Source organism: Tepidimonas sp. (assembly GCF_046292505.1).
GTDB lineage: Bacteria > Pseudomonadota > Gammaproteobacteria > Burkholderiales > Burkholderiaceae_C > Tepidimonas.
This window is the reverse complement of sequence record NZ_JBKBQX010000011.1, coordinates 1-56,532: the sequence shown is the minus strand read 5'-3', so window position 1 is coordinate 56,532 and position 56,532 is coordinate 1. Positions and strand designations below refer to the sequence as shown.

49 protein-coding genes and 1 pseudogene (1 of these 50 only partly in view) are annotated in these 56,532 nt (G+C 69.7%); 23 read left to right on the top strand and 27 right to left on the bottom strand.

All coding sequences use genetic code 11. From position 1 onward, the window contains the following. The 5 genes from ACK4TH_RS06960 to ACK4TH_RS06940 form a co-directional block, all read right to left on the bottom strand. A protein-coding gene (locus ACK4TH_RS06960; protein WP_409624206.1) for a multicopper oxidase family protein crosses the window boundary here: on the bottom strand, positions 1-761 show its 5' portion. The gene continues 667 nt to the left of window position 1, outside the view; only the first 761 of its 1,428 coding nucleotides appear in the window; the start codon lies at positions 759-761; its stop codon lies beyond the left edge, outside the window. A gap of 3 nt (positions 762-764) precedes the next feature. After that, positions 765-2,087, bottom strand: a complete 1,323-nt coding sequence (locus ACK4TH_RS06955; protein ID WP_409624203.1) for a hypothetical protein — start codon at positions 2,085-2,087, stop codon at positions 765-767. Between the two features lie 70 nt (positions 2,088-2,157). Further along, entirely contained in the window at positions 2,158-2,562 is a 405-nt protein-coding gene (locus ACK4TH_RS06950) for a hypothetical protein (protein WP_409624200.1), read from the bottom strand. A 72-nt stretch (positions 2,563-2,634) separates the two neighbouring features. Further along, positions 2,635-3,177, bottom strand: a complete 543-nt coding sequence (locus ACK4TH_RS06945) for a hypothetical protein (protein WP_409624197.1) — start codon at positions 3,175-3,177, stop codon at positions 2,635-2,637. Next, positions 3,135-3,758 (bottom strand): MFS transporter, encoded by a 624-nt coding sequence (locus tag ACK4TH_RS06940; RefSeq protein WP_409624194.1) that lies wholly within the window; start codon positions 3,756-3,758, stop codon positions 3,135-3,137. Before ACK4TH_RS06940 ends, ACK4TH_RS06945 begins: the two co-directional genes overlap by 43 nt. Before the next feature lie 114 nt (positions 3,759-3,872). Between ACK4TH_RS06940 and ACK4TH_RS06935 the strand changes: the two genes are divergently transcribed. Both ACK4TH_RS06935 and ACK4TH_RS06930 read left to right on the top strand, forming a co-directional pair. Next, a complete protein-coding gene (locus tag ACK4TH_RS06935; protein ID WP_409624191.1) occupies positions 3,873-5,636 on the top strand; it encodes a long-chain fatty acid--CoA ligase in 1,764 nt (587 codons plus the stop codon). Positions 5,637-5,678: 42 nt separating this feature from the next. Beyond that, positions 5,679-6,674, top strand: a complete 996-nt coding sequence (locus ACK4TH_RS06930; protein WP_409624265.1) for an MDR family oxidoreductase — start codon at positions 5,679-5,681, stop codon at positions 6,672-6,674. On the opposite strand, the gene ACK4TH_RS06925 is transcribed toward ACK4TH_RS06930, so the two are convergent. Next, positions 6,664-7,506 (bottom strand): DUF2189 domain-containing protein, encoded by an 843-nt coding sequence (locus ACK4TH_RS06925; protein ID WP_409624189.1) that lies wholly within the window; start codon positions 7,504-7,506, stop codon positions 6,664-6,666. The genes ACK4TH_RS06930 and ACK4TH_RS06925 overlap by 11 nt on opposite strands. Positions 7,507-7,644: 138 nt before the next feature. Here ACK4TH_RS06925 and ACK4TH_RS06920 point away from each other — a divergent pair, with 138 nt between their 5' ends. After that, positions 7,645-8,385, top strand: a complete 741-nt coding sequence (locus ACK4TH_RS06920) for a 2OG-Fe dioxygenase family protein (protein WP_409624186.1) — start codon at positions 7,645-7,647, stop codon at positions 8,383-8,385. A 30-nt stretch (positions 8,386-8,415) separates the two neighbouring features. On the opposite strand, the gene ACK4TH_RS06915 is transcribed toward ACK4TH_RS06920, so the two are convergent. Beyond that, entirely contained in the window at positions 8,416-9,402 is a 987-nt protein-coding gene (locus ACK4TH_RS06915) for a Bug family tripartite tricarboxylate transporter substrate binding protein (RefSeq protein ID WP_409624183.1), read from the bottom strand. 157 nt (positions 9,403-9,559) lie between these two features. Further along, positions 9,560-10,342 (bottom strand): SDR family NAD(P)-dependent oxidoreductase, encoded by a 783-nt coding sequence (locus tag ACK4TH_RS06910; RefSeq protein WP_409624180.1) that lies wholly within the window; start codon positions 10,340-10,342, stop codon positions 9,560-9,562. Between the two features lie 54 nt (positions 10,343-10,396). Here ACK4TH_RS06910 and ACK4TH_RS06905 point away from each other — a divergent pair, with 54 nt between their 5' ends. From ACK4TH_RS06905 to ACK4TH_RS06885, 5 genes are read left to right on the top strand one after another with little or no spacing between them, the layout of a single operon-like run. Beyond that, complete coding sequence (locus ACK4TH_RS06905; RefSeq protein WP_409624262.1) at positions 10,397-11,299, top strand: TatD family hydrolase; 903 nt, start codon at positions 10,397-10,399, stop codon at positions 11,297-11,299. Continuing rightward, the gene (locus ACK4TH_RS06900) at positions 11,296-11,841 is read left to right on the top strand and encodes a DNA-deoxyinosine glycosylase (protein WP_409624177.1); all 546 of its coding nucleotides are present in this window, start codon (positions 11,296-11,298) and stop codon (positions 11,839-11,841) included. Before ACK4TH_RS06905 ends, ACK4TH_RS06900 begins: the two co-directional genes overlap by 4 nt. After that, complete coding sequence (locus tag ACK4TH_RS06895; RefSeq protein WP_409624174.1) at positions 11,838-12,608, top strand: spermidine synthase; 771 nt, start codon at positions 11,838-11,840, stop codon at positions 12,606-12,608. The genes ACK4TH_RS06900 and ACK4TH_RS06895 overlap by 4 nt, the downstream gene beginning before the upstream one ends. Further along, positions 12,608-13,522: a DMT family transporter gene (locus ACK4TH_RS06890; RefSeq protein ID WP_409624171.1), complete on the top strand. Its 915-nt coding sequence runs from the start codon at positions 12,608-12,610 to the stop codon at positions 13,520-13,522. Before ACK4TH_RS06895 ends, ACK4TH_RS06890 begins: the two co-directional genes overlap by 1 nt. Positions 13,523-13,550: 28 nt before the next feature. Further along, a complete protein-coding gene (locus ACK4TH_RS06885; RefSeq protein WP_409624168.1) occupies positions 13,551-14,357 on the top strand; it encodes an SDR family oxidoreductase in 807 nt (268 codons plus the stop codon). 13 nt (positions 14,358-14,370) lie between these two features. On the opposite strand, the gene ACK4TH_RS06880 is transcribed toward ACK4TH_RS06885, so the two are convergent. Next, on the bottom strand, positions 14,371-15,309 hold the full coding sequence (locus tag ACK4TH_RS06880) for a DMT family transporter (RefSeq protein ID WP_409624165.1): 939 nt from the start codon (positions 15,307-15,309) through the stop codon (positions 14,371-14,373). A gap of 114 nt (positions 15,310-15,423) precedes the next feature. Between ACK4TH_RS06880 and ACK4TH_RS06875 the strand changes: the two genes are divergently transcribed. Then, the gene (locus tag ACK4TH_RS06875; protein WP_409624162.1) at positions 15,424-16,413 is read left to right on the top strand and encodes a quinone oxidoreductase family protein; all 990 of its coding nucleotides are present in this window, start codon (positions 15,424-15,426) and stop codon (positions 16,411-16,413) included. A gap of 51 nt (positions 16,414-16,464) precedes the next feature. Here ACK4TH_RS06875 and ACK4TH_RS06870 read toward each other — a convergent pair whose 3' ends face one another. The 7 genes from ACK4TH_RS06870 to modA form a co-directional block, all read right to left on the bottom strand. After that, the gene (locus ACK4TH_RS06870; RefSeq protein ID WP_409624159.1) at positions 16,465-16,854 is read right to left on the bottom strand and encodes a hypothetical protein; all 390 of its coding nucleotides are present in this window, start codon (positions 16,852-16,854) and stop codon (positions 16,465-16,467) included. A 24-nt stretch (positions 16,855-16,878) separates the two neighbouring features. Continuing rightward, positions 16,879-18,399, bottom strand: a complete 1,521-nt coding sequence (locus ACK4TH_RS06865) for a methyl-accepting chemotaxis protein (RefSeq protein WP_409624156.1) — start codon at positions 18,397-18,399, stop codon at positions 16,879-16,881. Positions 18,400-18,468: 69 nt separating this feature from the next. Then, on the bottom strand, positions 18,469-19,413 hold the full coding sequence (locus ACK4TH_RS06860; protein ID WP_409624259.1) for an HD domain-containing phosphohydrolase: 945 nt from the start codon (positions 19,411-19,413) through the stop codon (positions 18,469-18,471). Further along, positions 19,311-22,931, bottom strand: coding sequence for an MHYT domain-containing protein (locus ACK4TH_RS06855; RefSeq protein WP_409624153.1), 3,621 nt, complete (start codon positions 22,929-22,931; stop codon positions 19,311-19,313). The genes ACK4TH_RS06860 and ACK4TH_RS06855 overlap by 103 nt, the downstream gene beginning before the upstream one ends. A gap of 124 nt (positions 22,932-23,055) precedes the next feature. Further along, positions 23,056-24,207 carry an ABC transporter ATP-binding protein gene (locus ACK4TH_RS06850; RefSeq protein WP_409624150.1) on the bottom strand — a complete coding sequence of 384 codons (1,152 nt, stop codon included), beginning with the start codon at positions 24,205-24,207 and terminating at the stop codon, positions 23,056-23,058. Between the two features lie 10 nt (positions 24,208-24,217). Next, positions 24,218-24,871, bottom strand: coding sequence for a molybdate ABC transporter permease subunit (modB, locus tag ACK4TH_RS06845; RefSeq protein WP_409624256.1), 654 nt, complete (start codon positions 24,869-24,871; stop codon positions 24,218-24,220). 12 nt (positions 24,872-24,883) lie between these two features. Next, positions 24,884-25,687, bottom strand: coding sequence for a molybdate ABC transporter substrate-binding protein (gene modA, locus ACK4TH_RS06840; RefSeq protein WP_409624147.1), 804 nt, complete (start codon positions 25,685-25,687; stop codon positions 24,884-24,886). Between the two features lie 110 nt (positions 25,688-25,797). On the opposite strand from modA, the gene ACK4TH_RS06835 reads away from it, so the two are divergent. Next, positions 25,798-26,211, top strand: a complete 414-nt coding sequence (locus ACK4TH_RS06835; RefSeq protein WP_409624144.1) for a winged helix-turn-helix domain-containing protein — start codon at positions 25,798-25,800, stop codon at positions 26,209-26,211. Positions 26,212-26,215: 4 nt separating this feature from the next. Here the strand turns inward: ACK4TH_RS06835 and lspA are convergent, their stop codons facing one another. Genes lspA through ACK4TH_RS06820 form a run of 3 tightly spaced genes read right to left on the bottom strand, consistent with a single transcriptional unit; the run spans position 26,216 to position 30,716 of the window. Then, positions 26,216-26,725: a signal peptidase II gene (lspA, locus tag ACK4TH_RS06830; RefSeq protein WP_409624141.1), complete on the bottom strand. Its 510-nt coding sequence runs from the start codon at positions 26,723-26,725 to the stop codon at positions 26,216-26,218. 17 nt (positions 26,726-26,742) lie between these two features. Further along, on the bottom strand, positions 26,743-29,655 hold the full coding sequence (ileS, locus tag ACK4TH_RS06825) for an isoleucine--tRNA ligase (protein WP_409624138.1): 2,913 nt from the start codon (positions 29,653-29,655) through the stop codon (positions 26,743-26,745). Beyond that, on the bottom strand, positions 29,652-30,716 hold the full coding sequence (locus ACK4TH_RS06820) for a bifunctional riboflavin kinase/FAD synthetase (protein ID WP_409624135.1): 1,065 nt from the start codon (positions 30,714-30,716) through the stop codon (positions 29,652-29,654). The genes ileS and ACK4TH_RS06820 overlap by 4 nt, the downstream gene beginning before the upstream one ends. Before the next feature lie 56 nt (positions 30,717-30,772). Between ACK4TH_RS06820 and ACK4TH_RS06815 the strand changes: the two genes are divergently transcribed. Further along, positions 30,773-31,330, top strand: a complete 558-nt coding sequence (locus tag ACK4TH_RS06815; protein WP_409624132.1) for an HNH endonuclease — start codon at positions 30,773-30,775, stop codon at positions 31,328-31,330. A gap of 146 nt (positions 31,331-31,476) precedes the next feature. Continuing rightward, a complete protein-coding gene (locus ACK4TH_RS06810) occupies positions 31,477-33,594 on the top strand; it encodes a hypothetical protein (protein WP_409624129.1) in 2,118 nt (705 codons plus the stop codon). On the opposite strand, the gene ACK4TH_RS06805 is transcribed toward ACK4TH_RS06810, so the two are convergent. The 4 genes from ACK4TH_RS06805 to ACK4TH_RS06790 all read right to left on the bottom strand — a co-directional run bounded on the left by ACK4TH_RS06805 (position 33,591) and on the right by ACK4TH_RS06790 (position 39,160). Beyond that, positions 33,591-35,057 (bottom strand): aldehyde dehydrogenase family protein, encoded by a 1,467-nt coding sequence (locus tag ACK4TH_RS06805; RefSeq protein ID WP_409624253.1) that lies wholly within the window; start codon positions 35,055-35,057, stop codon positions 33,591-33,593. The genes ACK4TH_RS06810 and ACK4TH_RS06805 overlap by 4 nt on opposite strands. 36 nt (positions 35,058-35,093) lie before the next feature. Further along, entirely contained in the window at positions 35,094-36,752 is a 1,659-nt protein-coding gene (locus ACK4TH_RS06800; RefSeq protein WP_409624126.1) for a GMC oxidoreductase, read from the bottom strand. Positions 36,753-36,844: 92 nt separating this feature from the next. Continuing rightward, positions 36,845-37,957, bottom strand: a complete 1,113-nt coding sequence (locus tag ACK4TH_RS06795) for an acyl-CoA dehydrogenase family protein (protein WP_409624123.1) — start codon at positions 37,955-37,957, stop codon at positions 36,845-36,847. Positions 37,958-37,978: 21 nt separating this feature from the next. Beyond that, positions 37,979-39,160: an acyl-CoA dehydrogenase family protein gene (locus tag ACK4TH_RS06790; protein WP_409624119.1), complete on the bottom strand. Its 1,182-nt coding sequence runs from the start codon at positions 39,158-39,160 to the stop codon at positions 37,979-37,981. A 97-nt stretch (positions 39,161-39,257) separates the two neighbouring features. Between ACK4TH_RS06790 and purN the strand changes: the two genes are divergently transcribed. Further along, positions 39,258-39,878: a phosphoribosylglycinamide formyltransferase gene (gene purN / locus ACK4TH_RS06785; RefSeq protein ID WP_409624116.1), complete on the top strand. Its 621-nt coding sequence runs from the start codon at positions 39,258-39,260 to the stop codon at positions 39,876-39,878. A gap of 50 nt (positions 39,879-39,928) precedes the next feature. Here the strand turns inward: purN and ACK4TH_RS06780 are convergent, their stop codons facing one another. Next, positions 39,929-40,513, bottom strand: a complete 585-nt coding sequence (locus tag ACK4TH_RS06780; protein ID WP_409624113.1) for a YqaA family protein — start codon at positions 40,511-40,513, stop codon at positions 39,929-39,931. A gap of 11 nt (positions 40,514-40,524) precedes the next feature. Continuing rightward, positions 40,525-42,147: a peptide chain release factor 3 gene (locus ACK4TH_RS06775; RefSeq protein WP_409624110.1), complete on the bottom strand. Its 1,623-nt coding sequence runs from the start codon at positions 42,145-42,147 to the stop codon at positions 40,525-40,527. A 78-nt stretch (positions 42,148-42,225) separates the two neighbouring features. Here ACK4TH_RS06775 and ACK4TH_RS06770 point away from each other — a divergent pair, with 78 nt between their 5' ends. Next, positions 42,226-43,578: an RsmB/NOP family class I SAM-dependent RNA methyltransferase gene (locus ACK4TH_RS06770; RefSeq protein WP_409624108.1), complete on the top strand. Its 1,353-nt coding sequence runs from the start codon at positions 42,226-42,228 to the stop codon at positions 43,576-43,578. A 119-nt stretch (positions 43,579-43,697) separates the two neighbouring features. Here ACK4TH_RS06770 and ACK4TH_RS06765 read toward each other — a convergent pair. Together ACK4TH_RS06765 and ACK4TH_RS06760 are read right to left on the bottom strand one after the other, a co-directional pair. Further along, positions 43,698-44,124 (bottom strand): annotated as a pseudogene (locus tag ACK4TH_RS06765) (DDE-type integrase/transposase/recombinase); the annotation flags it as partial. A gap of 72 nt (positions 44,125-44,196) precedes the next feature. Then, positions 44,197-44,562, bottom strand: a complete 366-nt coding sequence (locus ACK4TH_RS06760; protein ID WP_409624106.1) for an STIV orfB116 family protein — start codon at positions 44,560-44,562, stop codon at positions 44,197-44,199. Positions 44,563-44,951: 389 nt separating this feature from the next. Between ACK4TH_RS06760 and csm6 the strand changes: the two genes are divergently transcribed. Genes csm6 through cas6 form a run of 9 tightly spaced genes read left to right on the top strand, consistent with a single transcriptional unit; the run spans position 44,952 to position 56,416 of the window. Next, the gene (gene csm6 / locus ACK4TH_RS06755) at positions 44,952-46,088 is read left to right on the top strand and encodes a CRISPR-associated ring nuclease Csm6 (protein ID WP_409624103.1); all 1,137 of its coding nucleotides are present in this window, start codon (positions 44,952-44,954) and stop codon (positions 46,086-46,088) included. Between the two features lie 8 nt (positions 46,089-46,096). Beyond that, the gene (csx2, locus tag ACK4TH_RS06750) at positions 46,097-47,308 is read left to right on the top strand and encodes a TIGR02221 family CRISPR-associated protein (RefSeq protein ID WP_409624101.1); all 1,212 of its coding nucleotides are present in this window, start codon (positions 46,097-46,099) and stop codon (positions 47,306-47,308) included. 60 nt (positions 47,309-47,368) lie between these two features. Continuing rightward, positions 47,369-48,502, top strand: a complete 1,134-nt coding sequence (locus ACK4TH_RS06745; protein WP_409624099.1) for an RAMP superfamily CRISPR-associated protein — start codon at positions 47,369-47,371, stop codon at positions 48,500-48,502. Between the two features lie 8 nt (positions 48,503-48,510). Beyond that, on the top strand, positions 48,511-51,567 hold the full coding sequence (gene cas10, locus ACK4TH_RS06740) for a type III-B CRISPR-associated protein Cas10/Cmr2 (RefSeq protein WP_409624097.1): 3,057 nt from the start codon (positions 48,511-48,513) through the stop codon (positions 51,565-51,567). Beyond that, positions 51,564-52,748, top strand: coding sequence for a type III-B CRISPR module-associated Cmr3 family protein (locus tag ACK4TH_RS06735; RefSeq protein ID WP_409624095.1), 1,185 nt, complete (start codon positions 51,564-51,566; stop codon positions 52,746-52,748). Before cas10 ends, ACK4TH_RS06735 begins: the two co-directional genes overlap by 4 nt. An 11-nt stretch (positions 52,749-52,759) precedes the next feature. Beyond that, positions 52,760-53,671: a type III-B CRISPR module RAMP protein Cmr4 gene (gene cmr4 / locus ACK4TH_RS06730; RefSeq protein ID WP_409624093.1), complete on the top strand. Its 912-nt coding sequence runs from the start codon at positions 52,760-52,762 to the stop codon at positions 53,669-53,671. Between the two features lies 1 nt (position 53,672). After that, complete coding sequence (locus tag ACK4TH_RS06725) at positions 53,673-54,089, top strand: type III-B CRISPR module-associated protein Cmr5 (RefSeq protein ID WP_409624091.1); 417 nt, start codon at positions 53,673-53,675, stop codon at positions 54,087-54,089. Position 54,090: 1 nt separating this feature from the next. Next, positions 54,091-55,413, top strand: a complete 1,323-nt coding sequence (gene cmr6, locus ACK4TH_RS06720; RefSeq protein ID WP_409624089.1) for a type III-B CRISPR module RAMP protein Cmr6 — start codon at positions 54,091-54,093, stop codon at positions 55,411-55,413. 37 nt (positions 55,414-55,450) lie between these two features. After that, positions 55,451-56,416, top strand: coding sequence for a CRISPR system precrRNA processing endoribonuclease RAMP protein Cas6 (gene cas6, locus ACK4TH_RS06715; protein ID WP_409624087.1), 966 nt, complete (start codon positions 55,451-55,453; stop codon positions 56,414-56,416). Positions 56,417-56,532 lie beyond the last annotated feature (116 nt).

The window sequence follows — 56,532 nt, the reverse complement described above, 5'->3', positions numbered from 1 at the left end:
AGGCGCGCCACCAGCGGGTCGATGCCGGGGAAGACGCGGCTGTTCCAGGCCCAGATGTTGAAGTCGAGCATGGTGTTGACATTGGGTGTGCGCGCGCCTGGCGTGACGTCGAAGGCGTTGAGCAGGAAGCAGTAGTCGCGGTCCACCTCGGCGATCCAGGGGTGGCGGCCCTTGGGGTGCGTGACCCAGAAGCCCATCATGCCCATGGCCATCTGCACCATCTCGTCCGCATGCGGGTGGTACATGAAGGTGCCGGGACGGCGGGCCGTGAACTCGTAGACGAAGGTCTTGCCGGGCGGGATCTGCGGCTGGTTGAGGCCGCCCACGCCGTCCATGCCGTTGGGCAGGCGCTGGCCGTGCCAGTGGATGGTGGTGTGCTCGGGCAGCCGGTTGGTGACGTAGAGGCGCACCCGGTCACCCTCGACGACTTCGATCGTCGGGCCGGGGCTGGTGCCGTTGTAGCCCCACAAGTTGACCGAAAAGCCAGGCGCGAATTCGCGCACCACCGGCTCGGCCACCAGGTGGAACTCCTTGACGCCGTCGCGCATGCGAAACGGCAGCGTCCAGCCGTTGAGGGTGACGACCGGGCGGTAGGGGCGCCCGGCGCCGGTGACGCCGGGCGGGATCCACGGCCCGGCGGTGTCGGGGCTGGTGCGGACGACGGGCTCAGGCAGGCCGGCCAGGGCATGACGGGCGACGGCGGCCCCGGCCACGGCGGCGGTGCCGGCCAAGGCCTGCGCAAAGAAGTGGCGGCGTTCCATGGGTCAGTGGCCTTTCACGGGGGTGGCAGGGGTGTCGGCGTCGGTGGCCGGGGCGCGATCCGGCAGCGGCAGGCCGCTCAGGACGGCCTGCAGGTCCAGCCAGGCGAGCCACGCGTCGCGTTCGGCCTTGACCGCCTCTTGCTCGGCGGCGATGCGCTCGCGCGCGGCGGCGAGCAGCTCCCAGGTGCTGGCCAGCATGCCGTTGTAGCGCAGCAGGGTTTCTTCCTCCAGCCGTCGGCGGGCGGGCACCATGTCCTCGCGCTGATGACGCGCGCGCGCCTCGGCCCGGCGCGCTGCGTCCAGAGCCAACCAAAGATCGCCGTCGAGCTGGCGCTCCAGCTGGGCCAGTGCCATTTGCGCCGCCAGCGCTTCGGACCAGGCGTGCGGCCAGCGCGGAGCGGACGGATCCAGCCGCGCAGCGCCAGGCTGGCCGCGGGCGACGGCCTGCGCCCACTCGGTCTGCAGCGTCTCCCAGGCATGGGCGGGCAGGGCGGAGCGCCGGCGTTCGGCTTCGATCCGCAGGCGCGGCCAGTCCGGATGTTGCGCACGCTGCCGGGCAGCCAGGGCGGGCGCCTCGTCGGCCGCAGGCAGCGGCGGCCGCTCCGGCAGCGCGGCTGGCAGGTGCGCTGCCGCGCTTTCAGGTCCATCTCCACCGAGACGCTGCCACAGCCTCACCAGCGCGTGCCGCTCGGCGGCCACTGCCTGTGCCAGCCGCTCTTTGGCTTCCAAGGACGGCAGCGATTCGCGCAAGGCACGTTCGGCACTGACGTTGCCGACCTGCCGTGTGCGGTTGGCCAGTTCGGCGCCCACGTCCCCCGCCAAGTGGGCCTGCTCGGCGAGCTGACGCAGTCGGCGGGCCGCGATCGCCTCGATCCAAGCGGCCTGCGCCTTCAGCACCACGGCTGCCGCGGCCTGCTGCCGCTGCAGTTCCTCCGGCCGTGACTGCCCGGGGATGATGAGCAGGTCCGGTTGACCCAGCAGGGCACGGCGGGACACGTCGTCCAGCGTCCAACTGGGGCCGGATGGCAAGGGTGGGGACGCCGGAGCTGGGGCATGTTCGCGCTCCCAGCGCAGGATGTCGGCGTGGCCGCGCGGGAAGGCGCCGACGGCGTCGTTGGCGGCGCGCCAGGCGGTGGCAGGGTCGGTGGCATTCCCCGCCGGCGCGGGGCCGGATGGCGGGGCCGATGGGGCCGCGGGCATTGCAGGGGCGGACGTGCCGGGGGGCGAGCCACCGGGGTGAACATGGGGGGTCTGGGCGTGTGCAGTCGTCAGGGCCGCCAACAGCAGCGGCCCCCACCAACGCCGCCCGGGATGGGCACGGGGCATGAACGATCTCCGGAAACGGGACGAGCGCGCAGCGGCGCACCAAGCCGCCGGCGACGGAACGTGGGGCGGTTCAGGCGATCGGGGGTTTGTGCGGCGGGGCCATCGACGGCGTCGGCGGCAGGTGTGCCTGGGTCAGGCCCCAGCGATGCGGGACAGGGTTGCCGAATGCCACTGTCGCAGGCGCTGCCATAGCCGTGTTGTGACAAATGTCACACAGGGTACATCCTGCGTGGGGGCTCTGGGCCGAGTCGTGAGCAGCGGTCCCATCCGACGGCGTGTGCGCCGCGTGCCGCGCGGCATCGTGCGCGGGCGCCTCGGCGTGCATCGCATGGTGCGAGGCCGTATGGTCTTGCGGAGCCATGGGTGTGGCCACCGATGGCGTGGGCGCGTGGCAGGGCTGCAGCGCCATGGCGTCCGCCGCCCACAACCGCCAGGGCAGCAGGGCCAGCAGCAACCACACCAGTGCTCGACGCATGGTCGCCATCATAGCGGTGGCGGACGTTCCGTGGTGTCGTGCTCGCTTTCAGCCCCACACGCCGGGCGCCATTCAGCGCGGGCGCGGACGCGGCGGCGGTGCCGTGTTGACCGCCAAGGTCAGCAGAGCCGCCGCGACGAAGACCGCGCCCAGCCACGCCAGCCGTTCGAACCCCAGGACGGGGATGGCCGCGCCGCCGATGGCGGAGCCGAGGGCCGTGCCGATGTAGACCATCGAGGCGTTCAGGCTCAACAGCAGGGGGGCCTGGGTGAATGCCAGCTCCGCCAAGCGGGACTGCTGGGGGGTCATGAGCCCGAAGCCGCAGACGGTCCACACCGCAAAGGCGACGGCCGTCCAGGCCAGGTGCCCGGCTGTCCATGGGACGGCGATCATGGTCACCAGCAGACAGGACAACAGCAGCGCGATCGTGCGCCGCGGCCCCAGTTGGTCGGCCGCCCAGCCCCCACCCAGGGTGCCCGCCAAACCTGCCGCGCCGATGCCGGCCAGCAGCGCGCTCAGCCCCCCCGGGCTGAGCGGATTGAGCGCGAGTTGCACCGGCCCCATGTAGGCGGTCACGACGAAGATGCCCGTGAAGTACAGCAGCGCCAGCCCCATTGCAGGCCCACCCACGCACCGTAGGGCATGCCCAGCACATAACTCAGGCTCATCCCCAGGAAGGTGCGCGACAGTGCCCGTCCGCGCTGTTCGGGGGCTGCCAACTGCACGGCCAGCCCGGCGGCAACCGGGGTGAAGACCGCGCCCGCGCCCATCAGCACCCGGCCCACCATCAGCACCGTCAGATTGGGTGCCGCAGCCCCAAGCAGTGTGCCGAAAGCGAACAGGCCCAGCGCCCCCTGCATCACCCGAGCCCGCGGCCAGCGGGCCGTGAACGCCATCAGCAGCGGCGCCAGCACCGCGTTGGCCAAAGCGTAGACGGTCATGGTCTGGCCCGCGGCGCCGACACTGACCCCCAGCCCGTCCGCCACCGGTCCCAGGTAGCCCGTCATCCCGAAGGCCCCGGTGCCGATCACGAAATTGCACGCCGCAAACAACCACAGCAACCCCGGCAGGGGCGCGGCGGGCGCCGGGGCGTGGGGTGTTGGACCGGAGGGGGGCGCGGAATTGGCCATGGCGGCATGGTAGTCGGCTGCAGCGGGGCCGCCCAGCACCCGGGTGACGGTGCCTCGGTCTCGCACGAGACAGGTCCGTGCTTGGCGAGCGGGCTCCGCGCTGTCTATGCTGCGCGATGCTGGCACGGCACGCTGCGTGCCACCCCACGACCGCATGACAAGAACCGAGGAGACTGCCCGATGACCGCCGCCGAGTCCGCGTCCCATCCCCCCAGCGATTCCCCTGGCACTGGCGATGACCGACCGCATGCCCGCGTTTGGCCGGCGCGTGTGCCGCGCACCATCCAGCCGCCCCAGACCTCGCTCTGGTTCAACCTGGAGGTGAGCGCGCGGCGCTATCCGGACAAGGCGGCAACGGTGTTTTTCGACCGGGTGATGACCTATCCGGAGTTGCAGCGCCAAGCCGAGCGCGTCGCCGCCTGGTTGGCCGCGCGCGGGGTGCGGCGGGGCGACCGTGTGATCCTCTTCCTGCAAAACTGCCCGCAGTTCATCGCCGCCTACTACGGCATCCTGCGCGCCAACGCGGTGGTGGTGCCGGTCAACCCGATGAACAAGGCCGACGAGCTGGGCCACTACATCACCGATCCGCAGGCCCGCGTGGCCATTGCCGCGGCCGATTTGGCCCCCGCGTTGTGCGCGGCCGACGCCGCTTTGCCGCCCGAGCAACGCCTGCGCGACCTGCTGGTGCTGCACTACCGCGATGCGATGCCCGACGAAGCGTTCGACGGCGAGGCGCTGCCTGCCGCCTGGCGCGAGTGGCTGGCCACGCGCCATCCGCTGCCCGCGCTGACGCAGGGCTGCGTGGCCGACTGGGCCGAGGCGATGGCCTGCGCCGATCCCCTGCCGCCACACGAGGTGGGGCCGGACGATCTGGCCGTGCTGCCCTACACCAGCGGCACCACCGGGCTGCCCAAAGGCTGCATGCATCCGCACCGCACCCTGATGCACAACGCGGTGGCCGCCGCGGTCTGGACCAATGGCACGGCCGAGAACGTCGGGCTGTTGGTGGTGCCGATGTTCCACATCACCGGCATGGTGGCGGGCATGCACACCAGCGTCTATCTGGGGGCGACCGCGGTGATCATGCCGCGCTGGGACCGGGATCTGGCGGGGCGGCTGATCTCGCGCTGGCGGGTGACGCACTGGACCAACATCCCCACCATGGTGATCGACCTGTTGGCCAGCCCGCACTTCGATCGCTACGACCTGTCCAGCCTGGTGTTCATCGGCGGGGGCGGCGCAGCCATGCCAGCAGCCGTCGCGCAGCGCCTACACGACCAGTTCGGCTTGCGCTATGTGGAAGGTTATGGCTTGACCGAGACCGCGGCCCCCTCGCACCACAACCCGCCGGACCGTCCGCAGCCCCAGTGCTTGGGGGTGCCTTTCATCGGCTGCGACGCGCGCGTCGTGGACCCCGACACCTTGCAGGAACTGCCCCCTGGCGAGGCGGGAGAAATCGTCGTCAGCGGCCCCATGGTCTTCGACGGCTACTGGCAGCGCCCGGAGGCGACAGCGGCGGTGTTCTTCGAGCGCCGGGGCCGGCGGTACTTCCGCACCGGGGACCTGGGCCGGGTGGACGACAACGGCTACTTCTTCATCACCGACCGCCTCAAGCGCATGATCAATGCCAGCGGCTTCAAGGTCTGGCCGGCCGAGGTCGAGGCGCTGATGTTTCGCCACCCGGCCATCGCCGAGGCGTGTGTGATCGGCGTGCCGGACGCCTACCGGGGCGAGACCGTCAAGGCGGTGGTGGTGCTGCGGCAGGCGGCGCGCGGCACCGTCACCGAGGCCGACCTGATCGCCTGGTGCCACGAGCACATGGCGGCGTACAAGGTGCCGCGCATTGTCGAGTTTGTCGATGCCCTGCCCAAGAGCGGCAGCGGCAAGGTGATGTGGCGGCTGCTGCAGGAGGCCGCGCGCGCCGCCGCCCCCGCCCCCGTCTGACGTGCCAGAATGCCGATGACCTTCCCTCATGGAGATGCTGCCGTGTTCAAGGCCCTGCTGATCGACAAGACCGACGCCGGCTATGGCTGCGCGTTGACCGAATTGACCGACGACCGCCTGCCCGCCGGCGAGGTGACGGTGCGCGTGTCGCACTCCACCCTCAACTACAAGGACGCGCTGGCCATCACCGGGCGCTCGCCGGTGGTGCGGCAGTTTCCGATGGTACCTGGCATCGATCTGGCGGGCACGGTGGAGGCCAGCGACGACCCACGCTTTCGGCCCGGTGACGCGGTGTTGCTCAACGGTTGGGGCGTGGGCGAGGTGCACTGGGGCGGGTTGGCGCAGCGCGCGCGCCTGAAGGCCGACTGGCTGTTGCCGCTGCCGCAGGGCCTTGCGGCCTGGGACGCCATGGCCATCGGTACCGCGGGCTACACCGCCATGTTGTGCGTGATGGCGTTGCAGGCCCACTGGGCGGCGCAGGGCGTGGCGCCCGGCAGCGGCGACGTGCTGGTGACCGGAGCGGGTGGCGGTGTGGGCAGCGTCGCCATCGCGCTGCTGGCGCGTGCCGGACATCGCGTCGTGGCCTCTACGGGTCGCCCGCAAGAGGCGGACTATCTTCAGGCCCTGGGCGCCTCAGAAGTGATCGACCGCGCGACGCTGGCGGCGCCTGGCAAGCCGCTGCAGAAAGAGCGCTGGATCGGCGTGGTGGACGCGGTTGGCAGCCATACCCTGGCCAACGCCTGCGCCAGCACCCGCTACGGCGGCGCGGTGGCCGCCTGTGGTCTGGCGCAGGGCATGGACTTTCCGGCCACGGTGGCGCCGTTCATCCTTCGTGGGGTGACGCTGTACGGCATCGACAGCGTCATGGCCCCGCTGGCGCGCCGTCGCACGGCATGGCAGCGGCTGGCCGCCGAACTGGATCGAGCGGTGCTGGCACGCATGACGCGCACCATCCCCCTGGCCGATGCCATCGCTGCTGCTGACGACGTCCTGGCCGGTCGGGTGCGCGGCCGGCTGGTCGTGGACGTCAACGCGTGACGTCGGTGCGGGCCGGTGCCGGCACGATGTGCCGGTAGGCGTGCCAGGTGGCGTGGCCCAGCACCGGTCCCACCACCAGCAGCCCCAAGAAGGCGGGCAACATCGCCAGCACGCACAGCCCGGTGATCCACGCGCCCCAAAGGAACATGACCCCCGGGTTTTGCACACAGGCGCGAAAACTCGTGAGGGCCGCCGACACCGCATCCGTCTGCCGGTCCAGGATCATCGGGATGGCGATCGCGCTGCTGACGAAGATCAGTCCCGCGAAGATGGCCCCGACGACCACATAGGTGACCAAAAACTCCAGGTTGTCCAGACTCAGCAGCGCGGCCAGCATGTTTTCGCTGGAGGGCATGGTGTTCATCGTCACCGCAAACACCACCAGCGACGCGCGGCCCCACAGCATCTCCAGGATCAGCAGCACGCCGGCGAAGATGGCCATGCTGGACAGCGTGGGCCGCCACGCCCACAGCGACGCGCGCAGCGAGGGGCGGCGCCCTTCTTCCAGCGCGCGGCTGGCGTCGTACAGCCCCAGCGCCAGAAACGGGCCCAGGAGCAAAAAGCCTGCACTCAGCGCCAGCACATAGGCCGGCGCATGCTGGAACGCCTGCCACAGCGCCTGACCCATCAGCGCGAAGCACGCGCCGTAAAACAGCCCGATGCGCGGACAGGCCCGAAAGTCCCGCCAGCCCCGGGCTAGCCAGCGCAGCGGATCGCCCGGGCTCAGCGAGGCCAGCGGCAGCGAAAAAACCGATTCCCGCCCGGCCTCGGCGTTCGGGTGGTTGGTGTCGTGGGGGGCGGTGTCGGTCGATTCGGGGTGGGTCGCTGCCATGGGATGTCCCTCCGCGAAGGTGTGTGTGCTGTCTGGCTTTTGATTTTTGTCAAACGCCAACCATAGACCGCCGAGGCGACGACGTCCATAGCGTTTACCCGCAGCGCGGCCGAGCGGGCCGGCTACACTTGGCGCACCATGATTGCGCACTTCGACCCGCCCACCGTTGCCGCCGATCAACTTGACGCCACCCTGGCTCGCCAGGGTTATGCGGTGCTCGGCGCGGCGGATGTGCGGGCCTGGTTGGGGCTGGACGCCGCCGCCCTGACCGCCCTGCAGCCCGCCTGGGACGACCTGCCGCCGGATCGCTACCTCAAGGACGGCGGCCGCTACCGCCGGCGTCGGCATGGCTGCTTCGTCGTCGAGGGGGAGGCCGTGCGCCCCATGCCCGAGCGGCCCCACTACCAGCCGGTGGAATACAACGCCCTGCACGGGGGCATGCGGCGTTGGTTTGCGCCCCTGACCGATGCCTTGGTGGCCCATCCGGCGTGGACACGGCTGCTGCAGCGCACCGGGGCCGTGGTGTCCACCCTCAAAGGCGCGCAGCCCTGGTATGTGGAGGCGCACCCCTTCCGCATCGACACCACGGGCGGCATCGGTCGCCCCACTCCCGAGGGCGCGCACCGCGACGGCGTCGATCTGGTGGCGGTCTTTCTCGTCGGCCGCCACGGCATCAAGGGGGGCGAGAGCCGCGTGTTCGAGGCCGATGGCCCCAATGGACAGCGCTTCACGCTGACCGAGCCTTGGTCCGTGCTGCTGCTGGACGATGCGCGCGTCATCCACGAGACCACGCCCATCCAGCCGCAGACCGAGGGCGTACTCGGCTGGCGCGACACCCTGGTGTTGACCTATCGCGCTGGCGGCTTTTTGGGCGACTGACCGGCGCGCCGCGCGACGGTGCCCCAGCCGTCACTGCGGCTGGAAGCCGCTGTCGCGGATGATGCGGGCCCAGACCTCGGTGTAGGCGCGCTCGCGCTGGCCGAGCTGCTCGCCGCTCATGTGTCCGACCGTCAACCCCATCGCCGTCAGGCGATCCCGCACGGCAGGTTGAGCCAGGGCTTTGGCCAGCGCGGCACTGACCTGCTCCAGCGCTGCCTTGGGCGTGCCGGCGGGGGCGAACAGGCCGTAGTAGGGCACCTCTTCGAAGCCGGGGATGTCCAGCTCGGCAAACGTTGGCACATCGGGCAGGATGGCCTGCCGCGTGCGGCCCATGACGCCGACGATCTGCACCTTGCCGGCCTTGTGGTTTTCGATGAAGTCGGGCACCGACCCCACACCGGCCGGGATCTGGTTGCCCAGCATGTCGGCCATCATGGGCGCGCTGCCGCGGTAGGGCACGGCCACCAGGTCGAGCTGCTGGCGCTTGGCCAGGGACTGCACGAGAAACTGCGGTACCGATGCCGGGGCAGGAATGCCGACGTTGGCCTTGCCGCCCTGCTGCCGCACCCAGGCGACGAAGTCCCGATACGTCTTCGCCGGGGTGCCGCCCGAGACGGCCAGCGCGTTGACGAAGGTGGCAAAGCCCGCCACCGCAACGAAATCCTTCGCCGGATCGAATCCCGGATTGCGCAGCACCTGCGGCAGGATGGAGATCGTATGGTCGTGCGACAGGAACAGCGTGGTGCCGTCCGCGGCAGCGGCCTTGAGGGCCTGTGCCGCCAGCTGCCCGCCGGCCCCAGCGCGGTTCTCCACGATCACCGGCGCGCCCAGCGCCTCCCGCAGCGGCTCGGCCAGCAGGCGGGCGATGGCGTCCGTGCCCCCGCCGGGTGGGAAGCCGACCAGGATCTTCACGGTTCGGTTGTCGGCCAGGGCGGACAGCGGTGCGCCCAGGGTAGCAGCGGCGCAGGCCAGACCGGTCTGGAGCCAGGTGCGGCGGGAAGTCGGGTGCAGGGGCATCGTGAAACTCCGAGGAAGGGACGTTCGGGCAGTCGCCCGGCCAGACGCCGGACATGTGGCCATCTTACGCGCGCCTGGGCCCACCGTGTCGCCCCGTCAGCCCGACCGGCGCCCCGAAGCACGCGGCACCGTGCCGGGGCCTCCACAGCGGTGCGTCTTACCCCGCATCCCGCACATCGGCCACACACGGATCGCCAAAATCCGGCCGCTCCAGCCAGGCGAGCACACGGCGCGCGGCCTGGTCGGCCGGGGTGAGCTGCCCTTGCGCGTGCAACTGCACGAAGCGGTCCCGGTCCGGAAAGCCCGCCGGATCCCCGGCGCGCATCTGCACCTGCATGTCCGTGTCGATGACCCCCGGCGCCAGCGAGACGATGCGCGCCCCATGGGGGCGGCGGGCCTCGTCCAGCGCGGTGCAGCGGCTGAAGTGGTCCAACCCGGCCTTGACCGCGCAGTAGATGGACTGGCCCGCCATCGGGTAGCGCCCCAGGCCCGAGGAGATGTTGAGCACCCGCCGCGGGCCATCCCAGCCCTGCGCCTGCACCCAGCGGTCGGTGGCGCGCAAGAACGTGGCCGTCAGGTGCATGGGCGCTTCCAGGCCCACGCGCAGGGCGCGCGACAGCGCCTCCGCCGAGCCGGACTGCAGCGGACCGATCGGTGGCAGCACGGCGGCGTTGTTGATCAACGTCGCGCTGGCCAGTGTGGCCGGCGACAGGGTGTCGAGCCAGAGGGCCAGCCGCTCGGCGGCCTCGGCCGGCTCGGCCAAGTCCTGGCTCCACTGCTCCAGGTGCGCGCCGCTGCGCGCGGCCAGCGTGGCGAGTGCCGGGTCGGGGTGGCGCTCGATGGTCAGCAACAGCCGAACGGGGCCGAGCAACTGCTCGGCCATGGCGCGGCCCAGCCCGCGCGAGGCCCCGGTCAGGATGGTCAGGTGACGGCGGTTCATGCCGGCATTCTGGCACCGGTGGCCGCAGGCGTGCTGAACCATAATCGGGATCCCATGTGGATCGACACCCACTGCCATCTCGATGCGCCCGAGTTCGGCCCCGATGCGCTGGCCGAGCGCGCCCGGGCGCGGGCGGCGGGTGTGGCGTGCTGCGTGCTGCCGGCTGTGCAGGCGCGCGACTTTGCCGCGGTGCGTGCGCTGGCCCATCAAACGGGCGACGCCTATGCCCTCGGCATCCACCCGCTCTATGTGCCCCATGCCTGCGACGGCGACCTGCACCGGCTGGAGCAGGCGCTGGCCGATGCGCGCGACGACCCGCGGCTGGTCGCGGTGGGTGAGATCGGCTTGGATTTTTTCGTGCCCGAGCTGTGTACCGAGGCCATGCGCGCGCGCCAGCAGCACTTCTACCGTGCGCAACTGCGGCTGGCGCAGCGCTTCGGCCTGCCGGTGATTCTGCACGTGCGGCGTTCGGCCGATGCGCTGTTGGCCGGCCTGCGCGCCCAGGCCGCCAGTGGCTGCCCGGTGGGCGGGGGGATCGCCCACGCGTTCAACGGCAGCTTGCAGCAGGCACAGGCATTCGTCGCGCGCGGCTTCCGCCTGGGGTTTGGGGGCGCGGTGACGTTCGACACCGCGCGACGCCTGCGCGAGCTGGCGGCCATGCTGCCGCTGCGGGCGCTGGTGCTGGAGACGGATGCGCCCGACATTCCGCCGCAGTGGTTGTATGTGACGGCGGCCGAGCGGGCCGCGGGCCGCCCCCAGGGCCGCAACACACCGGCGGAGCTGCCGCGCATCGGGGCCGAGATCGCGCGGCTGCGTGGCCTGGCCCCTGCGGCCCTGGCCGCCGCCACCTGGGCCAATGCCTGCGCGGCGCTGCCCCGGCTGGGGGCTTTGCTCGGCACCGCGCCGGACGCGGGTGCGGCCGTGGCGGAAACCGCAGCCATCGGGGGCTCGGCATGAGCGACTGGCACGTTCCGCCGCGCCTGCAGGGGCTGCCGCCGGTGCTGGGCCCGGATACGCGCCTGTTGGTGCTGGGCAGTTTCCCGAGCGTGGCGTCGCTGCGGGCGCAGCAGTACTACGCCCACCCGCACAACCATTTTTGGACCATCCTGGGTACCCTGTGGGGGCTGCCGTTGCCACAGTGGCCGTATGCGCAGCGCGTGGCGGCGCTGCTGGACCACGGCCTGGGGGTGTGGGACGTGTATGCCGAGTGCGAGCGCGAAGGCAGCTTGGACAGCGCCATTCGCCGCCCACGCCTGAACGATCTGCATGGCCTGCGCCAACGCTGCCCGGCGCTGCGCGCCATCGCCCACAACGGCGGCGAGAGCTGGCGCCACGCCCGCCACACCCGCGCGCTGGGCGTACCCGTGGAGCGCCTGCCCTCTACCAGCCCCGCCAACGCCAGCTGGAGCCTGGCGCGCAAAACCGCGGCCTGGGCCGAGGTGCTGGCTCGCCACGGCATCCCGGTGCATGCCCTGCCGCAACCGACCGACGCAAGATGACCCCCGCCCTTTCCCGTGCCGCGCCGCCGCTGCCCAGCGTCACCTTTTCCGAGGAAGGGCCGCTGCGCCACCTGCACCTGGGCGGCACGCCGTGGATCCAGGGCAGCATGCGTCTGGACCGGCCCAACGACCTGGCGCTGGAGTATGTGCAGCGCATGATGGTCTGGCTGCTCTTCGTCGAGCCGGACAGCGTCGCCGCGCGCCGCGCGCTGCAATTGGGCCTGGGCGCGGCGGCCATCACCAAGTTCTGCCATCGGCGGCTGGGCATGGACACCACGGCCGTGGAACTCAATCCCCAGGTCGTCCTGGCCTGCCGCACCTGGTTTCGCCTGCCGGCGGATGGTCCGCGCCTGCGCGTGGTGGTGGGCGATGCGGCGGACTGGGTGCGCCATCCGCCCTGGCAGGGCACGGTGGATGCCCTGGCCGTGGACCTGTACGACCACGACGCGGGCGCCCCCGTGCTGGACAGCGCGGCCTTCTACACGGACTGCCGCGCGCTGCTGACCGATGACGGCGCATTGACCGTCAATCTGTTTGGCCGGCGCGCCAGCTTCGAGCGGTCGCTGGCTGCGCTGGTGCACGCCTTTGGCCGCGAGGCGCTGTGGGTCTTCAAACCCACCGCCGAGGGCAACACCGTGGTGTTGGCCCAGCGCACCCCGCAACGCCCCGCGCGCGAAGTGCTCACCGCCCGGGCCGACGCCATCCGCCGCCGCTGGCGTCTGCCCGCACCGCACTGGCTGCGCAGCCTGCAGCCGCTGGAGCCCTGATGTCACCCCCCTCGCCATCCCCCGCCGCGCGCCGCGTCGGCCTGCTGCTGGCGACGGGTGGCGCCATCGCCTTCAGTGGCAAGGCGATCATCGTCAAGCTGGCTTACCGCTACGGGGTGGACGCGGTGACGCTGATCATGTACCGCATGTTGTTTGCGCTGCCCCTGTTTTTGGCGATGCTGTGGTGGGCGACGTTTCGCCAGGGCCAGCCGGTCGTGCCGCTGACCCGCACCGACTGGCGCGGCATCGTCTGGCTGGGGTTTACAGGCTATTACGCGGCCAGTTTTCTGGATTTTTGGGGCTTGCAGTACATCAGCGCCAGTCTGGAGCGGCTGATTCTGTACCTGAACCCAACGCTGGTGCTGCTGCTGGGCTGGGCCCTGTACCGCCGGCCGATCACCGGCCGTCAGGCCGGTGCCATGGCGCTGAGCTATGCCGGCGTGCTGCTGGTTTTTGGCCACGAGGTGCGGTTCGACGGCTGGTCCACCGTGACCGGCGCCGCGCTGGTGCTGGGCAGCGCGGTCAGCTATGCGGTCTATCTGGTCTACAGTGGACAGATGGTGCAGCGGCTGGGCTCGCTGCGGCTGGTGGGCTGGGCCACCACGGTGGCCTGTTTGCTGTGCCTGCTGCAATTCGCGCTGCTGCGTCCGCTGTCGGCGGCATGGGTGGCGCCGCCCGTCATCGCGTTGTCGGTGGCGAACGCCGTGTTGTGCACCGCGGCGCCCGTGGTCATGGTGATGATGGCCATCGAGCGCATCGGCCCGGGCCTGACGGCGCAAACCGGCATGATCGGCCCGTTGTCCACCATCGCGCTGGGCGTACTGGTGCTGGGCGAGCCGTTCAACGGTTGGATCGTGGCCGGTACCGCGCTGGTGCTGGCTGGGGTGTTGTGGGTCAGCCGGCAGGGCCGATGACGGCTGGGCGTGTGATCAGGAGCAAGCGATGGATCTGGGCATTGCAGGCAAGTGGGCGCTGGTGTGTGGCGCCAGCAAGGGGCTGGGCTGGGGCTGTGCGCGCGCGCTGGCGCTGGAGGGGGTGAATGTGGTGATGGCCGCGCGCGGTGCGGACGCGCTGGAGGCGGCGGCGGCCGCGTTGCGCGCCGAACTGCCGCCCGGTGCGGGCAACCAGGTGCTGACCGTGGCGGCCGATGTGACCACCCCCGCCGGGCGGGAGGCCCTGATGGCCGTGCCCGGCGGGCCGGGGCGCGACGTGGACATCTTGGTGACGAACGCCGGCGGGCCGCCGCCGGGCGACTTTCGACAGTGGGACCGCGACACCTGGCTGCGCGCGCTGGATGCCAATATGCTGACGCCCATCGAACTCATCAAGGAGACGGTGGATGGCATGGCGGCGCGCGGCTTCGGGCGCATCGTCAACATCACCTCCAGCGCCGTCAAGGCGCCGATCGACATCCTGGGCCTGAGCAACGGTGCGCGCACCGGTCTCACCGGCTTCGTGGCCGGTCTGGCGCGCAGCGGCCTGGCGGGCCAGGGGGTGACCATCAACAACCTGTTGCCGGGCAAGTTCGCCACCGACCGGTTGCGCGCCACGCTGCAGGCGGCGGCGGACAAGATCGGACAGCCGCTGGAGGTCATCGAGCACCAGCAGCGCAAAGCCATCCCCGCCGGGCGTTTTGGCACGCCGCAGGAGTTCGGTGCCGTCTGCGCGTTCCTGTGCGGCGTGCACGCCGGCTACATCACCGGCCAGAACATCCTGCTCGACGGCGGGGCTTATCCGGGGACGTTTTGAGGGCGTTGCCCGTTCACCCCCGCCGCGACGACACCGCGATGCCAGCGACGATCAGCCCGAAGGCCAGGGCGTGGTAGGCCTGTGGCGTTTCGCCCAGCAGCAGCGTCGACATCACCGCGGCGAACAGCGGCGTGAGGTTGGTGAAGAAGCCGGCCACCGTCGGGCCGGCGCGCTGCACGCCCGCCCCCCAGCAGCGGTAGGCGATGACCGACGGCCCCACGGCGACGAAGAGCAGCACCGCCGCCAGAGCCCAGCTCCAGTGGATGCGGGTGGGCATGTCCGCAGGCGTGGCGGTGGTGAGCCAGATCCATTCGCCGCCCGCCAGTGCAGCGGCGCTGATCAGGCCGAAGGTGGTTTGCGCCAGCAAAAACGCCGCCCAGTCGTTGCGGATCTCGGGCGATTCCGCCCGGCGCGTCAGCAGCCAGCTGTAACAGGCCCAGGTGAAGGCGGCGGCCAGCATCCACGCATCGCCGGGGACGAACTGCAGCTTCAGCAGATTCGTCCACTGGCCCTGCGACAGCACCACCAGCACCCCGCCCAGCGACAGGACGGCGCCCGCCAACTGCTGCGGTTGCACCGGCGCGGCAAAAAACAGCCGGCCCACCAGCATCATCCACACCGGCATGCTCGACGCGACCAGCGTGACGTTGAGCGGCGTGGACGTGTGCAGCGCCAGGTATTGCAGCATGTTGTAGCCCGCCACCGCGAACAGCCCCAACACGGCAAAGCGCCGCCACTGCCGCCACATCGGGCTGCCCGGGTGCAGCACCCAGTGCGCCAGCGGCACGAGCAGGGCGAAAGCGATCAGCCAGCGCAACAGATTGAAGGTGATGGGCGGAATCCAGGCCGCCGCCATGCGGCCGACCACGGCGTTGCCCGCCCACAGCAGGGGCGGGACGGTGAGCAGCGCGATGGTGGAGGGGGCCAGGGGCGCAGTCGTGTCACGGGGCATGAGGCGACTGTACCCGAGCCGTCGTGGGGCTGCCGATCGCCCCACTAATGGGCCTGGGCTCAGTCGTGGCACCATTGGGGGTTTGTTTGGCCACCGAGCCGCAGGAGACCCCCCATGATGAACAGCCGTGCCGTGCAAATCGACGCCCCTGGCGGCCCCGAGGTGCTGCGCCTCGTCGAGGTGGAGGTGGGGGATCCGGGGCCGGGCGAGGTGCGCATCCGCCACCACGCCATCGGCTTGAACTTCATCGACGTCTACCACCGCACGGGCCTGTACCCGATGCCGCTGCCGGCGCGTCTGGGCATGGAGGGCGCCGGCGTGGTGGAGGCGGTAGGCCCCGGTGTGACGCACGTGGCCGTGGGTGACCGCGTGGCGTACGCGTCCCAGCCGCCCGGTAGCTATTGCGACGTGCGCGTCATGCCGGCCATGAATGTGTGCCGTCTGCCGGACGCCATTTCGTTCGAGGAGGGCGCGGCGATGATGCTCAAGGGGCTGACGGCGCAATACCTGCTCAAACACAGCCGGCCGGTGGAGGGGTTGCAGCCGGGGGACTTTGTGCTGTTTCATGCGGCCGCGGGCGGCGTGGGCCTCATCGCCTGCCAATGGGCGCGCGCGCTGGGCTTGCGCCTGATCGGCACCGCGGGTACCGACGACAAGTGCGCGCTGGCCATCGCCAATGGCGCTGAGCACTGCATCAACTACCGCACGCAAAACTTTGTCGAGCGCGTCAAGGCGATCACGGGCGGGCGGGGTGTCAAGGTCGTGTACGACTCGGTGGGCAAGGACACCTGGGACGGCTCGCTGGACTGTCTGGCGCCGTTTGGGCTGATGGTGTCGTTTGGCAACGCCAGCGGCCCGGTGCCGCCGTTTGCGCCCGGTATCCTGGGGCCCAAGGGTTCGCTGTATGTGACGCGTCAGACGCTGTTCTCGCACATCACCAGCCGCGAGCGTACGCAGGCCATGGCCGATGACTTGTTCGGCGTCGTCACGTCAGGGCAGGTCAAGATACACGTCGAGCAGCGGTTTGCGCTGGCGCAGGTGCAGGACGCACACCGGGCGCTGGAGGCGCGGCAGACCACGGGCTCGACCGTGCTGCTGCCCTGACGGTCACGCGATGGCGCGCCGCCGCTGCACCACCGCCCGGTCACGGCTACCTCACGGCCGCTGGGCGGCGGCCTCGCACCAGTAGGCCAATTCGTTGCCGCGCGAGGGCTCGCGCACCACTTGCAGTCCGGTAAACCCGTGCGGGCCGCTGGCGGGAGCGCCGGGCAGGTAGCTGGCCTGGTGCAGCAGATACGGGTGGCCGTCCCGCAACCCCAGCGTGCGCACCGTCACCCCCGCCCCGGGGGCGGGAGGCAGGCGGTTGGCCACCTCCACCACCACCGTGGCCCCCTCCAGCAGGGGGCGGGCCGGGCCGTCGTGAGCCGTGGGTTCGATGAGGAAAACGCGCGTGGCCCCCGCGTAGGCCACGTGGCAGGCCACCGGCTGCGTCAGGGCCGGCGCGCACAGCACGGCGGGCAAAAGGAAAGCGATCGCGCGTTTCACGTTGCCCTGTTTATACAACGGGATTCAGTCGAAGCCGATGCGCTTGGCCGCCGACAACACCTGCACCACCGCGCGGGTCGCTTGGCTGAAGGGGGTGCCGGGGGCGATGGCTTCTTCGGCCTGTCGCCACTCGCGGCGGTTGACCAGCTCGCCCACGCCCGCGGCGACTTGGTGGAAGTGCTTGTGGCGCTCGATCAATTCGGCAAATCGCGGTTGCGAGCCGAAGCGCTGGCGGCCTTCGCCGTAGATCCACTTGCCCAGCGCGCAGCAGTCGTCGCGGCGCAGCGTGTCGGTGTCCACGGTGGCCTGGTTTTCGATGGCGTCGCGCAGCTTGACCTTCCACTGCCGGTGCGCATCGATGATGGCATCGACGTCCAGGCCCTGCACGGCACTGGCATACTGCGTCTGGCTGCCCGCCAGACGGAACTCGTCCACCAGCGCCGCCATGCGCAGCGCGGCATCCCGCTGCGCCGCCGAGGCGGTGGCGGTCTCCTCGGCCAAGGCGGCGTTTTGCTGGGTGTTGCGGTCCAGTTCCTGCACGGCTTCGCCGATCTGCTTGACGCCCAACTGCTGCTCGCGCGCGGCGTTGGCCACCTCGTCCATCAGCTCGCGCGTGCGTTGCGCGGAGGCGACGATGTCCTGCATCACGCCACCCACGCCCTGCACCACGTCGACGCCAGCGGCCACGTCCTGCACCGTGCGCTCGATCAGGTCCTTGATCTCGCGCGCGGCCTGGCTGGAGCGCTGCGCGAGCTGACGCACCTCACCGGCCACCACCGCAAAGCCCCGGCCCGCCTCGCCGGCGCGCGCCGCTTCCACCGCGGCGTTGAGCGCCAGAATGTTGGTCTGGAAGGCGATGCCATCGATGACGCCGGTGATGTCGCGGATGCGTGCGGAGGATTCCTCCAGCCGGCGCATGGTCTGCACGACGCGCTCGACGATCTCGCCCCCGCGGGCCGCGGAGCCGGCGTTGGTCTGTGCCAGATCGGCCGCCTGCGCCACCAAGTCGGCGGTGTGCGCCGAGGTGGATGAGGTTTGCTCCAGCGCGGCGGAGGACTCCTCCAGCGCCGCGGCGGACGATTCGGCCCGTGCGGCGACGTCGCGCGCCCCGTGGGTGACTTCGATTGCCGAGTGCACCACCTCGTTGCTGGCGTGGCGCACGGCGCGGATGATGTCGGTCAGGGCCGCCTGCAGCATGGCCAGCTCCCGCTGCAGACTGCCGAGGGTGTCGTCGGCGTCGGCCACGATGGGCTGGCGCAGATCGCCCATGCTGAGCGTGAGCATGTCGCGCCGGATGCCGCGCACGCGCTGTCCCAAGGAACGCATGGTCCATACCATGCCCATCGCGGCGCCGCCAACGGCCAGCAGGTCCAGCCCCCAGCGCCAGGCGGGGATGGCGTTGCCGGATGCCCAGCCCACCGCATCGCCGATTAGCGGAACGGCCGCCGCCGCGATGGCGGTGACACACCCCAGGGTCAGGTTGTGCCGCCACCCCTGGCCCGCCGATGGGGCGTGGGTGGGTGTTGTGGCCGTGGGAATCGCCAACGCGGCTTGTGAGATGTCCCCTCTATTCTTGTGGGTTTGATGGCTCGAGCAATCAATTTTAGCAGAAGGTCACGCCGTAACCTCGTCGCGCCAGGCCAGGTGCACCGCCCAGACGTCGTCCAGCCGGCGCAGCAGCGCCTGCACGGCGTCGGGCCAGAAATGGCGGCCGGCCTGTTCCTGCAGGAAGGCCAGCGCGCGCTCGCGCGGCCAGGCCGGCTTGTACGGGCGCGCGCTGGTCAGGGCGTCGAATACGTCGGCCACGGCCACGATGCGCGCCTCGGCGCTGATCGCCTCGCCTTTGAGGCCGTGCGGGTAACCGCTGCCGTCCCATTTTTCGTGGTGCTGCAGCGCGATGGTGCGCGCCATGCGCAGCAGCGGGCTCGGGTCGTCGCCGATGATGTCGGCGCCCATCTGCGGGTGCTGGCGCATCACGGCCCACTCGGCCTCGTCGAGCTTGCCGGGCTTGAGCAGGATGGCGTCGGGCACGCCGATCTTGCCGATGTCGTGCATCGGCGCGGCCGCCAGCAGCGTCTCGCAGTAACTGCGCGGCGCGCCGAGCTCCTGCGCGATCAGGCGGCTGAAGTGGCTCATGCGGATGACGTGGCGGCCGGTCTCGTTGTCCTTGAACTCGGCGGCGCGGCCCAGGCGGCGGATCACCTCCAGCCGGGTGCGCTCGACCTCGTCGCGCTGCACCAGCGCCAGGTGGGTGCGGATGCGCGCGCGCAGCACCGGCGGCGAGATCGGCTTGGTCACGTAGTCCACGGCCCCCAGCGCCAGCCCGGCGGCCTCGTCCTCGTCGGCGCCGAGCGCCGTGCAGAACAGCACCGGGATGTGGGCCGTGGTGGGGTCGGCCTTGAGGATGCGGATGATGTCGTGGCCGGTCATGCCGGGCATCATGACGTCGAGCACGATCAGGCGCGGCTGCAGCTCGCGCACGCGCGCGAGCGCCTCGGTGCCGCTGCGCGCGAACGAGAGGCGGTAGTCGCCCTCCAGCACCTGGCGCAGCAGCTGCAGGTTGGCCGGCTCGTCGTCCACCAGCAGCAGGCGCGGCGGGGCGTCCAGCTCGGCCCAAGGGGTGAAGTCGGCGGGGATCGGGGCGGCGTCAGGCATCGGACGGGGGCTCCTGCGAATCGGGGGTGGACCAGCGCGCCAGCAGCGCCAGCGCGGCATCGAAGTCGAAGGCGTCCAGTGCCGCGCGCAGCGCGGCCGCGTGGGCCGCGTGGGCCGGGTGGACGGCGGCCAGCGCGGCCAGCGCGGCGTCGTCGATCTCGCCGCGGCGGCAGGCCTCGCCCAGACGGGTCAGCCACGGCGCGGCGCTCGCATCGGGCGGGGGCAGCGCCCCGGCGGCCGCGGGGGGCGCCGGCGGTGCCCCGACCGCGGCCGGCTGGTCGGCCAGCCAGTCGGTGAACGCCCGCCAGGCCTGCACGGCCGGCACGGGGTCGGGCGCCTCGCCGCGCGCGTGCGCCAGCTCCAGCGCGCGCGGCCTGCGCCAGCGCCGGCAGCGCCAGGTTGGCGGCGGCGCCGGCCACGCGGTGCCACTCGGCGCGGCCCCAGCCGGCGGCACCGGTCCACGCGGCGGCCTGCTCCGCGTGCCAGCGGTGCAGCTGCGCCAGCCACGCCTCGCCCCACAGCGCGTGGCCGCGCGCGGGGTCGGCCACGGGCGGGTGGGACGCCGAGGCCGATGGAGACGCGGCATCCGGGGCGGCACCGGCCACGGCGGGCGGCAGCCCGCTGTCGGGCGATCCGGCCTGCGGCGTGTCGGCACGCGGCGCCGCTGCATCCGCGACCGAAGCGTCCTTCTGCCCGGCACCGGCGGCCTGCCCCGACGCCGCGGGCGCATGGCGGCGCCGGGCCACCTCGGCCAGCGCGCGCCGCAGCGCGGCCGGGTCGATCGGCTTGTCCAGAAAGCCGTCCATGCCGGCGCGCTGCGCCGCGGCGCGGTCGGCCTCCAGCACGCTGGCACTGAGCGCCAGCACCGGCACCGGCGGCAACCCTTGCGCACGCTCCCACGCGCGCAGCCGCTCGCACGCGGTCACGCCATCCAGCCCCGGCATGTGCAGATCCAGCAGCAGCACGTCCCAGGTCTGCGGCGCGGCCTGGTAGCGCGCCAGCAGCGCCGCGCCGTCTTCCACCACGGTGACACGGTGCCGCTCGCGCTCCAGCAGCAGCGCCAGCAGCTCGCGGTTCTGCGCCACGTCGTCGGCGGCCAGCACGCGCAGCGGCGCTGTTATCTGCCGCGTCTCATCGGTCCGATCGGTCGGTTCGGCGCACAGTTCGTCGGGCAGCACTGGCAGCGGTAGGCGTACCTCCACCCGGGTGCCGACGCCGACCTCGCTGCTGAGCGCCACCTGTCCACCCATGAGTTCGGTGAGCCGCTGCACGATGCTCATGCCCAGGCCGGTGCCACCGTAGCGGCGTGCGGTCCCCTCGTCGGCCTGCACGAAGGGGTCGAAGACGACGCGCTGGCGTTCCGGGGGGATGCCGATGCCGCTGTCTTCCACCCACAACAGCAGGAATTCCCCAGCTACCGTGGCGCCCAGCGTCACACCGCCACGCTCGGTGAACTTGAGCGCGTTGCCGAGCAGGTTGGTCAGGATCTGGCGCACGCGGTCGCCGTCGCCGTGCCAGCAGCGCGGCAGCGTGGCAGCCGCCTCCAGCCGCAGGTCCAGCCCCTTGCGCGCGGCCAGCACGCCGAACTGCGATACCAGGTCGTGCAGCAGCCGGTCGAGCCGGAACGGGGCCGGCGCGATGCGGAATTCGCCGCGCTCCAGCTTGGCGGCGTCCAGCAAGTCGTTGAGGATGCGAAGCAGCGCACGCGCCGACTCCAGGACGGTGCGCGCCTGCTCGCGCTCGGCGCTACCGTCGGGCAGCCTTTCGCGCAGCAGCTCGGCAAAGCCGACAATGGTGTTCATCGGCGTGCGGATCTCGTGGCTGACGTTAGCGAAGAAGGCGCTGCGGCTGGTCAGCGCCTGCTGCAGCTCGTTCTGGGTACGTTGCAGCGCCTGTACCATGTGCACACGCTCGGTGACGTCAAAGACCAGCTTCAGCACCGAGCGCACGCACCCCTCGGCGTCGAACATCGGTTGGTACCAGCCTGATAAATGCACGGTACGGCCGTCCTTGGCGCGCCGGGCGAACTCGCCCGGCTGCGCCTCACCGTGTCGCAGCGCGGCCCAGAAGGCGGCCATGTCGGCCTGCTGCGCCTCGTCCGTCCAGACCACGCGGTGCGCCCGGCCGGCCAGCTCCTGCGGCGCGTAGCCGAGCAGCCCGGCCAGCCTGGCGTTGACCTCGAGAAAGGTGCCGTCCGGTGTCAGCACGGCACGGCCGACCACGTTGTCGATGGCGGCCAGCAGCGCACGCTCACGCTCGCGCGCCTCGTGCTCTTCGGTGACGTCGGTCAGGTACAGATCCAGCACCGGGATCGGCGCGACGCGCCTGCGCGGATCGGGCTGAAAGTCGTGCGCCACCGCGCGCACACGCACCTGACGCCAGCCCTGCGTGGCGTGGCGTACGCGCACCTGCAGCTCGGTTTGGTAGAAGGATGGGCGCCGATCTGGAATCACGCGCGTAACGGCGGCCCGGTCCTCTGGGTGCACCAGATCGAGCAGCGACCACTCGCCGCGCTGATAGCTTTCGAGCGATTGGCCAGTCAGTTCCGCCAGCGAAGGTGACACCAGCAGCCGCTCGAAGCCACCATCGGTGCGCAGCCGTACGATAGCACCAGGCAGGTGGTTCAGGATGTCGCTCAGCAGCGCCTCGCGTTCGCTCAGCCGGCGCGATAGTGCCCGGTAGGTGGCGATGCCGAGCAGTCCCCAGGCAAAGCCGAACGTCACCGCCACCACCACCGCCACCACCACCGCCAGCTCGAATTGGCGATTGACCCAGCGCGGAAATGCCAGGTCCACTGGCCCGATGAAGAGCGACGCCTGCATCGCGGTGTAGTGCATGCCGCTGGTGGCCAGACCCAGGATGCAGCCGGCGACGACGATCACCGCCAGTCCCGGCAGCCGCGTGTGGCGGCGCAGCCACTCACGCGCCCCCAGCCCCGCCACCGCCAGCCCCACCGCGACGACGATCGACAGCGCAAAGCCCGCCGGGTCGTAGCGCAGGGTGCTGGCGATGCGCAGTGCGCCCATGCCGCTGTAGTGCATGGCGCCGATGCCGGCGCCGACCCAGACGCCGGCGACGACCACCGCGCGCACGCCGGGGCGTCCCTGCGCGCCGGGCCGCGCGTACAGGCGCAAGCCGATGGCCGAGGCGGCGACGCTCGGCAGCATCGACAGCGCGGTGATCCAGGGGTCGTAGCGCACCGGCTGGCACAGGTCCGCCGCCAGCATGCCGATGAAGTGCATTGCCCAGACACTGACGCCCAGCGAAAGCGATGCCAGCGCGTAAGACCCGCGCGCCACCGCGGGGCCGAAGCGGTCGGCGCGGCGCGCCAGACTGACCAACTGTAGAGCCGCTATACCGCCCGCGCACGCGATCAGCAGGGACAGCGCCACCAGCCATGGGTCATAGACGACCGGGGCCACAGGCCCAGCCTCATCTCGCCACGCGAACCCACGCTGCCACCATGAATCCATGCCACCCCCGAACCACTGCGCACCCATCATAGCGGGGCATCGGGGCGTGCGCACAGCGGGCGCGCGCGGCCGGTCAGTGTGCGCCGCGCGTCGGCATCACGTGTACCCAGTCGCAGTCCAGCCACACGCGCAGCGGCTGGCCCGGCTGCAGTACCTGCCGCAGCGGACCGGAGCGCGCTAGCCGCAGTTCCACCCCCGCCAGACCATCGACGCTGGCCGTGGCCATCGTCGTCTCACCGAGGTTGCGCACGGTGTGCAAGGTGGTGGCCAGCGCCTGCTCGCAGGTGCCAGGGGTGTAAGAGCCGGCGGTGCGCTCGCTGTCCAGATGCAGGCCGTCACCCTGCACCACCCAAGTGACGCGCTGCCCGGGCGGGATCTTGCCTTTGTCGCGCACGCGCAGCTGCAGGGCGGAAGGCGAGCCGTCCGCTAGGTGCCACTGCAGCCAGCCGGCGCCGGCGGCGCGGTCGGCGTCGTCGCGCGGCCCGAGCCACACGCCCTGAAAGCGGTTCTGCACACCGACCAAGTCGGCCACGCGCGCGTTGCGCGGGCTGCGGTAGATATGCGCCGGCGTGCCGCTTTGCAGCACCTTGCCGTGATCCATTACCACCAGCCGGTCAGCCAGGTGGCGCGCTTCGATCAGGTCGTGCGTGACGAGGATGATCGGGATCGCCAGATCCTTGCGCAAGTCCGCCAGCAGATCGTAGAGGCCCTGGCGGTTCATCTGATCGACCGCCGAGAACGGCTCGTCCAGCAGCAGCAGGCGCGGCTGGCGCGCCAGCGCGCGCGCCACCGCCACGCGCTGCTGCTGCCCGCCAGAGAGCTGGGCCGGGCGGCGCTGCATCTGCGCGGGCGTCAGGCGCACGTGTTCCAGCCAGCGTGCCGCCTCGGCGCGGCGCTGCCCGCGCGGCAGGTGCAGCAGCGCCAGCGCCACATTGTCTAGCGCAGACAGATGCGGCATCAGCGCATAGTTCTGAAACACCAGTCCGACGTGGCGCCGCCGCGGCGGTACGAACACGCCGGCCTGTGTGTCCACCCAGACCTCGTTGCCGACGCGGATGAGGCTGTGTTGCGGGCGCATCAGCCCGGCCAGGCAGCGCAGCAGCGAGGTCTTGCCGGCGCCCGACGGCCCCACCAGTGCCAGCAGCTCGCCGGGCTGGCACTGTACACTGCCCTGTAATGGCATTGGCTCGTGCTGGTCGATCTCGACGTACAGTGCCCCACTCATCGAGTGCTCCTCAACGCTTGATCGTGCGCGCTGCGGCAAAGAATGAGGCCGCCACTGCCACTAACGACAGTGCCAGCAGCAGTAGCGCCATACGGTCGGCGGCCTGCAGATCGAACGCCTGCACACGGTCGTAGATGCTGATGGCGATCGTCTTGGTCTCGCCCGGAATGTTGCCACCGACCATCAGCACGACGCCGAATTCGCCCAGCGTGTGCACGAAGGTCAGCACTGAAGCCGACAGGATGCCGGGCCAGGCCAGCGGCAGCTCCACCCGCCACAGCGTCTGCCAACGCGACAGGCCGTGTACTGCGGCGGCCTCTGCCAGGTTACCTGGAATGGCTTCGAAGGCACGCTGAATGGGTTGCACGATGAATGGCACGTTGAACACTGCCGAGGCAATCAGCAGCCCCAGAAAGTTGAACGTCAGGCGCAGGTCGAAATGCTCCAGCATCCAAGCCCCCAGCGGCGAGGCTGCGCCCAGTGAGACCAGCAGGTAATAACCCAGCACCGTAGGCGGCAGCACCAGCGGCAGCACCACGGTGGCTTCTACCAGCGATTTGCCCGCGAAGCTGGCACGCGCCAGCCAGCGCCCCATCCACAGACCCAGCGGCAGCAGCACCAGTAGGGTCGCTGCCGCCAGCTCCAGCGACAGCTCCAGCGCCATCCAGTCCAAGGTTTACTCCTTCGGCATGGCAAAGCCGTAGCGCACCATGATGGCCTGCGCCTCGGGCGCGGCCAGGAAGTCGTAGAACCGTCGCGCGGCCTCCGGTGCATCCTTCATCAGCACCATGCGCTGCGCCAGCGGCCTGTGCCAGGACTGCGGAATCAATGCGAAGTCGCCCAGAGCGGCCACCTGCGGTGCCTTGGCCAGCGACAGCGCGATGATGCCACCCTCGGTGGAGCCGGAAGTGGCGAACTGCGCGGTCTGCCCGATGTTCTCGCCATAGACCAACCGGGGCTCGATAGTCTCCCAGATGCCGACGTACTGCAGGGCTTCCTTGGCGCGCTTGCCATACGGAGCGTGGTCGGGCGCAGCGATCGCGAACTTGTGCAGCCGTCCGTCCTTCAGCGCCGCGGCCAAGTCTTTCAGCTCGCCGTCCGCCTTTAGCGGCGAGCCCTTGGGCACCATGATGCCAATTCGACCGTAAGCATAGAGTTTGCCACGGTCGAGCGTCTTGCCGACGTCGGCCAGCTTGAAAACGAAGTCCTCATCGGCCGACATAAACAAGTGGAACGGCGCACCTTGCAGGATTTGTGAATAGAAATTTCCGGAGGAGCCGAACACCAGCCGCAGCTTATGGCCGGTGCGTTGCTCGAACAGCTTGGCAACCTCCTCTACCGCGAACTTGAGGTCGGCAGCGGCGGCCACGGTCGGCGGGGCAGCGGGGGAGGACTGGGCCAGGGCGGGCCGTTGCAGGCCGGCCACGGCGGCCAGCGACAGCGCGGCGACGGTGATCCAGCGGCGCAAAGGGGACGGCATGACGGCTCCTTGGACGGAGGGTGGTAGACGGTTGACGATATCGTTATCTTATCATGAAGATATCGCTTTGCATAGACGACGAGGTGAGCCGCTTGCTATCATCACGCGCGATGAAACCCGCCCTGCACGTCTCGCCGCTGGAGGCGCGCACGCGCTTTCGCATCCAGGTCAAGCACGCCGTGGCCATCGGGCCCGGCAAGGCCGACGTGCTGCAGGGCATCGCCGAGACCGGTTCGATCGCTGAGGCCGGGCGGCGGCTGGGTATGAGCTACCAGCGCGTTTGGTCACTGGTGCAGGCGATGAACCGCGACTTCGTCGAACCGCTGGTGGCCAAGCAGCGCGGCGGCAGCCACGGCGGTGGCGCAGAGTTGACGCCGCTGGGACAGCGTGTGCTGGCGCTGTACCGCGAGGTGGAGGAGCGAGCGCAAGCGGCGGTGGAGGCCCCTCTGGCAGAACTGGTACCGCTCATTCGGCACCAGCTCGAGGGGGATGCGGACATGCCACAACAACCCGTGGTGGGGTGATCCGTCAGCGGCTGCGCCGCACGCGCAGGATCTCGTCCAGGATCAGGCCGATGGCGCCGATGGTGATGGCGGTGTCGGCCAGGTTGAAGGCCGGAAAGTGCCCGCCGGGGAACAGCGGGGCCAGCCAGCGGAAGTGAAAGTCCAGCATGTCCACCACATAGCCGTGGACCATGCGATCGATGACGTTGCCGAGCGCGCCGCCGAGGAGGCAGGACAGGGAAAAGGCGAACAGCCGCTGGCCGGCGTGGGCGCGCAACATCCAGACGATGAAGATGGCCGCCCCGACCCCGATGGCCATGAAAAACCAGCGCTGCCAGCCCCCGGCGTTGGCCAGAAACGAAAAGGCCGCCCCCGTGTTGTGCACCCGCACGAGGTTGAAGAACGACGTCACCGGCGTGGCGTCGCCCAGCCGGTAAAAGACCAGGACCAGCCCTTTGCTGATCTGGTCGAGCAGCAGGATCAGAAACGCCAACCCCAGCCAGGTCAGCATGCCTTTGGACGAGGCTTTGGCCATGGGTCGTGACGCGCGCGTCAGGCCGCGTGCCGGGCTTCTCCGGCACCGTGCAGATTGCTGGTGCAACGCCCGCACAGATGGGGGTGGGCCGCGTCGTGGCCGACGTCGGCGCGCCAGTGCCAGCAGCGCGCGCACTTGGCGTGCGGCGACGGCGTTACCTGCACCGCCAGTGTGGCCCCGGCCTGCAGGGTCAGCGCCGATACCAGGAAGACGAACTTCGCGTCCTCACCCAGCGTGGCCAGCAGCGCGTGGTCCTCGGGCGGCAGGGTGAGCGTCACCTCGGCCTGCAACGAGGGGCCGATGCGCCCGGCGCTGCGTTCGTCCTCGATGGCTTTGTTGACCGCATCGCGCACCGCCAGGATGCGCGCCCACTTGGCCAGCAGCGCCTCTTCGGGCGTGGGCAGCGGCAGGTAGGTCTCCGTGAAGATGGAGGGCGAGCCGTTGACGGGGGAGCCGATCAGCGCCCACGCCTCTTCCGCGGTGAACGACAGGAAGGGCGCGATCCAGCGCAACATGGCGTGCGTGATCTGGTGCAACGCGGTCTGAGCGCTGCGCCGCGCCAGGCTCTTGGGGGCCGTGGTGTAGAGCCGGTCCTTGAGCACGTCCAGATAGAACGCGCCCAAATCCTCGGAGCAGAACACCTGCACCTTGGCCACCACGGGGTGGAACTCGTAGACGTGGTAGTGCGCCAGGATCTCGGCCTGCAATTGCGCCGTGCGCGCCAGCGCCCAGCGGTCGATCTCCAGCAGCTGTTCCGCGGGCACCGCATCGGTCTGCGGGTCGAAGTCGCTGATGTTGGCCAGCAGAAAACGCAAGGTGTTGCGCATGCGCCGGTAGGCGTCCACCACGCGCGCCAGAATCTTGTCGTCGATGCCCAGGTCGCCGGAATAGTCGGTCGCCGCTACCCACAGGCGAATGATCTCGGCACCGAGCTTGCCGCTGATTTCCTGCGGGGCGACGACGTTGCCCAGCGACTTGCTCATCTTGCGGCCTTGGCCGTCCACCGTGAAGCCGTGGGTCAGCAAGCCGCGGTACGGCGCGCGGCCATACATGGCGCAGGCCGTCAGCAGCGAGGAGTGGAACCAGCCGCGGTGCTGGTCGTGGCCTTCCAGGTACAGGTCGGCTTCCGGGCCGCTGTCGTGGCCGGCGCCGGCGTGGCTGCCCTTGAGCACCGTCGTGTGCGTGGTGCCGGAGTCGAACCAGACCTCCAGGATGTCGTGGCTCTTGCTCCAACGGGCCGGGTCGCCGCCGTCGCCGATGCGCTGCAGGATGTCGGCGGGGGTGAGCTTGCTCCACGCCTCGATGCCGCCTTGCTCCACCACCTCGGCGGCCAGGTCGATGATCTCGGGCGTGCGCGGGTGCGGCTCACCGCTGTCCACCTCCAGCAGGAAGGGCAGGGGCACGCCCCAACTGCGCTGGCGGCTGATGCACCAGTCGGGCCGGTTGGCGATCATGTCGCGCAGCCGTGCGCGGCCGTTTTCCGGGTAGAACTGGGTGTGCTCGATGGCTTCCAGCGCCATCTCGCGCAGTGTGCGCGGCGCGGGGTCGGTCGCGAAGATCCCGCGTGTGGCCGCCGTGGGCGCATCCATGCGCACGAACCACTGGGCCGCCGCGCGGTAAATGACCGGCGTCTTGTGGCGCCAGCAGTGCGGATAGCTGTGCGTGATGGTCTGGGTGGCAAACAGGCGACCCGCGTCGCGCAGCGTATCGATGATCACCGGGGCGGCCTTCCAGATGGACTGTCCGCCAAAAAGGGGCAACTCCGCTGTATACGTGCCGTTGCCCTGCACGGGGTTCAGAATGTCGGCCAGCGCCAGCCCGTGCGCCACGCAGGAGTTGAAGTCCTCCACACCGTAGGCGGGTGCGGAGTGGACGATGCCCGTGCCGTCGTCGGCGGTGGCATAGTCGGCCAGATAGACGGGGGCAAGCCGGTCGTAGCCCGAGTGCACATGGGCCAGCGGGTGGTGGAAGTTCAGCTTTTCCAGCGCGCGGCCGGGCACGGTGGCCAGTACCGAGCCTTCCAGGCCATAGCGCTGCAGGCAGGACTCGACCAGCGCCTCGGCCAGCACCAGCAGGCCACGCGGCGTGTCCACCAAGGCGTAGAGCAGTTCGGGATTGAGGTTGAGCGCCTGGTTGGCCGGAATGGTCCACGCAGTGGTGGTCCAGATGACGGCAAAGATCGGCCGCCCCTGCAGACCGGCGGGGCTGGCGTGCGGCAGCCCGCTGTCGCGGAAGAAGGCCTGCAGCAGCTTGTCCGGCTCCGCGCACGGAAAGCCCACGTCCAGCGTCTGGCTCTGCTTGTCGGCGTATTCGATTTCGAACTCCGCCAGCGACGAGCCACAGTCGAAGCACCAATACACGGGCTTGAGCCCGCGGTACACGAAGCCCCGCTCCATCACGCGCTTGAAGGCGCGGATCTCCTCGGCCTCGTTGCGGAAGTCCATGGTGCGGTAGGGCCGCTCCCAGTCCCCCAGCACGCCCAGGCGTTTGAAATCGGCGCGCTGCTGGTCGATCTGCTCGGCGGCAAAGGCGCGCGCCTTGGCCTGCATCTCGTCGCGGCTCAGGCCCCGGCCGTGCAGTTTTTCGATTGCGTTTTCGATGGGCAGGCCATGGCAGTCCCAACCGGGGATGTACTGCGCGTCGAAGCCAGCGAGCTGGCGGGCCTTGACGATCATGTCCTTGAGGATCTTGTTGACCGCGTGGCCGATGTGAATCTTCCCGTTGGCATACGGCGGGCCGTCGTGCAGGATGAACTTGGGCGCGCCGCGGCGCGCCTCGCGCAGGCGGCGGTAAATGCCCTGGGCCTCCCATTGGCGCACCCAGTCCGGCTCGCGCTGCGGCAGATTGCCGCGCATGGGGAAGGGGGTGTCCGGCAGATTGAGCGTGTGGCCGTAGTCGGGGGCCGGGGCGGAGTCGCGGCGGTCGGTCATGATGGGCGGGCGGGCGTGGGGCCGTGCGCGGCAAACCAGGCGCGGGCATCGGCGCAATCCTGTGCGATGCCGGCGGTCAGGGCATCCAGGCTGTCGTACCGGCGTTCGTCGTGCAGCTTGTGCAGCAGTTCGACGCGGATGATTCTACCGTAGGCCTCTCCCGGCACCGGGGCGTGGGCGAGGGCGGCACGCACCCGTTCGGGCCAGTCCAGGCAGTGGGTTTCCAGCAGCACGCGGCCGCCGTTGACGTCGTTGGGATCCAGCGAGGGCCGCACGCCCAGGTTGGCCACCCCGGGCAGCGGGGCGGCGTCGGACGCCGGATCCAGCCCATGCACCTGCACGACGAAAATGCCGCTGGCGGCCGGCTTCCAGTGGTCGAAGCGCAAGTTGAGGGTGCGAAAGCCGTCGCCGTGGCCGCGCGCCGACTCGCCAAGGGCACGGCCCAGCTTGCGCCCGTGCACCACATGCCCGCTGATGGCGTAGGGACGCCCCAGCAGGGCGGCGGCGCGGGCCATGTCGCCGGCGGTGAGCGCCTCGCGCACGGCCGAGCTGGACACGCGCAGCCCGTGCACCTCGTAGCTCATCATGCGCGCGACGTCGAAGCCCCGGGCCTCGCCCGCCGCATCGAGCAGGGCGTAGTCGCCGCGGCGCTGCGCACCGAAGCGAAAGTCGTCGCCCACCAGCACATACCGCGCGCCCAGGGCGCCGACCAGCACCTCGTCCACGAACGCATCGGCCGACAGCCCGGCCAGCGCGTCGTCGAACGGCAGGATCACGCATTCGTCGACCCCGCAGCGGCGCAGCTCGGCCAGCTTGTCGCGCAGCGTGGCGATGCGCGCGGGCGCCAGTTCCGGACGGCGGTGGCGGGCGGCGAAAAAATCCCGCGGATGCGGCTCGAAGGTGACGGCGCACGATGGCACGCCGCGGTGCCGCGCCTCGTTGATGAGCAGCGCCAGCATCGCCTGGTGACCGCGGTGCACCCCGTCGAAGTTGCCGATGGTCAGCGCCCGCGACACGGCGGGGCGCTGGCGCAGGTTGTGCAGGCCGTAGGTGATCTTCATGGTGGGCGGGCGGCTGTCACGCGAACGTCGCCAAAGCGCGTTACTATGACACAGCCATGAGGGTGCTGAAGCTGACCGGGCAAGGCCTGCCGCAGGCGTGGTTGACGCTGGAGGAGGCCGTGCTGCACTACGCCGCCGGCGATGTGCGCTGGGTGGCGGGGGCGCACATCGCCACGTTTCGTGGCGGGCACAACGCGCGCACCGGCCGGCAGTCGGTGGTGGCGGTGCACTCCATCATCGGCACCCGGGGCCAGGCGGCGATCAACCCGTTCGACATCGTGCCGTCGCTGTCCAACGCCAAGCTGTTCGCCCGCGACCGGCACCTGTGCGCGTACTGTGGGGAGCGCTTCGACGACGCCCTGCTGACGCGCGAGCACATCCGGCCGCTCGCGCAGGGCGGGCGCGACCACTGGATGAACGTGGTGACCGCCTGCCGCGCCTGCAACCACCGCAAGGGCAACCGCACGCCCGAGCAGGCCCACATGCCCCTGCTCTACGCGCCCTACGTGCCGAGCCTGTGGGAGGACTTCATCCTGCGCAACCGCCGCATCCTGGCGGACCAGATGGAGTTTCTGATGGCGCATCTGCCGCGGCATTCCCGCCTGCACGGCTGACCGCACGACGCAGGTCATGTCCGCGGCGGCAGGGCCGGTGTCCCCGCCACCGTTCGCCAGCGCCGCGATGGTGGGGAAAAGCCGGTTACGATGGCTCCACCGCGTCGTCCTGATGACCAACCCCATCCGCCGCGAGGGAGCCCCCCATGTCGGACCCCCGTGCCACCGCTGCCGCAGACGCCCACCGCTGGCGCTTCTTCCGCGCCGGCGGGGTGGAGCAGGTGCGGCTGGACCATGCCGCCGTCCTGTGGGCCCTGGCGGAGCTGGACCCCAAGCTGTGGGCGGCGCTGGCCTGCCCCACCGCAGGGCTGGCGATTGCGCCGCAGACGCTGGCGGCGCTCGACAGCGACGGCGACGGCCGCGTGCGGCTGCCCGAGCTGCGCGATGCCGTGCGCTGGGTGTGCCAGCGGCTGCGCGATCCCGCGCTCATTTTCGCGCCCGGCGATGCCTTGCCGCTGGCCGCCCTGACCGACGACGAAGAGGGAGTGGCGCTGCAGGCCGCCGCGCGCGAACTGCTGGCGCGTGTCGGCCGCCCGGGCGCCGAGGCGCTGCAGGCGTCGGACATGGCGGACCCGGCACAGGTGTTCCCGCCGGCATTGCCGAATGGGGATGGGGTCGTGCCGGCCGATCTGGCCCGTGCGCAGGACGCGGGGCTGGCGGAATGGGTCGAACGGGTCGCTGCTGCGCGCGGGGCGACGCCCGACCGCAGTGGCCAGCCGGGCATCGACGCCGATGCGCTGGCCGCATGCGAGGCCGACGTGGTCGCGGTGCTGGCGTGGCAGGCGGCCCGGCCGCCCGGCGACGCGCAGGCGATGGCCGCGGCGCTGCACGCGGTGGATGCCGTGGCGGCCAAGGTGGACGATCACTTCACCCGTTGTCGGTTGGCCGCTTTCGACCCCCGTGCCGCTGTCGCACTCGATTGGACGCCCGAGCAGGTGCAGGCCTTGGCCAATCAGCCGCTCAGTCCGGATCGGCCCGAACTCGCCGCCTTGCCGTTGGCCCATGTGCAGCCGTCGGCCATACTGCCGCTGCGCGACGGCATCAACCCCGCGTGGGTGGCGGCCATCGCCACGTTGCGCGAGCAGGCCGTCGCCCCACTGCTGGGCGAGCGCGACACCCTGGAGCCCGACGACTGGGCGCGGCTGTGCGAGCGCCTGGGCGCCTGGCGCGCGTGGGCGGCGGCGCGCCCGGACACACCGGTTGCCGACTGGGATGCCGATGCGCTGGTCCGGTGGTGCAGCACCGATGTGCCCGCGCGGCTGCGGGCGCTGATGGCACGCGACCGCGAGGCCGCGGCGCTGGCGGACCGCCTGGATGCGCTGCAGCGCCTGCTGTGGTGGCGCCGCGATCTGGGCGTCTTGCTGCGCAACGTCGTCAACTTCGCGGACTTTTACGGTGGGGCGCAGCCGGCCGCGTTCCAGGCTGGCACGCTTTTCATCGACCAGCGCGAATGCCGGCTGTGCCTGCCCGTGGCCGATGCGGCAGCGCATGCGCAGCTTGCCGCCTACAGCGGTCTGTATCTGCTGTACTGCCAGTGCGAACGCGCCGGTGAGCCAACCATGACCATCGTCGCCGCCCTGACCGCCGGCGATGCGCCGGACTTCATGGTCCCAGGCCGCAATGGGGTGTTCGTCGATCGCCAGGGACGGGACTGGAGCGCGCGCGTCGTGCGCGTCGTGGAAAACCCGATCAGCGTGCGCGAGGCCTTTTGGGCCCCCTACAAACGCATCGCGCGGCTGATCGGCGAGCAGGTGCGCAAATTTGCCGCGGCGCGCGAGCAGGCGGTTCAGGCCCAAGCGGCCGCAGGCCAAGCCAGCCGGGCAGCAGGCCTTCGACATTGCGCGCTTTGCCGGTATCTTTGCCGCCATCGGCCTGGCGCTCGGGGCCATCGGCACGGCGCTGGCGGCCGTGGTCACGGGCTTCGTGCAACTGGCGTGGTGGCAGATGCCGCTCGTCGTGCTGGGGTTGATGGTGTTGATCTCGGGGCCGTCGGTGCTGCTGGCGTGGCTGAAGCTGCGGCAGCGCAACATCGGTCCGCTGCTGGACGCCAACGGCTGGGCCGTGAACATTCGTGCCCGCATCAGTATTCCCTTTGGCGTGCGGCTGACCGCGCTGGCGACGCTGCCCCCCGGGGCGCAGCGCGGCGGGGCCGATCCCGATGCCGACGCGCCGTCGCCCTGGCGCTGGCTGGTGCCGCTGCTGGCGGCCTTGGCCGTGGGCGTGTGGGGGTGGCGCGCCGGCTGGTGGGGGGTGTGAAGCCCTAGCGCCGCAGCATCCAGCGCAGCAGCCGCGCGCTGAAGGCACCGTAGGGCGGCCGCACCCAGCGGTCGAAGACCGTGCCCACCAGCGGATGCTGCAGATACACCCCTTTCAGGTGCGAGAAACGGTCGAACCCATGTCGGCCGTGGTAGGCCCCCATGCCGCTGGGCCCGATGCCGCCAAACGGCAGGCCGTGCTGGGGTTGGTGCAGCATGCAGTCGTTGACCGTCACGCCGCCGCTGACCGTGCCGTGCAACACGCGCTCGATGGTGCGGCCGTCGCGCTCGAACAGGTACAGCGCCAGCGGGCGCGGTCCGGCGTTGACCGCGGCCATGGCCGACTCCACCCCGCCGTCGTAGGGGACGATGGGCAGCAGTGGGCCGAAGATCTCCTCGCGCATCAGCGCACAGTCGACCGGCGGGTCCAGCACGGCGACCGGCCCCATGCAGCGCGCGCCGGTGGGCGCGGCATCCCGGGCGCGGTCCATGAGCGGCACCAGCGTGGCACCGCCCGCCGCGGCTTCTTCCGCCAGCCGTTGCATGCGTGCCCAGGCGGCGGTGGAAATGAGCGCGGTGTAGTCCGGGTCCGCCTCTCCCAGCGGCCAGCGCCGCCGCACACTCTCGCGCAGGGCGGCGACGAAGTCGGCCTGCTGGGCACGTGGCACCAGACAATAGTCCGGCGCGATGCAGGTTTGCCCGGCGTTCCAGCCCTTCGCGGTGGCGATGCGGTCGGCCGCCTGCGCCAGATCGGCACCCGGGCCCACGATGGCCGGGGATTTGCCGCCCAGCTCCAGCGTCACGGGGGTGAGCTGTGCGGCAGCGGCTTGCATGACCAGCCGCCCGACGCGCGTGGAGCCGGTGAACAGCACATGGTCGAGCGGTAGCCCCGCCACGGCCGCCGCCACATCGGCGCCACCGGTGACGACGCACACCTCCTCCGCAGAAAACGCCTCGGCCAGCACGCGCCGCAGGCATTCGGCCGTCTGCGGGGCCAGCTCCGACGGTTTGAGCAGCACATGGTTGCCGGCGGCCAGCGCATTGGCCAGTGGCGAGAGCGTCAGTTGCAGCGGGTAGTTCCACGCGCCGATGATGCCCACGACGCCCAGGGGCTGCGGCACGATGCGCGCGCGTGCCGGCCAGAACAGCGGGTTGACCGGCACGCGCCGCGGCTGCATCCAGCGTTCGAGGTGCCGGCGCAGGTGGCGGATCTCGTCGGCCAGCGGGGCCAGCTCCAGCAGCCGGGTTTCGGTCGCGCTGCGCCGGCCAAAGTCCGCATCGATCGCCCGCACCCAGTCGGCCTCGTGGGCCAGCACCACCTCCAGCAGCCGCGACAAGGCGGCGCGGCGCTGGGCCGCGGGGGCCGGCGCGCGCCGGGCAAAGGCGCGGCGCATGCGCCCGAGCTGGTCACTCAGGGCGGTGGCCCGATCATCGGGGGGCAGAGCGGCAAAATCGGGACCAGGGGCGTACATGGTCATGACAGTGGGCGAGGGGCGGTGTCCTGGCGTTCAGTGTGCCTCGATGGCCTCGCCCGCGGCATCCCACCGTTGGGCGTCCGGTGGCGGAATGTGTTGCATGGCGCGCTCCGCCAGCGCGGCGATGGTGAGGCTGGGATTGACCCCCAGATTGGCCGCGATGACCGAGCCGTCGACGATGTAGAGGTTGTGCTGACCGAATGCCCGCTGTCGATGGTCGCAAACCCCGTCCCGGGGCGAGGCGGCCATCACCGCGCCGCCCAGGCAGTGGGCTGTCATCGGGATGTGGAACAACACTTCCGGCAGCGAAGCCATGACAGTGCCTCCGGTGGCGGCCGCGGCCAGTTGGGCGAAACGCTCCGCCTGGGGGATGCGGTGCGGCAAGGGCGGACCGTGGCTGCGCAGCCGGTGCGCGAAGGGCCACCACCAGGGCCGTTGCCATCGGAGGGTCAACGTCCCGTCCAGTGTCTGCATGCACAGCAGGATCATCGATTCGCGCGCCCAGTTGCGCGGCCCCAGCAGCCGCACGGTGGCGCGCGGTGCGGTCGCGAGCCCGCGCAGCAGGGCGCCCACCCACCCCAGGCGGGATCCATCGCCCCCCATCACGGTGGACAGCAGGGCCATCGCGTCGGAGCCGGCGGGGTAGCGTGTGGCCTCCACGGTGGTGTGTTCGTCCAGCTGGAATGCCGATCCGATGGCGACGCCGCGGGACAGGTCCTCTGCGCATCCCGGCCAGCGTACGCCGATCAGCGATTCGGCATTGGTGCGGACATGCCGTCCGAGGGCGGTGGACAGGTGGGGCAGATCGCCGCGGCGCCGGGCCTCCATCAGCAAGGCTTGTGTTCCCAACGAGCCAGCGGCGCATACCACGGCGCGAGCGCGCATTTGCAGGGGGCGGGCACGCCCGTCAGCGTCGGTGACCGCCAGCACGGCGTAGCCGTGTCGCCCGCTCGTATCTGGGCTGCCGTCTGGCGATGGCAGTGGGACGATGCGGGTCACCCGGGTTTGTGCGCGCACGACTGCGCCCCGTCGCTGTGCCAGATGCAGGTAATTGCGGTCCAACGTATTTTTGGCCCCGATGCGGCACCCCATCATGCAGCCGCCGCAGCCGGTGCAGGATTGCCGGGCCGGCCCCTCGCCGCCAAAGTACGGGTCGGGGTAGTCGCGTCCTCCGGGATCCCCCTCATCTCCAAAGAACACGCCCACGCGGGTCAAATGCCAACTGTCACCCAGACCAGCGACAGCGGCCATCTCGCGCAAACGGGCATCCGCTTCTGCCGGGCGGCGGTTGACGGTGACGCCAAGCATGCGCTCGGCCTGGGCATAGTGTGCGGGCATGATCCGCGCCCAGTCGTCCAGGCCAGCCCATGTTCCCGCGTGCCACACGCGCTCGGACGGCACGAGCAGGGTATTCGCGTAGGTGATCGAGCCACCTCCCACGGCGTTGCCATGCAGAACGACCACATGCCGGAAGACACGCAACCCGAAAAAGCCGCGCCAGCCCAATTCTGGGCGCCACAGCCAGCGGGCAAAGTCCCAATTGCTGTCGGGTAAGTGCTCGGCCGGCCAACGGCGGCCTTGCTCGAGCACGGTGACCCGATAACCCCGCTGGGCCAGCCGCAGCGCCGCGACGCTGCCGCCGAAGCCGGAGCCGATGACCAAAAAATCGGTGTCGTAGGTCGGTGCGTTCATCGCCCGGGATCGTCATCCGTGCACACCGGCCTGGGTATCGGGAATACCCGGTCGGGACCAGAGCTTTGTCGCTCGGGCGACGGATGCTCGAGCTACACCGCCACGCCGGCGTCGTCCGTCATGCGGGCGGCGACTTCGCCCAGATGGTGCAGTGTGTCGCCGAAGGTCAGCTCCAGTTGCGTCAACGTTTTGAAGCAGTGGCTGACGACGTATTCGTCCGTGACGCCGATGCCGCCGTGCAATTGCACCGCCTGCTGGCCCACGAAGCGCATCGATCGCCCGAGTTGCACCTTGGCCCGTGCCAGCGCCTGACGGCGTTGCGGGGCGGGCTCGCCGAGCTTGAGGGTGGCGTAGTAGCTCATGCTGCGCGCCAGCTCCAGCTCCATCTTCATGTCGGCTGCGCGGTGGCGCAGCGCCTGGAAGCTGCCGATCGGCACACCGAATTGCTTGCGCGTGTTCAGGTACTCCAGCGTCAGGGCGAGCGTGCGGTCCATCACGCCCACGGCTTGCGCGCAGGCCAGCGCAAGGCCCACGTCCACGGCCCAGGCCAGCGCGGTGTCGCCGTCGCGGCTGACCAGCCGGGCCGGCGCGCCGTCCAGCACCAGATCCGCAGCCCGGCTGCCGTCCTGGGTGGTGTAGCCGATGGTGGTTGCCCCGGGGGCGCCCCGTTCCACGCAAAACAGCGCCAGCGCACCGTCCAGCCGCGCGGGCACCAGCCAGGCGTCGGCGCGGTCGCCCGCCGGCACCACATGCTTGGTGCCCGCCAGTCGCCAGCCCGCCCCATCGACGGTGGCGGTGGTGGTGCAGTGGTCCAGCCGGTGTCGGCTCCGCCGCTCCGTGTGCGCCAGCACCATCCGGTCGCCCGCCGCCAGGCGCGGCAGCCAGTCGGTCTGCAGCGCGGCGTCGGCATGGTGCTGGAGTACGGCGGCGGCCAGCAGCGTCTGCGCCAGCGGTTCCATCACCAGGCCGTGGCCCAGCGCTTCCATGACGATCATGGCCTCCACCGGGCCCAGGCCCAGCCCCCCGTGTACCTCGGGCACAGTCAGTCCGGTCAGGCCCAGATCGGCCAGCTCGCGCCAAGCATCGGCGTCGAAGCCCCCCGCCGCGACGATACGGCGACGGCGCTCGAAGTCATAGCCTTTGTCGGCCCAGCGTTGCACGGCATCGCGCAGCTGGATCTGCTCGTCGGTGAAATCGAAATCCATGACGGTCTCCGGGATCGGGGATCAGCCCAGCAGCGTCTGGGCGACGATGTTGCGCTGCACCTCGTTGCTGCCGCCGTAGATGGTGGTCTTGCGCATGTTGAAGTAGCGCGGCGCCAGGGGGGCCAGCGCGGGGTCGCCCCCCATAGTGGAGGCCGCGGCGCGCCCCTCCAGGGCGTGCTCCAGGTAGGGCAAGGCCATCGGGCCGGCCACCAGCATCATGAGTTCGGTGGTGCGCTGCTGGATCTCGCTGCCGCGGATCTTGAGCAGCGCGGCGATGTCCAGCGCGGGCTTGCCACTCTTTTCGGCCGCGAGCACCCGCAGCACCAGCATCTCCAGCGCGACGATGTCCACTTCCAGCAGCGCGATCTGATCGCGCAGGCGCGCGTCGTCCCACACACCCTCGGCCTGCGCCAGGCGCTTGAGGCGCTTGAGCTCGCGCTTGGCGCGGTTGACGTCGGCGATGTTGGCGCGTTCGTGCGACAGCAGGTACTTGGCGTAGGTCCAGCCCTTGTTCTCCTCGCCGATCAGGTTGTCGGCCGGCACGCGCACGTTGTCGAACCAGACCTCGTTGACCTCGTACTCACCGTCGAGCAGTCGGATGGGCCGCACGGTGATGCCGGGCGACTTCATGTCGATGAGCAGAAAGCTGATGCCCGTCTGTGGCTTGCCCTCGGTGCCGGTGCGCACCAGACAGAAAATCCAGTCGGCGTGCTGGCCCAGCGTGGTCCAGGTTTTTTGCCCGTTGACGATGTAGTGGTCGCCGTCGCGCTCGGCGCGGGTGCGCAGGCTGGCCAGGTCCGAGCCCGATCCCGGTTCGCTGTAGCCCTGGCACCACCAGACCTCGCCGCTGGCGATGCCGGGCAGAAAGCGCCGGTGCTGCTCCGGTGTGCCAAACGCCATGATGACGGGCGCCACCATCACCGGGCCGAAGGGCAGGATCGGGGGGGCGCCCGCTTCGGCCAGGGCCTCGTCGAACAGGTGCTGCTGCACCGGCGTCCAGCCGGGCCCGCCGAATGACACAGGCCAGCGGTAGGCCAGCCAGCCCTGGCGGCCCAGGATGCGTGCCCACCCCTGAATGTCGTCTTTGCTCAGGCGCAGGCCCGCGTGCACCTTGGCGGCCAGCTCGGGGGCCAGGTGCGCCGCGATCCAGGCCCGCACCTCGTCGCGAAAGGCCAGTTCCTCGGGCGTGAATGCCAGATCCATGCATCGTCTCCTCGTCGGTCGAAGCCTTGTTTATGCACGGTCGTTCGGTTTTGCGCTGTCGGGGGCGCGACAGCGCCAGCCGCTACACTGCCGGGCCATGAGCGATGCCCCCCGACCGACCCCCCGCCCGCTGGTGATCCTGATTTCCGGCACCGGCAGCAACATGCAGGCCATCGTGCGCGCGGCGCAGGCGCAGCGCTGGCGTGAGCGCCATGGCGCGTTCGTCGCCGCGGTCATCAGCAACCGGCCGGACGCCAAGGGGCTGGCCTGGGCGCAAGCGCAGGGCCTGCCGACCGCGGTGGTGGACCACAAGGCCTACCCCAGCCGCGAGGCGTTCGACGCCGCGCTCGCGCAGGCGATCAGGCGCTTCGACCCCGACGGGCGCGCACTCGTGGCGCTGGCTGGCTTCATGCGCATCCTCACGCCCGGCTTTGTGGAGCGCTTCGCCGGGCGGCTGCTCAACATCCACCCGTCGCTGCTGCCGGCCTTTCCGGGGCTGCACACGCACCAGCGCGCCCTCGAGGCGGGTTGCCGCTTCGCCGGCGCCACCGTGCACCTAGTGACGGCGGAGCTGGACCACGGCCCGATCCTGGAGCAGGCGGTGGTGCCGATCCTGCCCGGCGACACGCCCGAGACGCTGGCCGCGCGCGTGCTGACGCAGGAGCACCTGATCTACCCGCGCGCCATCGAGCGCTGGCTGCGCGAGATGGCCGGCTGAGCCCGCGGCTGGCGCGTCGGTAGACGTCCCGACGCCAGCCGGCCGCGGTGTCAGCGTGCGGCGTACCAGACCACCCCGCCAACCACCACCAGCGCCACCACCGCCCAGCCGATGCGGTCGATGTGGCGGCGCAGCAGCGGCTCCATGCGCGCGCCGCCCCAGCGCATCAGCGCGGCCACCAGAAAGAAGCGCGCCCCCCGCCCGACGAGCGAGGCCAGCGCAAACGGCAGCAGCGGCATCGCCAGCGCCCCGGCGGCGATGGTGAACACCTTGTAGGGGATCGGCGAGAAGCCGGCGACGAACACCGCCCACGCGCCCCAGGCGTCGAACCACGCCACCGCCTGCTGGTAGGCTGGCCAGTGGCTGCTGGCGCGCAGCCATGGCTCGATCGCCGCGAACGCCAGCCAGCCGATGAGATACCCGGCCAGCCCGCCCAGCACCGAGGTCCAGGTGGTCAGCCACGCCAGCGACCAAGCGCGCTGCGGCTGGGCCAGCGCCATCGGCGCCAGCATCACGTCCGGCGGCACCGGAAAGAACGCCGACTCGGCAAAGCTCAGCGCCCCCAGGTAGCGCGGCGCGCGCGGGTGGCGCGCCCATTGCAGCGCGCGGTCGTAGAGCGGGGCCAACAGCCTCATCGCGGCGGCCCTCAGGCGGCGGCCGAATGGAACACCAGCCCCGCGTGTTCGCGCATCGCGTGGAAGCGGATCTTGGGCCAGTTGCCTTCCACCGCGCGCAGCGTGGCGGCGTGGTCGAGCAGGATGGCCGGCGCCTCCACCGCGTCCCACGCCATGCGGTGCAGGTTGGCGTCGATGAAGCGTTTGAGTTCCGCCTCGCCGCCGTTTTCCGGCGGGCAGGTGACCCAGCGCACCACATGGTAGGGGCTTGGCGCGATGCGCGCCTTGACGCCGTACTCGGTCTCCAGCCGGTGCTGCACCACCTCGAACTGCAGCTGCCCCACCGCCCCCAGCAGCAGCACCGAGCCCGCCATCGGCCGGAAGACCTGGATCGCGCCTTCCTCGCCGAGCTGCTGCAGGCCGGCGCGCAGCTGCTTGGTGCGCAGCGGGTCGGCCACCTCGACGCTGCGGATGATCTCCGGCGCGAAGAACGGCAGCCCGGTGAACTGCAACGCCTCGCCTTCCGTGAGGGTGTCGCCCAGTTGCAGCAGCCCGTGGTTCGGGATGCCGATGATGTCGCCGGCGTAGGCTTCCTCCAGCAGTTCGCGCCGCTGCGAAAGGAACGACACCACCGTGTTGGGCTTGAACTCCTTGCCGGTGCGGGTGATGCGCAGCCTCATTCCGCGCTCGAAGCGGCCGCTGGCCACGCGCACGAAGGCCACGCGGTCGCGGTGCGCCGGGTCCATGTTGGCCTGGATCTTGAACACCACGCCGCTGAATTTCGGCTCCGTCGGCGCCACGGTGCGCTGCAGCGCCGGCTTCGGGCCGGGCGGCGGGGCCAGATCGACCAGCGCGTCCAGCACCTCCTTGACGCCGAAGTTGTTGATCGCCGAGCCGAAGAACATCGGTGTCTGCGTGCCGGCCAGAAACGCCGCATGGTCGAACGGCGGGGTGGCGCCTTCGACCAGTTCCAGCTCCTCCTGCGCCTGCTGCCACTCGGCGCCGAAGCGCTGCGCGATGGCCGGGTTGTCGCGCCCGGCCAGGATCTCCTCGTCGCCGCCGCGGCGATCCTCCCCGGGGGCGAAGACGCGCATCTGCTCGGCGCGGCGGTCCCATACGCCGTGGAACAGCTTGCCCATGCCGACCGGCCAGGTGAACGGCACCACCGTCATGCCCAGCTCGCGCTCGATCTCGTCCAGCAGATCCAGCGGCGCCTTGACCTCGCGGTCCATCTTGTTGATGAAGGTCAGGATCGGCGTGTTGCGCGCGCGGCAGACCTGCAGCAGCCGCCGCGTCTGCGGCTCCACGCCGTTGCCGGCGTCGATCACCATCAGCGCCGCGTCCACGGCGGTGAGCACGCGGTAGGTGTCCTCGCTGAAGTCCTGGTGGCCCGGCGTGTCCAGCAGGTTGATGACGCAGTCGCGGTACTCCATCTGCATCACCGAGCTGGCCACCGAGATGCCGCGCTGCTTTTCGATCTCCATCCAGTCGCTGGTGGCGTGGCGCGCGGCCTTGCGCGCCTTGACGCTGCCGGCGATGTGAATGGCACCCGAAAACAGCAGCAGCTTTTCGGTCAGCGTGGTCTTACCCGCGTCGGGGTGCGAGATGATGGCGAAGGTGCGCCGGCGGCGCACCTCGGAGGCGAGGTCTGGCATGGGGCGCGATTATCCCGCAGCCCCGGAGCGCTCCGTGCCCGCGCCCCGTGCCCGCGGGCCGTCGGCGACAATCGCTCCATGTCCCGTTCCCCCCGTCCGACAGCACGCCGTTCCGCCACGGTGGCGCCCCTGGCCTTGGCCACCCGGTTGTTGCAGGAGACGCTGCGCTTTCAGCAACCGCCCGATGCGCTGCTCGCCGACGCCTTTCGCGGCCCCCAGCGGGTCGGCCCGCGCCTGCGCCAAGCCGTGGGCGACGCCCTCTACGCCGCGCTGCGCGATTTGCCGCGCTGGCATGCGGTGACCACTGCTTTGCAGGGGCAGGGCGCTGCGCCGCTGGACGTGGCGCGCTGCCGTACCCAACCCGGCTGGTGCGACAGCGTCATCCGGCTGGCCTGGCCCGCTGCGGCCCTACCGGTGTTGGCCGAGGCCGATGCGTCCGCCGCTGCCGAAGTCGGCGACTGGCAAGCGCGCGCTCGCGCGGTGGACCTGTCGCCTGTCCCGGACACAGTACGCCTGGGTCTGCCCGACTGGCTGATCGAGCGCCTGCGCAGCGCCGTCGGGTCCGAGATCGACGCCCTGGCCGCGGCCCTGCGCCGTCCCGCTCCGCTGGACCTGCGCGTCAATGCGCTGCGGGCCAAGCGCCCCGCCGTGCTGGCGGAGCTGCAGGCGGCGGGTTTGCCTGCCGAAGCCACGCCCCACGCGCCCTGGGGCATTCGCTTACCCAGCCGCGTGCCCCTGCAGGGGCTGGAAGCTCACGCCCGTGGCGCCATCGAAGTCCAGGACGAAGGCTCGCAACTGATTGCGGCGCTGGTTGGCGCCCGGCGTGGCGAAACCGTGGCCGACTTCTGCGCCGGTGGCGGCGGCAAAACCCTGGCCCTGGGGGCGGATATGCGCGACACCGGCCGCCTGTACGCCTTCGACACCGTGGCCCGCCGCCTAGAGGCCCTGCCGGCCCGCGCCCGGCGGGCCGGGCTGACCCAGGTGCACCCCATGGCCGTCGTGCACGAGCGCGACGAGCGTCTGCAACGCCTGGCCGGCAAGATCGACCGCGTGCTGGTGGACGCGCCTTGCAGCGGACTGGGCACCCTGCGGCGCCATCCGGAACTGATGTGGCGCCACACCCCCGCCACCGTCGCCGAATTGGCCTCCCTGCAGCAGCGCATTCTGGCTGCCGCGGCGGCACTCGTTCGGCCCGGCGGTCGACTGGTCTACGCCACCTGCAGCCTGTTGGCGGAGGAGAACGAGGCCGTGGCCGACGCCTTCACCACCGCTGTGCGCGGCGACTTCGTACGGCTGGACGCCGAGGCTCTGCTGGCAGATGTCCGCGTGGACGACCCGGCATCCGTGGTGGAAGGCGGCGCACTGCGCCTGTGGCCGCACCGCCACGGCACGGACGGTTTTTTTGCCGTGGCGTGGCAGCGGCGAGGGTGAAGCGGCTGTCTTGGCCGAGGCCGCCGATCATCATCCGCGGCGAGATTTCAGCAGCTCTGGTGGAAACCGCCAAGCGCTACTGACCTTGCCCCTGTTTCGTGGAGTTCTTAACCCCCGGCTCAAGCGGCATTGTTGCGCTGTGCCTCGGGCCGGGGTCGCTTGAATCCATCGGGCTGAGCTCGCACAGCGGCAAATGCAGCCGGCGGTGGTGGTAGTAAGCCACCCACCAGTCCAGCACCGCCTGCCGAGCCTGCTGGGGGGTAGCAAACTTGCGCCCGTGCACGCTGGCGGCTATCAGCCGCCCACAGAAGCTCTCGATCGGCGCGTTGTACGCTCGTTTTGGCGAAACTCGCTGCGCTCGTTTTGGCGAAACTCGCTGCGCTCGTTTTTCCAGCAGTTGCCCTTGCGGCTCATCGATGAACGCAGGTCCCAGTCCCGCATGGCCTGCTGGAACTCATGACTGCAGTATGGGCTGCCCCGGTCGCCATGGAAGATCAGCCCTGGCGGCGGACAACGGCGCCAGCATGCGATGGGCAGGGCATCCTTGCAGGAGCAAGATCAACCGTGTCGACCTCTTGTTCGTGCCTGCAGTTGGGAGGGTCGACCGCGCGTCCCCGATCATTCGATACGGCGCAACAAGCCGAACTCGTGGGGAGTTCGCCGCAGCTCGGAGGCACTCAGCACTTGACCTTCAGGTAAACGTTGCAGCATGCGCACGACCAAAGCCTCGTCACCCGGTTGCATGGTGATCGTGATACGGCGCACCGGCACTTCGCAGGCCAGCAACTCGCTGAGCAGTTCCGCTGTGCCGGTATGTCCGATAGCCGACTCAAACCCTTGTGCGATCCATTTTCGAGCTTCGTCCAAGGTCAGTGGGCCGTCCAAACGCCACAAGCCCCACGCTGTGAGTATGGGGCTGTTGATGAGCCAGCGGCGCGGCGTGGGTCTTGAAAACTGCTGATGAGAAAAGTCACCGTGAGTCATCTGGCAAAAGGTTATGCGGCTGTGACAACGCGTAAGGGGACATGCCGTTCGGAGGACGTCGTAGACGCAGGGTGTTCCTTCGCGCGAAGTGTGCCCTTATCTTGCCGCAAGCCAGTCCGCCGGCGACGACTCACAACCTTTGCGTGGCCCAGGGAGGCACTCAAGTCCCGTATTGCGTGATCTATACAAGAAAATCAATAGGTTACGTCAACTCATCGGCGGCTGACGAGTCCCTCATGGAGGGCCAACGGCAGTGACCTGCTGGCGTCAGCAACGACAAGCTTGTGGGGGCGCAGACTTGGGGGAGTAACGTGGCATACTCGCAGTCATGTCACACACAGGCCCCGCAATCCGCGGATGCCTAAGCGGTCATATTGCGAGCATGGCTCATGTCCGGCATCCCTCTGCGTCGCATCTTGTTGGTCGTCACCGGCCTCAGCCCGCAAGTCGTCACGGAGACGCTGTACGCACTGGCGGTGGGGGCTGATGCGGCAAGCCGCTGGATTCCCACCGAGATTCATCTGATCACCACGACCCGCGGCGCGGACAACGCCCGGTTGCAACTGCTGCACCCGGTCAGTGGCTGGTTTCATCGGCTGCGGCAAGACTACGAGCTGCCCGCGATCCAATTCGACGAAAGCTTCATTCACCTGATCGAGCGCGCGGATGGCAGCGCGCTGGATGACATCCGCGACGACGACGACAACCGCATCGCCGCCGACACCATCGCCGGCTGGGTGCGCCGGCTCACGCAGGATCCCGACAGCGCCGTGCACGCCAGCATCGCGGGCGGGCGCAAGACGATGGGGTTTTTCCTCGGCCATGCGATGAGCCTCTACGGTCGACCGCAGGACCGACTCAGCCACGTGCTCGTCAGCAGCCCCTACGAATCCTCGCCGGAGTTCTTCTACCCCACGCCGCAGTCGCAGGTCATCCGACGCCCGGGCAGTGCCAATGAAGTGCTCGACGCCGCGCAGGCGCGCGTCTGGCTGGGCGACATCCCGTTCGTGCGCTTGCGCTCGGCGCTGCCGCCCGACATGCGCGAGCGCGCCGACATCGCGTTTGCCGAGTCCGTGCGGGCCGTGCAAGCCAGCGTCACCCCGGCGCTGCTGCTGGACCGGCAGCAGCGCCTGGTGCTGGCGGGCGGAGTGCCCGTGCGTCTGGAGCGGGCTGACCTGGCATTCCTGGCCTGGGCGCTGCAGCGCCACCTGGAGGGCAGGCCGCTGCAGCGCCACCGCCGGCTCAACCAAGCCGAGGCCAGGGTCGATGCCGAGGAGTACCTGGCCGAGTATGCGCGGCTTGGCAGCGACCCCTCCGACACCGACACCCGCACCCACAGCCGGCTCAACAAGGATCGTGGCCTGCTGATGAGCTTCTTCGATGAGCGCCGCTCCCGCATCAAGCGCGCCTTCGAGACCACGCTGGGCGAAGGCCGCGCCCAGCCCTACCTGCTGCGGCGCTGGGGGCCGCGCGGCGGAAGCGAATACCGCTTCGGTCTGGACCCGTCCTGCATCACCCTGCGCTGAGGCCCCTCATGGCGACCCTGATCTCCTTCCTTGGCAAAAGCCAGCTCGACAACCGGCAAGGTTACCGCACGGCGCGCTACCGATTCTCCGACGGCGGTGAATGTCAAACCGCGTATTTCGGCCTGGCGCTAGCCGACCATCTGCAGGTTGACCGCATCTTGCTGCTGGGCACGCCCTCCAGCATGTGGGATCTGCTGGTGGAGACCACCGTTGGAGACGATGCCGACGAGGCGCTGCGCCTGGATCTGATGGAGGCGGTGCGCGCCGGTGCCGTCACCGAGCCGCTGCTGGAGGCGCTGCGCCCGGCGTTGGAGCGGCGCCTGGGCCGCCCGGTGGCCGCGCTGCTGATTCCTTACGCCGCAGACTTTGCCGACCAGCAGGCGCTGCTGCAGCGTCTGGCGGACCGACTTGCCCGAGGCGAGCGCGCGGTGCTGGACGTCACCCATGGCTTTCGCCACCTGGCGATGCTGGGCCTGAGCGCGGCGCGCTACCTGGCTCATGCCCGTGGCGTAAGCGTCGAGGCGATCTATTACGGCGCGCTGGACATGACCGAGGGGGGCATCACCCCGGTGGTGGAACTGTCGGGCCTGTCGCACCTGCAGGAGTGGGCCGAAGCGCTGAGCGCCTGCGAGGCCAGCGGCGACTTCGGGCGCATGGCGCCGCTGCTGGCGCGCGATGGACTGGCCGATGAGCACGTGCAGGCACTCAGCCGCGGCTGGCAGCTGCTGAGTGCGATGAACGTGGCCGATGCGGCACGCGTGCTGCGGCCGGTGGTGCGGGCGCTGGCCGAGCCGCTCCACGGGGCCTCCGAGCTCTACCGTGCCCAGCTGGCCAAGATGTTGCGCTGGGCACAGGCCGAGGCGCTGCACGAGCAGCTGCGCTTGCTGGCCCTGCAGGCGCTGCAGCGCCAGGACGTGCTGCGTGCGGCGGTGCTCGGGCTGGAGAGCTTTCTGGTGCGGGAAGTGACCGCCGCTGGGGGCGATCCGCTCGACTACCAGGCGCGCGAGCGCGCCGCGGCGCAGTTCCAGCAAGCGCTGCGCGAAGGCGAGCACGCCGACTGGAAACGCAGCGCCTATTGGCTGCTCAACAACGTGCGCAACGCGCTGGCACACGCCTCGCGCCCGACCTATCGGCCGCATGCGCAGCTGATGCAGAACCCCGAGCGCCTGCGCCGCGAGCTGGAGGCCACGCTCAACCGCCTGACCAACACCGCCGCGTGAGGATCAAGCCGCAAGCTTGCGAGCCCACCGCTGCCCGACCTTCACGGATAAGGTACGCCCATGACCGAGATGACCGTCACCGCCGCCCGACCGAAAAACGCTGCTGGACCGATGAGAACCTGTGCGTATCAGCTGACGTTCCTCACCCCGGCCTTCCTCGGAGATGCGCAGCAAAGCGGCCGCTGGCGCACGCCACCGTTCAAAGCCCAGCTGCGCCAGTGGTGGCGCATGGTGTGGGCCGCCGACCACGGCTTTGCCGGAAGCGTTGACGTCATGCGCCGGGAGGAGGGGTTGCTGTTCGGCAATGCGTGGCTGGAAAACGATTTTCGCAAGAGCCTTGTGCGGCTGCGGCTGGAGCGGTGGGATTTGGGCAACGAAACCCCGCAATCCTGGGGCAGACAGGAGCTCGACAGGCATAAAGAGGGAGTCAGCCATCCTGAAGTCGGATCAATTGGCCCCAAGCTGTATCTTGGCTACGGTCCTCTCGTCGTCGAAAAGGTTCAGCGCGCAGCGCAGCGGCCCGAATACGCAACCGTCCTCAAGAACAACGCCGCCATCCAGAACGGCGAAACCGCGACGCTGTCGCTGACCGTGCCTCAGGCGCACGCCGAGCGGATCGAACGCGCTTTGTGGCTCATGCACCAATTCGGCACGGTGGGGGGGCGCAGCCGCAATGGCTGGGGCTCGTATGCGCTGGAGCCCATCAACGGCACGCCGCAGCTTGAAGGCGACCTGCCGTTGCGCCCCTGGCGCGACTGCCTCAAGCTCGACTGGCCCCATGCCCTTGGCCAAGACGAGAAAGGTCCGCTCATCTGGCAGACCGTACCCCATGATGATTGGAAGTCCCTGATGAAGACGCTGGCCATCATCAAGATCGGGCTGCGAACCCAATTCCGCTTCACCAGCGGAAAAAACGCGCCCAATCCGGAGGCGAGACACTGGCTCTCTTACCCGGTGACCAACCACTCGGTTCAGCCGTGGGGAAACAACGCCCGCCTGCCCAACCAGCTGCGCTTCAAGGTGCGTAAGACTGCTGAGGGCAAGCTCGTGGGCGTGATCGTTCACGTATCCCATCTGCCGCCACCGGCCTTCCAGCCCGATCGAGCCACCATCGAGCGCGTCTGGAGGCAGGTGCACGCGTTTCTCGATGCGCCCGCTCAAAAGCTGACCCGCATCCAAGGTCCCCAGTCATGACCCACGCCATGCATCACGATCTTTTCTGGCAAACCAAGGTCGCCGCCCGCATCCACGATCCGGCGGAAAAGGCTCTCGTTTTGCTGCGCGACCCGGCGGGTCACGAAAACGGCACGAGCCGTGCCCTCAGGCGCCTCCTGGGACTGGATCAGCCGCCTGCTCACATCGACCCCGACAATGACGAGGTGCTCTCCCGGGTGCTCTTCAAGAAGGGCCTGCCGCGTGAGATTTACCGCCACGTGCAGCGCGCCGACTGGTGGGCCGCGGCGGCCGACCGGCCGCAGTGGCCGATGCAGGAGATCACGGTCAAGACCCAACAAGGCGAAGAAAAAACCCTCAAGATCGCCGATTGGGCGCAGGTGCGCTGGGCGCAAAGGCCCGTGCTCATCCATCCCCTCACGGGGGCGCAGTTCGATCTGGGCAGCCTTTCCGACACCGAGCTCGAGGACCTCAAGCAGCGCAGCTTCGAGCATTTCTCGCGCCTGCTCGTGGCCTTGGGCGCCCAAGGGGATGCGCCCCAGGACTGGCGCAAGATCCTGCTGGCGTGCTGGCGCTTCGGCCCGGAGCTTCTGGAAACCGACGACAACGGCAAGCTTGGCGCGCTGTGGCCGCTGCTGCCGGCCGACACCCGCGTGCCGGATCACTCGATCTGGGACCACCTGGATCTCACCAGCGCGTTTGCCGGGGCGTTTGCCGCCGATCCACAGGGCGAAGCCGCGCTCCTAGCCCTCTCGATCGGCCCGGTGCAGCCCTTCATCGCCGCGGCGCGCTCCACCTCCGACTTGTGGGCCGGGTCGCATCTGCTGTCACGCCTGGCGTGGGAGACGATGCGCCCGGTGTGCGAAGCGTTCGGGCCGGATGCGATCCTGTTTCCGCGCCTGCGCGGCATCCCCCAGGTCGATCTGTGGTTGCGTGACCAGATGGGCCTGCCGGATGCTCTGTTTGAGGGCTGTGAATGGCGCAAGACCCGCACCGACGCCAACCCGCTGTTCTCCGCAGCCCTGCCCAACCGCTTCGTGGCGGTGGTGCCTGCCAGCCGCGCCCAAGCCATCGCCGAAGAGGCCTCGCAGGCGGTGCGCCGGTGGCTGGCCGAGCTGGGCGAGACGATCGTGCGGCGTCTGCTGGAGGTCGCTGGCCATGATCCGCAGTCCACGCCCACGCCTTTTGAGCAGCTGCGCGAGCAGCTGGCCGGCTTTCCGGAAGTGCACTGGGCGGTGGTGCCGTTCTCGCTGATTCGGGCGCGCAACGAGGAAAGGCAGACCGATCTCGACGTCAGCGGCCTGTTGGCGGCCATGGCCCCCTTCTTCGGTGCGTCACCGGGTGAGTCCTGCGGCTTTCTCGACACCCCGGCTTGGAAAGCGCTGGCCAAGGACATCGACTGGGGCGACGGCACCACCTTCTTCGCGCCGAACCCTGGGGTGCTCTATCCGGCGGTCTACGACCTGGCTGAACGCGTGGTGGCCGCGGCCAAGGCGGCGCGCCCTTTCGAGCAACGACCGCAGGAAGGCTGGCGCGATTCACTCTCCGGCGAGGTGGAGTGGCTGACCACCGACCGGATCCAGCTGGCGCAGCCGCCGGGGCAGCGCAAGGACACGTTGTGGACGCGCATTGCGGGGCGCAAACCCGCCTGGGCCAAGGAAGGCGAGCATCTCGGGGCGCTCGCCGCCATCAAGCGACTGTGGCCCACCGTCTTTGCCGAGGAGGTGGGCAAGGCGCTCAAGTCAGGCCAGGACGGCAAGAACAAGGCCGTCGATCGCTTCGTCGTCACCACCCACACGATGGCGCTGGCCCATCAGCTCGACCTGTGGCTCAAGCGCGGGGGGCACACCGCATCAGAAGCGACCGAAGCTCTCAAGGATGCCGAGCCGGTCGCCCTGCCGCGCAAGCTCACGCGCGGCCATGCGAAAAATCCCGCACTGGAGAATGCCAAGCGGTTGCCGGGGTTACTCGAAGCCGCACGAGACGACGAGGGCAAGAAGGACGCCGAGGCCTGCGCTGAGGCATCCAGGCTGCTGAAGAAAATCCTGGGCACGGCACTGAATCAGGACGAAGCCAAGCTCGAAACCTACTACGCCATGCTGATGATGGATGGCGACCGCATGGGCGCCATCCTCTCTGGCGAAGACAAGACCTCGATCCCCTACCGCCAGAGCTTTCATCCGCAGGTGCAGGCCGGCTTCGACCAGCACGCCGCCCGCCAGCCCCTCATCCGGGGCTATGGCGAGCAAACGCGCCCCGTCTCGCCCAACCGGCATCTGGCCATCTCCGGCGCGCTCAATGACTTCTCCCAGACCGTGGTGCGCCACGTGGTCGAGGAGGAGCACCTGGGCCGGGTGATCTACGCCGGCGGCGACGACGTGCTGGCGATGCTGCCCGTGGCCGATCTTCTGTCCTGCATGCAGCGGCTGCGCCATGCCTATTCGGGCACGCTGCCGGAGGATGAAAGCAAGGATTGGGGGGATCTGCGCAAAGACCCGAACACGCTCCACTGCGAGGGCGGATTCGCCTATCTTCGCGGGCGGCTGATGCGCATGATGGGCATGAACGCCACCGCCTCGACGGGGGCCGTCATCGCCCACCACCAGGCGCCGCTGGCGGCCGTGTTGCGCGAGCTGCGGGCCGCGGAAAAGCGGGCCAAGACCGAGGGTGGGCGCGATGCCTTCTCGATCGCGGTGATCAAACGCTCCGGCGGGGCGCTCTATCTCACCGCCAAATGGGGCGAGCCGCTGGCGTTGCTGGCCGACCTGATCGACTTCCTGCGTCAGGAGACTACCTCGCGTCGGGCGGTCTACCACAGTCTCGAGTGGCTGCGCGACCTGCCAGACCCGAAAGCGGCGCCGGCAATGCTGGAGAGTTTGCTGGCCTACCAGCTGGCACGGCAGTGCGGCGTTGCGACCAAGCTGCGGGCTCCCCAGCTGGCCCAGCGGCTCACAGCCTTGTCCCTGCAGCAAAGCGGGGAGGCGCGCGCTTGGCTGGCCAATTTCCTATCGGTGGCTGAGTTTCTCGCCCGCGAAACCCGGGGCAAGCCGAAGTCGACGATCCAATCGGAGAAGCAAGCCGCATGATCACCTCCGTCGTCTTCCTCGAGCCGCTGGACGTCCTGTTCCTGCGCGGCAACAAGCTTTTTGGCGATCCCGGCAGCTACGGTGAATCCCTGGTCCCACCCTGGCCTTCGGTGGCTGCGGGTGCCTTGCGCAGCCGCATGCTCGTGGATGCCGGCATCGATCCGGCCGCCTTTGCCCGCGCCGAAGTCCGGCACCCGGCACTCGGCACGCCCGAGGCGCCCGGCTGCTTTGCTGTCACGGCCTTTCACCTTGCTCGGCGCCATGCCGACGGGCGTGTGGAAGCCTTGTTCCAGCCCCCCGCCGATCTCGTCATCGACGAGGACACCACGGGCAGGCCCACCGTCAAGGCCCTGGCCCCGACCGCGCTGCCCGCGGGCGTGCAGAGCTCCGCGCCGCTGCCCCGTCTCGCGGTGCTGGCTGAGCGCGAACGCGGCAAGCCGGCCTCCGGCTACTGGCTCACCGAGGCTGGCTGGCAGCGCTACCTGAACGGCAAACGACCCGAGGCCAAGGATCTGGTCAAAACCAGCCACCTGTGGTCGCTCGATCATCGCGTCGGGGTGGGTCTGGAGTCCACGACCCGCCGTGCCGCCGAAGGGCGGCTCTTCTCGGTGCAGGCCGTGGCCATGCGCAAACGCGAACATCGAATCGAACCGGTTGATGCTGGTTACGACGTCGGCTTCCTGGCTGTCGTCGAAGGGACGGGGGCGCCGAAGGCAGGCAGCGTGCGCTTGGGTGGGGACGGCCGTGCCGCCGCGGTCCATGCGGTCGAAAAGACGCTGCCCGAGCCCAACTACGAGACCCTTGCCCAGACACGGCGCTGCCGTCTGGTACTGACCACGCCGGGGCTCTTTGCGGCTGGCTGGCTGCCCAACGGGGCCCTGCCGCACGACAAGCGCGAGGACGGCGCCGTGCGCTTCGCGCTCGCGGGCGTTGCGGGCTGGATCGTTGCCGCCGCCGTGCCGCGCTTCGAGGTTGTCTCCGGCTGGGATCTGGCCAAACGGCAGCCCAAGCCCGCCCAGCGCGCCGCGCCCGCCGGCAGCGTCTGGTGGCTGGAACTGGACGAAGGGGTGACCGCCGACGGGCTGCGCCAGCTTGCGGCGCAAGGACTTTGGTCGGAACCCTGCGAAGAGGCCAGCCGCCGCGCCGAGGGGTTCAACCGGTTTACATTCGCCGCTTACTGAGGGAGTTCACCATGTTCGAAAAACACGCCGCCGTGTTCCTCTACGCCGTCAGCCCCGTGCACATGGGTGCGGGGCAGGCCATCGGCGTCATCGACAACCCCATCCAGCGCGAGCGCCACACCGGGCACCCCTGCTTCGCCGGTTCCGGCATCAAAGGCGCGGTGCGCCACGGATTTGCGGCGCTGGGGGGCGAGACGGATCAACTGAACCGGCTCTTCGGTCCCGACGCGGGCTCCTCCGAGCTTCACGCCGGCGCCGTCTCGTTTGGCGACGCGCAGACCGTGTGTCTGCCGGTGCGCAGCCTGCGCGGCGGCTACGTCTACGCCACCAGCCCGCAGGCGATCGCGCGCGCGCAGCGGCTACTTGCGCTCATCGGCATCAAGCCCCACTGGCCCGACCTGCCGACACTGGCCGAAGGCGAGTGCCTCGTGGCGAACCCGGCGCTGCTGTCGGGCGACAAGCTTCACCTGGAGGCTTTCGAATACACCGCCAGCGGGCAGGACAACGCCGCGCTCAAGACCATCGGCGGCTGGCTGGCGCAGCATGCCCTACCGCAGGGCGAGGGCTACGCCTACTTCGCCGCCAAGCTCGCAACCGATCTGGTGGTGCTGTCGGACACCGACTTCGCCTACTTCGCCGAGCACGCGACGCTGGTGGAGCCGCACGTGCGCATCGATGATGAGACCGGCACCGCCAGCGATGGGGGGCTCTTCTACACCGAGAACCTGCCGCCGGAGTCGCTGCTGGTGGCGCCGCTGATGGTCAGCCAGACGCGTACCGGCAAGGGCAAGGAGGCCGAGACAGCGGCCGCAGCCGTCATGGCGCAAATGAAAGCCGTGCTCGATGGCCAGCTCCTGCAGATCGGTGGAGATGCCACCACCGGGCGGGGGCTGGTCGTGACCCGCATCGTGGAGGGCCACTGAGATGAGCACGCTGTCGCTGAAAAAGTCGCAACCGTCTGCCACAACGCAAGCCGCCACAGCCAGCCGCATGACGCTGGAGCAGCGTCGTGCTCAAGACGCCTGGCAGCGCGCCCAGCACTACACCAAAGAGCAAGCTAAGATCGCCAAGGGGTTGCCCGCCCTGATCATGAATTCCGGACTGATGCAGGTGCTGGCGTTTTGCCATGAAAAGGGCGGAGCCTACGAGCTCGTGGCTACCGACTTGCGCACTTGGCTTGCTTGCCGCTTCCTCGGCACGAATCGCGACCCGGGCTTTGATGCCTTCATGCAGGTGCTCATGACGGCCGGTCCGCGCGACTTCCAGGCCTTCACGTCAGAGGCGTTTGCGTGGCTGAAGTGGCTGCGGCAAATGGCTGCGGCGCGGATGCAAGGAGACTGACATGCCGGTGGCTGCCGTGCCCAAGTACTTGGGCCATGATTTCACGGAGGCGTCGCCCGCGCTGCGCTTCGGCATGTACCTGAACCTGTGGGGCATCAACCGACGCACCAGGCAGCTCTTGTGGACAACGCACGACCTCGATTACGAGGTGAGGGGACAGGAGCGGCGGGAGCGGGAGATTAAGATCGAGAACAAGACCGCGGCCCTGAAGGAAAGCGGCGCCTTGCGCACGCGGGACAAAGCTCTCATGCAGGCACTGTCCTGCCGGCTCGGCGCTTGCGCCCAAACCTTGCCGACCGAGACCGTGTTGCGCCTCGAGGCCAAGGCCATCTCCCCCTTCACCACCGGGCTGGGCAACGAGCATCCGCTGGAAAACGGTTTTGCCTTCCTCAACCCCTACGGTCTGCCGTACCTGCCCGGCAGCGGGGTCAAAGGCGTGCTGCGCCGTGCGGCGCAGGAACTGGCCAGTGGCCAGTGGGCAGACACCCGCGGATGGAGCGAGGAGCCCATCGCCACCGTCACGCTGGACAACCGGCGGGTTGCGCTGTCGGTCATCGACGTACTCTTCGGCCGTGAACCCGCCCGCGGCGAATCGGAGCACGTGCGCGGCGTGCTCAGCTTCTGGGACGTGATCCCGCAAATCCAGGGCGATGGCCTGCTGGTGGAGATCATGACCCCGCACCAGTCGCACTATTACCAGCAAAAGCCCGAACGCAAAAGCGGTGGCAGCACCACTCCCCACGACAGCGGTCAGCCTACCCCCATCAGCTTCGTCACTGTGCCGCCCGGGTCGAGCTTCCGGTTTCACGTTGTGTGCGACGCGGCCCGCCTGGGGCGGTTGGCGCCGGGCCTGCTGCAGGACGAGCATGGCGAGTCGCGCTGGAAAAGCCTGCTGCGGGCGGCCTTCGAGCACGCCTTCCAGTGGCTGGGCTTCGGCGCCAAGACCGCGGTGGGCTACGGCGCGATGGTGATGGACCCAGAAGCGACCCAGCGTGCCCAAGCAGCCGCTGCCGAAGCGGCCGCGCGCGCGCGGCGCGAGGCTGAACTGGCGGCCCTGAGCGAAAACCAGCGCAAGATCGCTGGCCTGCAAGAGAAGTTTCAACAACGGCAAGCCCAGCTGCATGGTCGCAAAGAACGCTGGGGCCAAGCTCTTACCGCCGAAGTCCAGGCACTGGTCAGCCAAGCCAAAGGTGATGGCTGGACCGATCAGGAGCGCCACCAACTCGCCACCATGCTGCAGCAGTGGCTGGTGCAAACCGTTGAGATCGAATGGAAGGAGGCCCGTAAACGTCTTGATATAAGCCGATGGCTCACCCCTTCCTGAATCACCGTCGTACGCCGTAAGGCCACTCAGCGTCTTGATGATGGATGTGACGGAGACGTTGCCGATTGCCCGCTACCGCTTCATCGCGCGGTCCGAGCGTGATCTTGTGCTGCCTGACTACGCCGGCTCGCTGCTGCGGGGCGTCTTTGGTGCGGCGTTGCGACGGCTCGTCTGTGTCACCGGTGGACAGCGCTGTTCATCGTGCACCCTCTACCGACGCTGCCTGTACCCCGCGATCTTCGAAACACCGCCACGCCCGACCAGCCTGGAACAACAGTTCAGCCAAGTTCCCAACCCCTACATCGTCGAACCGCCGCCCTTTGGCACGCGGGTTGCGCTCAAAGGGCAGCACCTGCACTTTCACATGGTGCTGGCGGGCGAGCCGGTGATCGCGCAGTTGCCGTTGCTGATCAGTGCTTGGCAACTAGCCTTCCGGCAAGGCCTGGGGCCCCAACGCGTCAGGCTGCAACTCGAGCAGGTCCAGTGGTGTGCGCAAGATCAAACCGTTCACGATGTCTGGACAGCCGACACGAATCGTGTGGTCGCTCACCGCCCGTCACTCAAGATCACCACCCCACCGCCGGACGGCGCCACGGTACGTCTGAACGTGACCACGCCACTGCGGCTGCAACATCAAGGCAAACCACTGGGTCCAGACGCTCTGAACGTGCGAACGCTGCTGCTGGCAGCTATGCGCCGAGCCAGCCTGATGCTGGAGTTGCACGTCGGGATCCGACTCTCAACGGGAGCACAAGCACTGCTTACGCTCGCTGAGCACATGCAGGATCAGCGGGAAGCCTTGCGTTGGTGTGACTGGACGCGTTATTCCAGCCGACAGCGGCAAGAAATGGTGTTGGGCGGAGTGGTCGGCCTGTGGACCCTGCATGCACCAACGTGGAGCCACGCGTGGCCATGGCTATGGCTGGGACAATGGCTACACCTTGGCAAAAACGCTACCATGGGCATGGGGCAGTACACCGTCGAGGTAGTCCCATGCTTCTGAGAAACCTCCCGGCGGACCTTCCGAGATCCGCATCCGATCGCGTAAGTACTTGTCATACCGAACGATATTGCCGGGGTGCAGTCCGAACCAAGCCCTGATTTCAAAGGGATTAAGAC

Coding starts and splice junctions, on each gene's coding strand:
- ACK4TH_RS06760 (WP_409624106.1), bottom strand. CDS start 44,562: ATGACTCACGGTGACTTTTCTCATCAGCAGTTTTCAAGACCCACGCCG.
- ACK4TH_RS06935 (WP_409624191.1), top strand. CDS start 3,873: ATGACCGCCGCCGAGTCCGCGTCCCATCCCCCCAGCGATTCCCCTGGC.
- ACK4TH_RS06770 (WP_409624108.1), top strand. CDS start 42,226: ATGTCCCGTTCCCCCCGTCCGACAGCACGCCGTTCCGCCACGGTGGCG.
- cmr4 (WP_409624093.1), top strand. CDS start 52,760: ATGTTCGAAAAACACGCCGCCGTGTTCCTCTACGCCGTCAGCCCCGTG.
- cmr6 (WP_409624089.1), top strand. CDS start 54,091: ATGCCGGTGGCTGCCGTGCCCAAGTACTTGGGCCATGATTTCACGGAG.
- ACK4TH_RS06915 (WP_409624183.1), bottom strand. CDS start 9,402: ATGCCCCTGCACCCGACTTCCCGCCGCACCTGGCTCCAGACCGGTCTG.
- ACK4TH_RS06900 (WP_409624177.1), top strand. CDS start 11,296: ATGAGCGACTGGCACGTTCCGCCGCGCCTGCAGGGGCTGCCGCCGGTG.
- ACK4TH_RS06805 (WP_409624253.1), bottom strand. CDS start 35,057: ATGTACGCCCCTGGTCCCGATTTTGCCGCTCTGCCCCCCGATGATCGG.
- ACK4TH_RS06775 (WP_409624110.1), bottom strand. CDS start 42,147: ATGCCAGACCTCGCCTCCGAGGTGCGCCGCCGGCGCACCTTCGCCATC.
- lspA (WP_409624141.1), bottom strand. CDS start 26,725: ATGGCCAAAGCCTCGTCCAAAGGCATGCTGACCTGGCTGGGGTTGGCG.
- ACK4TH_RS06810 (WP_409624129.1), top strand. CDS start 31,477: ATGTCGGACCCCCGTGCCACCGCTGCCGCAGACGCCCACCGCTGGCGC.
- modB (WP_409624256.1), bottom strand. CDS start 24,871: ATGGCGCTGGAGCTGTCGCTGGAGCTGGCGGCAGCGACCCTACTGGTG.
- ACK4TH_RS06885 (WP_409624168.1), top strand. CDS start 13,551: ATGGATCTGGGCATTGCAGGCAAGTGGGCGCTGGTGTGTGGCGCCAGC.
- ACK4TH_RS06820 (WP_409624135.1), bottom strand. CDS start 30,716: ATGAAGATCACCTACGGCCTGCACAACCTGCGCCAGCGCCCCGCCGTG.
- ACK4TH_RS06815 (WP_409624132.1), top strand. CDS start 30,773: ATGAGGGTGCTGAAGCTGACCGGGCAAGGCCTGCCGCAGGCGTGGTTG.
- ACK4TH_RS06850 (WP_409624150.1), bottom strand. CDS start 24,207: ATGAGTGGGGCACTGTACGTCGAGATCGACCAGCACGAGCCAATGCCA.
- purN (WP_409624116.1), top strand. CDS start 39,258: ATGAGCGATGCCCCCCGACCGACCCCCCGCCCGCTGGTGATCCTGATT.
- csx2 (WP_409624101.1), top strand. CDS start 46,097: ATGGCGACCCTGATCTCCTTCCTTGGCAAAAGCCAGCTCGACAACCGG.
- ACK4TH_RS06875 (WP_409624162.1), top strand. CDS start 15,424: ATGATGAACAGCCGTGCCGTGCAAATCGACGCCCCTGGCGGCCCCGAG.
- ACK4TH_RS06910 (WP_409624180.1), bottom strand. CDS start 10,342: ATGAACCGCCGTCACCTGACCATCCTGACCGGGGCCTCGCGCGGGCTG.
- ACK4TH_RS06890 (WP_409624171.1), top strand. CDS start 12,608: ATGTCACCCCCCTCGCCATCCCCCGCCGCGCGCCGCGTCGGCCTGCTG.
- cas6 (WP_409624087.1), top strand. CDS start 55,451: ATGATGGATGTGACGGAGACGTTGCCGATTGCCCGCTACCGCTTCATC.
- ACK4TH_RS06795 (WP_409624123.1), bottom strand. CDS start 37,957: ATGGATTTCGATTTCACCGACGAGCAGATCCAGCTGCGCGATGCCGTG.
- ACK4TH_RS06835 (WP_409624144.1), top strand. CDS start 25,798: ATGAAACCCGCCCTGCACGTCTCGCCGCTGGAGGCGCGCACGCGCTTT.
- ACK4TH_RS06895 (WP_409624174.1), top strand. CDS start 11,838: ATGACCCCCGCCCTTTCCCGTGCCGCGCCGCCGCTGCCCAGCGTCACC.
- ACK4TH_RS06955 (WP_409624203.1), bottom strand. CDS start 2,087: ATGCCCCGTGCCCATCCCGGGCGGCGTTGGTGGGGGCCGCTGCTGTTG.
- modA (WP_409624147.1), bottom strand. CDS start 25,687: ATGCCGTCCCCTTTGCGCCGCTGGATCACCGTCGCCGCGCTGTCGCTG.
- ACK4TH_RS06945 (WP_409624197.1), bottom strand. CDS start 3,177: ATGGGGCTGGCGCTGCTGTACTTCACGGGCATCTTCGTCGTGACCGCC.
- ACK4TH_RS06925 (WP_409624189.1), bottom strand. CDS start 7,506: ATGGCAGCGACCCACCCCGAATCGACCGACACCGCCCCCCACGACACC.
- ACK4TH_RS06790 (WP_409624119.1), bottom strand. CDS start 39,160: ATGGATCTGGCATTCACGCCCGAGGAACTGGCCTTTCGCGACGAGGTG.
- ACK4TH_RS06880 (WP_409624165.1), bottom strand. CDS start 15,309: ATGCCCCGTGACACGACTGCGCCCCTGGCCCCCTCCACCATCGCGCTG.
- ACK4TH_RS06905 (WP_409624262.1), top strand. CDS start 10,397: ATGTGGATCGACACCCACTGCCATCTCGATGCGCCCGAGTTCGGCCCC.
- ACK4TH_RS06800 (WP_409624126.1), bottom strand. CDS start 36,752: ATGAACGCACCGACCTACGACACCGATTTTTTGGTCATCGGCTCCGGC.
- ACK4TH_RS06780 (WP_409624113.1), bottom strand. CDS start 40,513: ATGAGGCTGTTGGCCCCGCTCTACGACCGCGCGCTGCAATGGGCGCGC.
- ACK4TH_RS06725 (WP_409624091.1), top strand. CDS start 53,673: ATGAGCACGCTGTCGCTGAAAAAGTCGCAACCGTCTGCCACAACGCAA.
- ACK4TH_RS06920 (WP_409624186.1), top strand. CDS start 7,645: ATGATTGCGCACTTCGACCCGCCCACCGTTGCCGCCGATCAACTTGAC.
- ileS (WP_409624138.1), bottom strand. CDS start 29,655: ATGACCGACCGCCGCGACTCCGCCCCGGCCCCCGACTACGGCCACACG.
- csm6 (WP_409624103.1), top strand. CDS start 44,952: ATGTCCGGCATCCCTCTGCGTCGCATCTTGTTGGTCGTCACCGGCCTC.
- ACK4TH_RS06745 (WP_409624099.1), top strand. CDS start 47,369: ATGACCGAGATGACCGTCACCGCCGCCCGACCGAAAAACGCTGCTGGA.
- cas10 (WP_409624097.1), top strand. CDS start 48,511: ATGCATCACGATCTTTTCTGGCAAACCAAGGTCGCCGCCCGCATCCAC.
- ACK4TH_RS06950 (WP_409624200.1), bottom strand. CDS start 2,562: ATGCGTCGAGCACTGGTGTGGTTGCTGCTGGCCCTGCTGCCCTGGCGG.
- ACK4TH_RS06735 (WP_409624095.1), top strand. CDS start 51,564: ATGATCACCTCCGTCGTCTTCCTCGAGCCGCTGGACGTCCTGTTCCTG.